The sequence below is a fragment of the Pacificibacter marinus genome, from assembly GCF_018860665.1.
GTDB classification, from domain to species: Bacteria; Pseudomonadota; Alphaproteobacteria; order Rhodobacterales; family Rhodobacteraceae; genus Celeribacter; species Celeribacter marinus_A.
Genome location: NZ_JAHKPK010000065.1, coordinates 1 through 57,671 on the forward strand (window position 1 = coordinate 1; position 57,671 = coordinate 57,671).

Genomic DNA, 57,671 nt, shown 5'->3' on the forward strand with positions numbered 1-57,671 from the left:
CAGTCTGAGCGGACTGCCCCTCGCCGGCCATGCGCTTGCCACCACCGCTTGAATTTGCGTGCCTCTGCGCCACCGACATCAACCACGTTCAGGTCCTCGCCAAGAGCCGCAATCAAATTGTTGACAGCCCGCAGGCGAGGCGAGCGCCACAAGCGCATTTGTTCGCTATTTTGAAGCGATTGTCATGGGCCGCAAGCGTTTCGACATGGCCGACAAGGTCTGACAGCCGCAATTGCGGTGCCTCAACCACCCCCAACAGAGCCGATGCGATCACCTCGTCGGGCACTCCATCGGCAGTCTGCGTCGCTTCAACGCGCCGCAAAACTTCATCCAACGGTGCCTGTGTAACGCTATCGATTGATAAAAATTGAAATCCACGTAGAGCTGCCAACTGTTGCGCTGCGCGAAACTTTTCTGCCGCATCGCCATCCCGCCCAGCGAGACACGCTTCCCAGCCTTCGATATACGACAGCCAGACCCCAGCCATTTTTTGCAACGCAACACCATAGGAATCGGTTTTGAGGCTATGCCAAACAACAGGCCGCGGCTCGACTGACGCATACCGTTTTGGGACACGTCGCTTTAAATACCAAGTCGTTCCACGCAAGACAGGTTTTGACATACTGGCGCCCCCAACATTCGCTTTGTGTAGCAAAATGGGGTGCAAAATGGGTAGCAAATCAAGGGAGGTAAGATGAAGGCGTTGGGAATTATATGCTTAAGTATTTGATTTCATGTAAAAATTAAAATTATTACATGAGTTAAAATGGCGGACAGACAGGGATTCGAACCCTGGAGACGGTCTCCCGCCTACACACTTTCCAGGCGTGCGCCTTCGACCACTCGGCCACCTGTCCGTTGGCGCGATTTCTAACCGACCACGCAGGGGGGGGCAAGCCCCTTTCCCTATAAAATAGTGCTTTTCGCAAAAATGACGTAACACACTGTGAATGCATAGATTTTCACGGATCAATCGAGGTGAATGGCGACCCGTCGGTTCATACGACCTTTTTTCTCGATCTTGCCAATGCGAATGCGTCCGATTTCAGAGGTGCGCGCCACGTGGGTGCCACCACAGGGTTGCAAATCAACCTCTGTGTCTCCATCCCCAATACGCACCAAGCGCACATGCCCCTGCCCCGTTGGCGGCATCACGGACATGGTTTTCACGATAGAGGGATCCGCCAAAAGCTCGTCATCAGTGATCCACGTATCCGTCACTTTCAGGTCTTGCTCGATGAGCGCGTTAAGGGCTTCCTCAAGTGCTGCTTTGTCTTCAGGTGGCGCGTCCATCGCAAAATCAAGCCGACCTTTTTCTGCACTGATCGACCCGCCCGTGACAGGCAGAGGGATCACAACAGACAACAGATGCAAGGCCGTGTGCACCCGCATGTGCCGATGGCGTCGCACCCAATCAAGACGCTGGGTGACCAGCATGCCCACAGGGGGCAAGGGTGCAGGCTCTGCTGGGACCAAAATAATGTCTTCGCCATCGCCTTTGATGGATGTCGCGATGTTCAGCGCGCCGCCAGACCATTCAAGTCGCCCACTGTCCCCCGGCTGTCCACCGCCCGTGGGATAAAACACTGTGGCGTCTAGAATAATGCCGCCCTCGGGCGTATGCGCGCGGACAGTGCTTTGCGCATCTTGCAGATAGGCATCGTCGCGAAATAGGGCTGTGGTCACGTCGCATCGTCCTTTAGCTGTGAGCCATTGGTGTCAGCGTCCTGATCCTGTGTTGCGGGCTCGATCTTGGTTTCAGTGTGAAGTGTTGCTGCGCTGTTTGGGCTATTGCCATGCAAGACTTCTGGATTGCGCAGCCAAATGTCACGCTGCGCGAAGGGGATTTCGATATTCTCTTCTACGAAGCGACTGGCGATCTGGTGATTGACGTCGCTGGTGACTTTCATGATCGTAGTCACGTCCGCCAAAATCGCGCGCACTTCGAAATCAAGTGAATCGGCGCCAAAACCGATGAAAAGGACCTGCGGCGACAGGCCTGAAACGATGCCTGGTTGTGCCTCAATAATCTCGTACAAAATGGTTTCAACGCGGCGGGTGTCAGTGCCGTAGGCGACGCCAATTTTGAGTGTCACACGCCCCAAAGAATTGCCGCGCGTGTAGTTCGTGACCGAATTGGAAATCAGATCAGCATTGGGCACGATCACGTCAGTACGGTCAAAGGTCTCGATACGGGTCGAGCGCACAGAGATATCGCGCACAAAGCCCATTTGGCCGCCCACCTCGATCCAATCGCCCTTGGACACGGGGCGTTCGATCAGTAAAATGATGCCAGAAACAAAGTTTTGCACGATGTTTTGCAGACCAAAACCGATACCCACCGACAAGGCCCCAGCCACGAGCGCCAAGGCCGACAGATCGATGCCAGCCGCCATAATCGCCACAACGGCAGACAGGAACACCCCGACATAACCCGTGCCAGAAACAACTGCCTGTTGCCCGCCGCGATCCAATCTGGTCTTGGGCAGGATCGTCGAGGCCAAGGCCGCTTTGAGCAACCTTGTGAACCCGAACCCGATGGCAAAAACAATCAAAACAGTTAGCACATCAGGAATAGACAATTGCGCATCGCCCAAGGGGATGCCCTGCTGCATCAAGGTCCAAATTTCCCAAAGCTGATCGGGTCGCATGCCCCAAATCAAAGCAAACAAGGGCACAGCGCCGGCAAACAATGCAATCGAGATCAGCACAGGCACCAAGCCATCCGCCTGATCGGTGTCGCGCCGCACGATGGTGCAATAGAGGTCAGACACAAACCGCGAGGCGACCAACAATCCGCTCAGCAGCGCCAAGGATAAAACCGCAGGATAGACGATGCCGATGGCCGCGGGCATATAGCCAACGGCCCCCAATAGAACGGCAATCATCGCCGCTGGGCGCAAAATCTTTGCGACTGATCGCGTCATGAGCGCCACGAAACCACCAGAGGGGCTGCCCGCCTCCACCGGGCCCATCATCGCCTCTTGCACGCGATCCACCGAGATCAATATCTGCGCCAAGCGCAACAGCGAGAACGCCGTCAACACCACCAAAGGAAAGCGCAAAACATTCAAGCTGCCCGCGCTATACCCATCGATTTGAGCCAAATCGGCCAGCAAGGCATTGAGCGCCAGCATCAAGGCCATGAGTGTGAAATGGCCCGAGGCTTCACGCTGCTGCGTGGCGCTTAGGTCAAAGTTATCTTGGGTGGTTTCAGTCGCGTAAAGCACGCGCGTCGCCAGCCATCTTGCGGCGAAAAAGGCAAAGCCAATCTCGGGCAGTGCTTCAGAAATCGCCTGACCGCGTTCGCCCAAAACCCCAGTGATTTTAGCCGCCTGCGCCAAGGCAAGCAGTCCCAGCACAGGCACGATCACCTGTCCCAAGGACCCAACAAAATCGGACACGCCGCGGCCCGCTTGGCCGCTGACAATGCTTTGAACTTTTTGAGAGGCCAAATCCGTATATTTACGGCCGCGCAGCAATAAAAACACTGACAAAATCGTCAAGAACACAATGCTCGCGCCATTGGCTTTCAACGTGGCTTGCACGGCTGGTTTCAGCAGATTTGCAAACCCGACACGCCATGCTGTGAGCGCCGTGTCAGAAATGTCCTTGATCGCTTGCGGCCAAATGACAGGATTGAGCGGCGTTGGGCCTAGCTCCATCAACGCTTCGGTTTGGCGCGAAATCATGATGCTATCGATTTCACCGATCAACCCATCCGCACGGGTAAAGGACTCTTCGGCTTGGCGCACGGGCGCTGTCGCAGCCTCAAGCTGTTTGGCCAATTCCGTGCGCCGCACAGCGACATCATTGGGTTCAGAACCGCCCTCTTCGGGTGCAGCGCCTAATGATTTGATCTGCGCTTGCAGGGTTTGAATACGAGCAGAATTGGCGCTTTCTGCCTCAAGAAATGCGCCGCGCCATGTCACCAATGTGGCGCGTGTGTCCTCAAGAGTTGCGTTATCAGGCGCCCCCTCGCGCAACACCGTTTCGACGCCGCTGGCAAAACTGTCCCAATCGGTGTAATTTGGCGTGCTTGCGTCTTGTGCCCACAGCGAAAGCGGCAGGCACAGCGTTAAAACGATGAGGAACCGGCAAAGCAGAGTGCGCATCAGCCCTCGTAAACGTCAGGCAAAGCGCGTGGACCATGATCAAGCCATTTGGGCACAGGTAGGCCTTTTTCTTTTAAGAACTCAGGGTTGAACAGTTTCGACTGATAGCGCGTGCCGTAATCGCACAAGACAGTTACGATTGTATGACCAGGCCCCATTTCACGGGCCATTTTCATCGCTCCAGCCACGTTCACGCCAGACGACCCACCAAGGCACAGGCCCTCATGTTCGAGCAAATCAAACACAACAGGTAAGGCTTCGTCATCAGGCACTTGGTAGGAAAAATCAGGTGTGAAGCCCTCTAAGTTGGCGGTGATACGCCCCTGCCCGATGCCTTCTGTGATCGAGCCACCTTCCGACTTCAATTCGCCAGTCGTGTAATAGCTGTGCAAGGCTGCACCCATAGGGTCAGCCAAACCGATTTTCACGCCCTTAGGCTGCAACGCCATGCCAACACCCGCAAGGGTGCCGCCTGATCCAACAGCACAGATAAAGCCGTCGACCTTACCGTCTGTTTGCGCCCAAATCTCAGGGCCTGTTGTTTCAATATGCGCTTGGCGGTTGGCGGTATTGTCGAACTGGTTGGCCCAGATCACGCCTTCATTGGTTTCCCGTGCAAGTTGTTCAGCCAGACGACCAGAATAGCGCACATAGTTGTTCGGGTTCTTGTAAGGCGCGGCCGCGACCTGCACCAATTCAGCACCCGCCAAACGCAGCATGTCTTTTTTCTCTTGGCTTTGCGTTTCAGGAATCACGATCACCGTGCGAAAGCCCAAAGCAGAGCCGACCAACGCCAAACCGATGCCTGTGTTGCCGGCTGTGCCCTCAACAATGGTGCCGCCCGGTTTCAACAGGCCCTTGGCCACCGCGTCTTTGATGATATAGAGCGCCGCGCGATCTTTCACGGATTGACCGGGGTTCATGAACTCGGCCTTGCCCAAAATCTCACATCCCGTGGCCTCAGAGGGGCCTTTGAGACGGATCAATGGCGTGTTGCCGATTGTGTCGATGAGATCTTGGTTCACGCGCATATCAGGGCGCTCCTTTATAATAAGTCGTCTTGGAATATGTAGAACGAAGGTTCGCCACACTCAAGCCTCACGGGGAGATTCAAGGAAACTGTTTCGCCAATTCCACGCCAGCCGGAACAGAACCGCCTAGCAGCCCTGTTTACGCTTTGTCGCGTTTCTCAAGTTCCAGCCAAATCCCATCGCCCGAGCGCACCGTCAAATGCGCCACAGGCACCGGCGTTTTCCCTGCGACGGTTTTGATCTTATATGCGCCGACGATCATCGCCAAAAGCAATGGCCCCTCGACCATGGCAAAACCCGCGCCAGTACAAACACGCGGACCAGATGAGAACGGTATAAACGCATCGCGCAGGCACTGCTTGCCGTTGTCGGTTTTAAACCTGTCAGGGTCAAAGGCGTCTGGATCATCCCAAAACCGTTCGTGCCGCTGCACATGCCAAGGCGATAGCACAATTTGACTGCCTACAGGCACATCGCGTTCGCGAAACCGTTCAGGGCAGGTTGTCTCGCGCACCATCATCGGTACAGGCGGATACAATCGCAGGGTCTCGCGAAACACGTCTTTGGTATAGCGCAGCTTGGATAGGTCGGAAAACGCGGGATCGTTGCCAAAGGCCAGCCCTTCTGCGGCGACCTTATCTTGCACCTCGGGGTTTGCCGCGATCAACCACAGCGCCCAAGCCAAGGCGGAGGCGGAGGTTTCATGCCCCGCCAAAAAGAAAATCGCCACCTGATCGACCATTTCATCAGCTGTAAAGGTCTGACCTGTTTCAGGGTCGGCGGTGGTCATGATCTTGGTCGCCAAATCATTGGGCGCCGTGCCCGCTTTGATCTCGGCCATGCGGGTGTCTGTCAGGGTACGGATCAGGGCGCGGATTGTTTTGGCGGTGTCTTTGGTGCGTTTGCGGTGAAAGCGCGGCATCCAGCCCGGCAGCGGGATAAAGGCTGCGATGTTCAAAATCGGCTGTTCGCGTTGGTGATCTTGAAACTGGGCAAAGACATCGCGCGCGATCTCATGTTCAATCGGAATCGAAAACAGCGTGCGAAAAATCACATCCGCTGCGGCATGGGATGTCTGCGGTTCAACATCAATGGGGCCTTGCGGGCCTTCAAGCCGCGCCACGGCAGACTGCGCCGAGGCCACCATGGCCTCGAATGTGTCGCGCAACCGCCCGCCTTCAAATGCCGGATCGATGATGCGCCTTTGCCGCTTCCACGCCTCACCATTGGTTAAAAACACAGACCCCTCACCCAAAAGCGGCTTCAGACCTTCGGCGATGCGCGCAGATTTCGGGAAATCCATTGGCCGCTCGTTGAGAACCCGTTTGATCAAACTGGGCTGATTGACCAAATAGGACCGGAAAAACGGCGTGCGAAACTCGGCCATCCATGCGCGATACAGCTTGGCAGGCTGCGCCGACAAGATGTCTTTGCGAAACAATTTCACATAGTTGCGCAAAGTTGTTTTATCGGGGCGCGCAGTGGGTTTTGGCGGAATCATCGGTGACATTATAGGGCCATCTCGGTGTATGTATTGGCTGGCGTATCGATGCGGCTGGGCGTTGGCGCGTGATTTTGGAACCGCTCAGCCAAGGTTTGCGGCCCTGCGGTGATTTTGAAATAATCATAGCTGAGCGGGCGATCAAAGGCGCACAGATACTGAAAATGCAGTCGGAAGAACCTGCGTTTAAGCGTGGACCACAATTCTGGCGACAGGGCTTGAGTGAAAGCGGCTGAGATCACCAAGGGCCATTTCTGATCATCGGGCGCAACCCCCGTGACTTTGACCGGATCACATAGCGCAAAAGAACAGGGGTCGCCGGGGGCTGTGACATCAAGCCAGAACAGCTCATCACGGGTGCATAAATAGGCCAAATCACGGCGCAAAATTTTCGCCTCTGGCAGATAGCTGACCATCGGCACCACCTGCCCCAATGTCAAAAACGACAGCTTGGGCGCGGTGTCCGTGTCGCGTGCTGGCACTTGGCCCCCACGGATCAAATTGGCCAAAACGCTGACGCCCAGATGCGCGCCGGACGAATGCCCAACGATCAGAACCTCGTCCCAATCTTGCGTCATCGCCTCGGCGATATCGTCTTGAAACTCTTTGAGACGCGCGATCAATTCAGGCGGTTCAGCCCCACGCCAGCGCGCGGAATAGCCGTAATCATGCATCAAATAATAGGCGAAAAACTTGCCGTCTTTGCGCTTGAACCACCGCAAAATGCCGTAACCCAGCAAAAGCGCGGCCACGCCTGCCCCCGCTTTGAGCAGAGCAGTTTTTGCCCAAACCCCAAGCAACGCATAAAATCCCCATGACAGACCAACAGCGATGAGCAGTTGCACCAGCAAGATCAAAACAGGGTATAAGGCCGCCAAAACAGGCCCGCGTCGCAGCTTCATCAATGCACCCAAAGCGCCGGTAGAAATGTATATCCAAGCGGTGCGGATCAAAATCCAGTAGGTCTTGAAAATCCCTGCATCCATGCTCGATTGTACAATATCGGACCAAACCAGCACATCGATTTCGCTGCGAGTTTGCCTTTCGTCAATTTGCGCATCCACGGACCAGCCAAAACGTTCGCCGGACTTCGGCGATAGCGTTAAATCATAGCCGGAAATATCGGATTGTTTGGCGCCTTCCTTGCGGTAAAGCTCGCGGTAGCGCCGTGGCGGGATCGGATCATAACCGGGGATGTAAAACACCCGCCGCCGCTTAACCTCGTCATTGCCTGCTATTCCCATCTACGCCATCCGCTGCCTGAAACCACGTTTTGCCAGCATGTTAGCGTAAGTTTTAAGATTGCGTAAGCTGTATCACCCTAAAGCGCTCAACGCAGGGAATGTCTCGAGCAACCAATAGCTGAAGCGTGAAAACGCGCCGGTCAAAAGCATCACGCCCACAAAGACCAGTAACGCGCCCATGAGCTTTTCGATCAGCCCCATATGGCGTTTAAGGCGGTTCATCACCGACATGGCACGGGTGATGAAGATGGCGGACAACAAAAACGGCACCCCAAGCCCGATGGCATAAACACCCAATAAAGCGGTGCCGCGTGTGACAGAGCCTTCGGTGGCGGCAATCGACAGGATCGCGCCCAGTTGCGGACCGATGCAAGGCGTCCAGCCAAAGGCAAACGCCAAGCCAAGCACATAAGCACCAAAGGAAGATCCCCCTTGGTCGCCCGCATCAAGTCGCGCTTCGCGGTCCAAAATAGAAATGCGGAACACAGACAGAAAATGCAGCCCTAGAATGATGATCACACCGCCCGAAATACGACTTAAAAGCACCTGATTTTGCAGGAAAAAACTGCCCAAAAAGGACGCCGTGAACCCCAGAAACAAAAACACTGTCGACAGGCCCAAAACGAACATCAGCGCTGGCACGATGGCTTTGCGCGGTGCATGTTCATCGGTCAACTCGCCCATAGAAATACCCGACATATAGGCCAGATAGGGCGGCACAATTGGCAAGACGCAAGGACTGACAAAAGAGGCAATACCTGCAGCCAAGGCTATGAAAATGGCAGGCAAAAGGCCCGCGTCAAAGAGGTCGATTCCAAACATGTTTCACTCATGCCACGACGGCACGTTGATGAAAAGCGGCGCGTGGTCGCGGCAAGGTCACTTTCATGTGGTCCACCGTAACAATCGCCACCACGGCACATACAAACACGGCACATACAAAAAAGGCGACCAAATCAATTGGCCGCCTTTTCTATAAATATATCAGTATCGTATCAACCGATACTCCACCACCCTTTGCGTTTAGGCTTTGCGGGCTCGGCGGGAGCGGTCTCGACTGCAGCCTCTACCACCTCAGGTGCTGCAACAGGTTCTGGCGCGGGCTGCTTAACAACAGGAACCGCTTCAGCGACAACAGGGTCTGGACTGGTTGCAACCGGAGCAGGTTCCACCTCGACAGGTGCTGGTGCCGCCTCGACAGCCGCCTCAACAGTCGGTGCAGCCGCAGCTTCTGCTTCTGCCGCCGCCGCTTTCGCAGCTTTATCCGCTTCAATCTCAGCCTTGGTGCGACGCTTGCGCTTTGGTTTGGGCTTTGCTGCAGCGTCTTGCGTTGCGACAGCTTCGGCTGCGACCACAGTTTCTGCCGCAGGTTCCGCTTTTTTACGGCGCGTGCGCTTTGGTTTTGCCGCGGGGGCCTCTTCAGATGTCTCGGCAGCTGCCTCAACAGGCTCAGATGGCGTCTCAGCAGATGCTGTCTCAACCTCAGCAACCTCAGCGACAGGATCAGCCTTTTTACGACGGGTCCGTGTGCGTTTGGGCTTTTCTGCTGGGGCCTCATCTACAACCGCAGCATCGGCATTGGCACCAGACGCTTCAGACACCGCAGGTTCGGCCGCTTGGGCCTCGCCTTCTACAGCCTCGGTGACCTCAGAGGTCTCCGCATTGGCAGTGGATCTGTTGCGACCACCGCGTGAACGGCGGGTCCGCGTGCGTTTGGGCTTGTCTTCGCTGGTCTCGTCAGAGGCTGCTTCACCTTCAACTGGCGCGGCATCGGTGGTTGCGACATCCTTGGATTCAGCCTCAGATGAGGTTGCTTCCGCCTCACCGCTCTCTTCACCTTCGGTCTGCCCCTCAACGTGATCACTCGTTTTGCGACGACGGCGACGACGACGACGACGTTTTTTCGGTTGATCTTCTTCGCCCTCAGCAGCCGGCGTTGCAACTGCGGCTTCTTCTTGGGTCTCTTCGATCTCTTCGGCCTCGACAACATCGTCGTCGATTTCATCCATCAAAGCGGCAGAGGCAGAAATCGCCGTATGCGCGACCTCATGCACCACACGTGTGGCAGTTTTGAATTTCTCGATGGTGAAGTCCGGCGAAATCATATGCGGATCAGCCTCAAGACGCACGGCCATGCCGTAACGCGCTTCGATCTGTGCAATGTTTTCACGCTTCATGTTCATCAAATAGTTGATAATCGCAACAGGCGCTTTGAGCAGAACTTCTTTGGACCGACGGCGTGTGCCCTCTTCTTCCAATTGGCGCAAAATGGTCAGCGCCATATTGTCATCAGAACGGATCAGACCCGTGCCGTGACAGATGTGACAGGGCTGCGTTGTCGCCTCAAGCATCCCTGGACGCAGACGCTGACGCGACATTTCCAGCAAACCAAAGCCTGAAATGCGACCCACTTGGATGCGGGCGCGATCGGTTTTAAGTTTGTCTTTCAGTCGCTTTTCAACAGATGCGTTATTGCGGCGCTCTTCCATGTCGATAAAGTCGATGACGATCAGGCCAGCAAGGTCACGCAAGCGCGCTTGACGGGCCAGTTCTTCGGCGGCCTCAAGGTTGGTTTTCAGCGCTGTGTCCTCAATGGAGCCCTCTTTGGTGGAGCGTCCAGAGTTCACATCGACAGAGACCAAAGCCTCGGTCACTTCGATCACGATATAGCCGCCAGATTTCAACTGAACCGTCGGATTAAACATCGATCCGAGGTAGCTTTCCACTTGGTAGCGGGCGAACAACGGCAGATTTTCGCGGTAATTCGTCACGTTTTTCGCGTGGGTCGGCATAATCATACGCATAAAGTCTTTGGCCGTGCGGAAGCCCGCATCGCCTTCGACAATCACTTCGTCAATCTCTTTAGAATACAGATCACGGATCGAACGTTTGATCAGATCGCCTTCTTCATAGATTTGCGCTGGTGCGACTGATTTCAATGTCAGTTCGCGGATCTGTTCCCACATGCGTTTAAGGTAATCGTAATCGCGCTTGATTTCGGTCTTGGTGCGCTGCGCACCCGCCGTGCGCACGATCAGACCTGCGCCCTGTGGCACGTCCATTTCAGTGGCAATTTCTTTGAGTTTCTTGCGGTCTGCTGCGTTGGTGATCTTGCGGGAAATACCGCCACCACGGGCCGTGTTTGGCATCAAGACACAGTAACGTCCCGCCAATGACAGGTATGTGGTCAAGGCCGCGCCTTTGTTGCCGCGTTCCTCTTTGACCACTTGGATCAACAGAATCTGGCGAACTTTGATGACTTCTTGAATTTTGTAACGACGTGCGCGTGCCTTGCGACGCGGGCGGATGTCTTCATGCGTGTCATCGTCGGCGACGTTTTCGATGCTTGAATCTTTTTCAGATGCGGTTTCGGCCTCATCATCATCGTCGTCATCATTGGCGCTGTCGTCATCGGCACTCTCAGCATCGGTGACTGCCACTGTTTCAGTGTCATCCTTAGGTGTCACGTCATCTGATTGCGCCTCATCAGAAGCCGCATCAACGGGTTCCTCAACAGGTGTGTCTTGCACCGTAAAGGCGGGCGATGTGCCCTCTTCAACCGCACCATAGCTGCTGTCTGCACTGCTGTCTGAGCTGGCATCCGCGATCAAAGCATCTTCGGCGCTCAGGTCAGGTTCAACAACATCCATGCCAGAGGCTGTGTTTGTTTCAACCGCAGCTGTCGCATCTGTTTCGCCCTCAGCACTCGCAACCTCAGCCGTCGCGACTGCATCATCTGATACCGTTTCTTCGGCCTTGCTGCGTGACCGTGACCGCGAGCGGCGACGGGTGCGTGTGGGCTTTTCGTCTTCTTCCTCTTGGGCTTTCGCGTGGGCCAGTTCTTCAGCCATAAGCGCTTCGCGGTCGGCCACAGGAATTTGGTAGTAATCTGGGTGAATCTCTGAGAACGCCAAGAACCCGTGGCGATTCCCGCCGTAATCAACGAAAGCCGCCTGAAGCGAGGGTTCGACCCGTGTTACTTTTGCGAGATAAATGTTGCCAGCGATTTGGCGTTTGTTTTCAGATTCAAAGTCGAATTCCTCGACCTTGTTTCCGTCAACCACCACAACGCGGGTTTCTTCCGCGTGGGTGGCATCGATAAGCATCTTTTTAGCCATTTTATTCTTTCGGCACCCGCAATCGGCCCGTCCCTCAAAGAGGTGGGCGAGCGAAATTGGAGGTGATTGTTGGGGGCGTTGGCAATCGCGGGCAAAGGAGCGGGGACGCGAGCGCCCTCATTCAACTCTATATTTGCCTGTGCGCGTTGCATCGCGTTTCTTCTCCGGCGCACATCAAACAAAAGGTTGAGGCGCCCATTCATGAAACCCATGCGCCCTATTATCAGAGGCGTGGGCGTTGCTGTGCCGCGGGGCTTTGTCATGCCTCAGGGCGCTATCGGTCTGCGATGTAAGCGGGTGGCACACTGTCGTTTGGTGCCATGCCCAACGCTTGCTTGCAGCGAATTTGTCAAAGCACTGTGTCTGACGCGAAAGGCGTTTGGCACATGTGCATCCCTAATCAGTAGTGGTCCCTGTGGACAAATACAACATGCAATTTCACAAAGCCTGTCGTTTGCCTCTATGAGTGCCCAACAAGTAGTCTTGAGTGGTTTCAAAAAGTTAAGGCCACTTTGATTTGACGGGCTTGAAAAACAGCTCTCCCTGCAGCGCATCAAAGCGTCACGCAATAGTGTCACCACTGTCATACAACCGTCGCAGCCTCGTCGCGGGATCGTCACGAAAATCAATCAGCTATAGCGCATCCGATCGTGCTTATTGGGCATCCATTTAGCCCCAACAGGCATTGTCTTGCGTTTTTGACTTCAAACAGGACTATCATATGACACGTTTACACCTCGGGATTTCCCTTCTTGCACTGACTTGCGCTGCGCCAGCCCTTGCACAAGACATGGACCAAGCCCGTATCGAACTTGGCCCACGCCCTGCTTACTTGATCTCCACGATGGACGAGAGCCCGCTGAAAGACGCGTTGGAAGCCTGTGCCGCAATGGAACCTGTACGCACAGACTTTTCAATCGCGCACCGCGGCGCGCCGTTGATGTTCCCTGAGCACACAGAACAAGCCAACCGTGCTGGTTTCTTGATGGGCGCTGGCATCATGGAATGTGACGTTGCTTTCACCAAAGACAAAGAACTGGTTTGCCGCCACGCGCAAAACGACCTGCACACAACCACAAACATTCTTGCCACAGATTTGGGCGCGCAATGTACAACGCCTTTCACCCCAGCAAGCGGTGATACATCTGCACAAGTCGAATGCCGCACGTCAGACATCACATTGGCTGAATACAAAACACTGAACGGCAAAATGGACGCAGGCAATTCTTCTGCGACCACAGTTGAGCAGTACATGGATGCCACAGCGTCTTTCCGCACAGATCTTTACGCCACAACCGGCACGTTGTTGTCGCATAAAGACTCCATCGCTTTGTTCAAATCTTTGGGCGCGAAATTCACACCTGAATTGAAATCGCCTTCTGTCGAGATGCCATTCGACGGCTTCACGCAAGAAGACTACGCGCAAAAGCTGATCAACGAATACAAAGACGCAGGTATTCCAGCGTCAGACGTCTTCGCCCAGTCTTTCGATCTGAACGATGTGCTGTACTGGATCAAAGCCGAGCCTGAATTTGGCGCGAACGCTGTGTTCCTTGTGGAAGCCACTGACGGTTTTGACCCACAAGATGCAAACACATGGAAAGAAGACTTCACCGCTTTGAAAGCCGCAGGCGTCAACAACTTGGCCCCCTCTATTAACATGCTTGTTGTAAATGATGGCGATAAAATCGTTGCTTCAAACTATGCAAAAGCGGCGAAAGAAGCAGGTCTTGATCTGATTTCTTGGTCTCTGGAACGCTCTGGTCCCTTGGCCACAGGTGGCGGTTGGTATTTCCAATCCGTGACAGAAGCGATGAACAATGACGGCGACTACTTTGAGGTGCTCGACGCTTTGGCGATGGACGCTGGCGTCAAAGGTGTCTTTTCTGACTGGCCTGCAACAGTCACATACTATGCTTCTTGCATGGGCCTGAAATAAATCAAGCGACAGACGCTTTAAAAAATTAAATACGGGGCCTCCATTTTGGGGCCCCGTTTCGTGTCAGGTGATTAGCCTCAGGCCAAAGCCCCGTTCAGCATCCGCGCTCTAAGCGCTGACAGTTTGAAATATCGGCGAGACCAGCGTCAACGCCGCTTTCAAATCGGATGCAACCCCTTGGCCCAAATCCGGCAAGGGCGTGTTTTCAGGCCGCATATCCGGTATCTGCACCGCACGGCATCCCGCCGCCATAGCCGCGCGAATACCTGTGTCACTGTCTTCAAACGCCGCGCAATCCGATGGTTCAAGCCCCAAAGCCGCCGCCCCTTGTAAATATGGCGCAGGATCGGGTTTGTTGGCCGTAACCTCATCGCCTGCGACCACCGCCACCAGATATTTCAGCAGACCCGCCTGCTCTAGCTCGTGGCGCGCGGCAACGCCGATGGTCGATGTCACCACCGCCATTTTGGCACCCGCCTTTGCCAAGCGTTCGAACACCTCGCCCACGTAAGGGCGCAACGGCACGTTTTCACGCATCAGATCCGTTTTATGTCCATTAAAGGCAGCAACAAATTCCAACACATCCATACGACCTTGCAACCACAGTTTCGTCTTGGCCGTATTGCCCGGCAAGGATCCTCCGATCAAAGACAGGAAAAACCGCCGAGCCTCGCTGTCATCGATGTCCAAATCGGCGCAAGCCATCACAAACGCCTGCTGGCCTACCCGTTCGGTGTCCAGCAGCAGCCCGTCCATATCGAACAGATACCCCTGAGGCGTCCAGCCGTGCGGCATTTGGGGCGCGCCCCATTGGTATGTCATATTATCCAAGGTAATCAGACCTTTGCAGGCTATATTTGGCCATTTTCTCATTCAGGGTACGACGCGGCAAACACAGCTCGTCCATCACAGAGACAATAGACCCTTTGTGGCGACGCATGGTGTTGTCGATCAACATCCGCTCGAAGGCTTCCACATATTCTTTCAGCGGCTTGCCCTCAGTCGTCATAGTTTGCTGCTCGACATCATCGCCCTCGGACAACAACAGCGAGGCGATAGAGCCCGATCCGCGCCGGTTTTGCAGCACGGCGCGTTCAGCCACGTTGATCAACTGACGGATATTGCCCGGCCAAGGGGCTTGCAACAATTGTGCCGCTTCCTGTGCTGCCACTTCGCGGGCCTCGCAACCGTATTCTTCGGAAAATTGCTGCGACAATTGCGTGAACAACAGCAAAATATCTTCGCCGCGCGCACGCAATGGTGGCAGCGTGATTTTCATCGCTGCCAAACGGAAATACAGATCGGCACGCAGCGCAGATTCGCAGGTCTTGCCCTGCTCTTGCAGGTTACAAATTGCGATCACGCGGGTTTCTGGTGGCGTGCCTTGATCATCCATCCAAGACAGCAATCGCGCTTGCAAATCGGCTGGCAGAGCTTCGATATCTTCCAACACGAGCGTGCCGCCGCGTGCCTCTTCGATCAACGGAATGATTTGCCCGTCAGGATCAGGCCCAAACAAGCGCTTGGCCAACTCGTGTTCTTCGCGCCCCGCGCAGGTAAATGTCACGAATTTCTTATTGGCCCGCGCCCCGACAGCGTGCAAAGCATGGGCCACAAGCGTTTTGCCTGTGCCGGTTTCGCCATCGATCAACACATGCCCATCGGCTTGACCGAGGTCTAAAATATCTTCGCGCAGACGTTCCATCACCGGCGAGGCGCCGATCAGCTTTTTCATCAGCCCTGTGCCATCTGACAGTTCACGGCGCAGCGCGCGGTTATCAAGCGTCAAACGCCGCGCATTCGTGGCCTTTTTCGCCAGTTCCGTCATGCGATCAGGGTTGAACGGTTTTTCCAAGAAATCAAACGCCCCGACACGCATGGCCTCGACCGCCATCGGCACATCGCCGTGCCCAGTGATCATGATCACCGGCAGCCCTGAATCCACGGACATCAGCTTTTTCAAAAACTGCATCCCGTCCATGCCCGGCATTTTGATGTCCGAAATGATCGCGCCTGGATAATCAGGCCCGAGCGATTTCAGCGCATCCTCTGCACTGGCAAAGGTTTCCGTGTCAAATCCAGACAAGGCCAACCATTGACTGATCGATTGGCGCATATCTTGCTCGTCATCGACGATCGCGATCTTCATTGCAGTTGCCATGAAACCTATTCTCCTAGTCTTTCCCCTTTGAGAGCCCCCAAAGGTATTCTTGTTCTTATGCCTGTGTATGTGGTCGCTTACTGCGCGGCAGCCAAGCCCTCTTCAGACATAGGAAGGATCATTTCAAATTCAGCCCCCCCATTGCTCCAATTGCGCGCGGTGAGCCGTCCCCCCAACTCGTTGACGATACCAGAGGAAATGGCAAGCCCCAGCCCGACACCATCGCCGGGGGCTTTGGTGGTGTAAAATGGTTCAAACATCGTGTCCAAATCTTGGATTCCTGTCCCGTTGTCACGCACCAAGACCGACGCCTGCGCGCCGCCTGCGACCAAGATACCGATCTGCGGCTCTGCTACGTTTTTTGACGCGTCAAACGCATTGCGCAGCAGGTTCACCAAAACCTGTTCCAACCGCACCCGATCGCCCTGAACGATCACCGGTTCTGGCGGCAAGGTGCGGGTGATTTCCACCGATCTTTGGCGCATCTGCGGTTCCATCATCGACAGGGCTGAGGCCACGCAATCCCTTAAATCTATGGGTTCCAAGTGGTCCGAACCCTTACGCGCATAGGATTTCAACTGGCGCGTGATCGCCCCCATGCGGTCAATCAAATCGTCGATCCGCCCGAAAGAGGCCAGCGCTTCATCGGGCCGCTTTCTTTGTAGCAATAGCTTGGCCCCCGCCAGATAGGTTTTCATCGCCGCCAGTGGCTGGTTCAGCTCATGCGACACCGCCGCCGACATCTCGCCAAGCACCGCCAATTTCGACGATTGCAGCAAGGTCTGTTCGGCCACTTCAAGGCTGCGTTCAGCGCGTTTGCGTTCGGCAATTTCCCGCTGCAGCGCTGCGTTGAGCTGGCGAAGCCCCGCCGATTCTTGTTGAAAAAGCCCCGCCTGCGACATCGCCCGCCGCGAGGTCAGATAGAAAACCCCCGCCAGAAGAATGGCAAATCCCATGATTTCCAGCGCCAAAACCCCGTTCACCTTTTCGCGAACCGAACTGTAGGTGGTGAAAGACGCCATACGCCAGCCCCGAAACGGGATACGATTTTCCAGCCGCATCACCGCCTCACCACCCAAATATACTTCGGCAGGCGTTGAATTCCAATCCGTTGTCAACCGAAACGCGCGCTCGATCGCCGTGGGCGCATCTGTGACAGACAGGGCTTCGGCTTCGGTCTTGGACCGCCAGCGAGGTTCCGTTGAAAGAATGATCTGATTGTCCGAATTGATCACAATCACAGCGTCAGAAATACCCGACCAACTTTTCTCAAACTTGGCCAAATCGACCTGCACAACGATCACGCCCACCAGCGCCCCGCCGACGTCAATCTTACGACTATAAGTGAATTGATACCCGCCGCCTGCGCGCTGGGTGGCGTTGAAAATCGTTTCATTCGAACGCAAAGCATCAATGAAACTCGGCTCTTGGCGTCCATTGGTGCCCAACAACCCTCTGTCGGTGGCGGCCACAACACGTCCGCTTTCATCCAGCAACAAAATCGCCGCCGCGCCGATTTCCTCGATGTAAGAAATCAAATGTTGCGAGGTTTGTGTGTAATCATCAGTGTTCAGCGCGCTCACCAAAACGGGGTCGCGCGACAGCAAAATCGGCACGATGGATGTACGCTGTAACTCGGACAACAGGTTGCCCGAATACAGCGCTTGGCGCACTTCAGCGCGGTTGCGCGTTAAAATCGTGTGGCGTTCGGTCAACAGCAGATTCGTGACCCAAACAACCGAAATTGCTACCACAACAAAAGCCACAAGCGCCAAACGCCCGCCCCACGTCAAGGTACGCGGTCGAGCTGGAGGTTGAGGCATGGTGGGCAGCTTGTGATCATTCATAGGTTGAGTTTACGCGTGACACTGCGCGCGCTCAAGCACAGATGCTGCGCCGCCGCAGGCCTACGCGGAAATAAGCCCATGAGACCAAAACAAAAAACGCCCCCGAAACGAGAGCGCCTTTTGTGTTTATCAATGCCAAGACCCTAACCCGAAAGGGCAGTGCTTAGGCAGGCACCACTGCTGACACCAACGCGTCAAAGAACCCTTTGCCGTCTTCATTGCCGTGGGCCGCTTCAAATGCCCGCTCTGGGTGGGGCATCATGCCAAGCACGCGGCGGTTGGCCGACAAAATACCTGCGATATCATGTGACGACCCGTTTGGATTATCCGCGTAACGAAACGCCACGCGGTCTTCCGCATCCAACATGTCTAGCGTGCTTTGATCGGCGGTAAAGTTGCCGTCATGATGCGCGATTGGCACGCCGATCACTTGACCTTTTGTGTAAGTCGATGTGTAGGCACTGTCTGTTGTCGCCACAGTTAAAGGTGTGGTTTTGCAGATGTATTTCAAACCAGCGTTGCGCAGCAAAGCACCCGGCAAAAGCCCCGCTTCGGTCAAGACCTGAAAGCCGTTACAGATGCCAAAGGCATATCCGCCGCGCTCAACATGTACTTTCAACGCTTGGGTGATCGGCGAATTGGCCGCAATCGCGCCGCAGCGCAGATAATCGCCGTAAGAAAACCCACCGGGCACACCAACGACATCCAAACCCTCAGGCAAGGATGTTTCTTTGTGCCAAACCATGGTGACATCCGCCCCAGATTGACGCAGGGCCACAGCCATATCGCGGTCGCAGTTAGAACCAGGGAAGACAAGAACAGCAGCTTTCATAGCGCTTTCTCCTTAGATCGCGTGGGTTGGGCTTATGCCAGTTCGATCGAGTAGCTTTCAATAACCATATTGGCCAAAAGCTTTTCACACATGGATTTGATGGTCTCCTCAGAGGTGCCATCGGCCAGATCCAATTCGATCACTTTGCCTTGGCGCACATCGTTGACACCGTCGAACCCCATCGCGCCAAGCGCGTGGCGCACGGCGGCGCCTTGGGGGTCCAGAACACCGTTTTTCAGCATGACATTCACGCGGGCTTTCATAGTCAGGGACCCTTTCTTTCGAGGTCTAAGTCTTGCGAGGTCTAAGTCTTTGTCAGTCTAACAAGATGCGGCGGGGCCGCAGCTCAGTTGATCACAGTCGAATTGGCGGCAGGACCGTTCGTTGGCAAAACGCCCAATCGACGCGCCACTTCGGTATAGGCGTCCGTCAAGTTGCCCAAGTCACGGCGGAACACATCTTTATCAAGCTTTTGGCCAGACTCGATGTCCCACAAACGACAGCTATCAGGTGAAATTTCGTCAGCGACGATCAAACGCATGAAGTCGCCTTCCCAAACGCGGCCGATCTCGATTTTGAAATCGATCAACTTGATGCCAACACCGTACATGACGCCGGACATGAAATCGTTGACCCGCAAGGCAAGTGCGACGATGTCATCCATGTCTTGCTGAGAAGCCCAGCCGAAGGCGATGATGTATTCTTCAGGCACCAATGGATCACCCAAATCATCGTCTTTGTATGAAAATTCAATGATCGGACGAGGCAAACGTGTGCCCTCTTCGATGCCAAGACGTTTGGACATGGACCCAGCCGCATAATTGCGCACGATCACTTCCAAAGGCACGATTTCGCATTGGCGGATCAACTGCTCACGCATATTCAGACGTTTGATAAAGTGGTTCGGCACGCCAACGCTGTTGAGACCTTCCATGAAGAACTCGGACAGACGGTTATTCAAAACACCTTTACCATCCACGACAGCCTTTTTCTCGGCGTTGAATGCGGTGGCGTCGTCTTTGAAATACTGAATCAAAGTCCCTGGCTCTGGACCCTCATAGAGTGTCTTTGCTTTGCCTTCGTAGATTTTTTTACCACGCGCCATGGGGTCTCCAATAGATATGGGGGCCGGGAATCATTCATCCAGCCGCTCTAGGTGGCTCTTTAGGGCAAGCGGCGCGGCCAAGCAAGATCACGGCAGGGATTTGAACCCGCAAATCTGTTACCAAAGGGTCATAAAGGGGCAAAGGACTGCGCAAAACCATGTTCGCATCGCCTATGCAGCCCCCAAACATAAGTGCGACTTTCCCACGCGCGCGCCCATTCCCTCTTGAAGCCAAGGCCTAGGGGCGTCATATCTTAATCAAACACCGAACGGAGGACTGACCATGTCAGCATTTGATGAACGCGAATCTGCTTTTGAAAACAAATTCGCCCATGACGAAGAAATGCAATTCAAAGCCGAAGCCCGCGCCAACAAGCTTTTGGGCCTTTGGGCGGCTGAAATTTTGGGCAAAGACGACGCCAACGCCTATGCTTTGGAAGTGATCAAATCCGACTTTGAAGAAGCCGGCCACGACGATGTGATCCGCAAAGTTGTGGCAGACCTTGGGGACAAATCCTCTGAGGCGGCGATCCGCGCAAAACGCGCCGAGTGCTTGATCGAGGCAAAAGGCCAGCTTGCTGCGGGCTAAGCCTTGCGGGCGGGCTAAACGCCGCGCTTGCTGCACACAGCTGCTTTAGATCACGGCAAAACGACAAACGGCTCAGCTCTCTGGGCCGTTTTTTAACATCATGATCTGGCGTTCATTCGACGGTCTGCTACGATGAGACCGGACCGCACACCTTACCCAAAAGCTTCAAACATTTCGCAAATTCTTGCCGTGGGTTAATACTTTATTGTCAGGTCGCAGCGCAAACCTATCACCTCGGCTTTGCCCCACAGGCCCTTTGCGATTGTTGCGAAAATCCCCATCCTAAAAGACAAAACCGCACCGATTCACCACGCCATTTCGCATGACTTTCATAAACGTTATGATTTGAATGAATTTGATTCATCTGCCCAAGTCTGGCAAACAGCCCTCAAAGCCATTGCGGGAGGCTCCCCGAGCCGCACGCATACCCAAACACTGCCCGTCCTATAAAGCGCGGCCCAAACAGACCGGATTTCACAATGACTGACGCCCTCACCCGCCTGCTCAGCGAACGCGATTGGCTTTTGACCGATGGTGCGACTGGCACAGCATTGTTCAACATGGGGCTGCAATCTGGCGATGCGCCTGAGCTTTGGAATGTCGACAAGCCTGAAAACATCACCAAACTCTATCAAGGTGCGGTGGATGCCGGTTCTGACATTTTCCTGACCAACACTTTTGGCGGCAACGCCTCGCGGCTCAAACTGCATGACGCTCAATCGCGCGTGCATGAATTGAACAAAGCCGCCGCAGAAATCGGTCGCGAAGTGGCAGATAAAGCGGGCCGCACCGTGATCGTTGCAGGCTCCGTTGGGCCAACTGGCGACATCATGGAACCCACGGGCACGCTAAGCTTTGCAGACGCGGTGGAAATGTTCCACGAGCAAGCCGAGGGCCTGAAGGCAGGCGGCGTTGATGTCTTGTGGATCGAGACAATTTCTGCCCCCGAAGAATACCGCGCCGCCGCAGAAGGCGCGCGTTTGGCAGGCATGGCTTGGGCGGGCACCATGTCCTTTGATACAGCCGGGCGCACGATGATGGGTGTCACCTCGTCCCAAATGGCGAACTTGGTGGAAAAAATCGACAACCCGCCCGTGGCTTACGGCGCCAACTGTGGTGTGGGATCTTCTGATCTGTTGCGCACGGTTCTTGGGTTTTCCGCCCAAGCCACAGGTCGACCAATTATTGCCAAAGGCAACGCAGGCATCCCCAAATACCACGATGGCCACATCCATTATGACGGCACGCCTGAATTGATGGCCGATTACGCCTGTATGGCGCGCGATGCGGGTGCCACGATCATTGGCGGTTGCTGTGGCACGACGCCTGTACATTTGCGTGCGATGCGCGAAGCACTTGAAACCCGCCCGCGTGGCGAACGCCCAAGCCTTGAACTTATAGCCGAAAAGCTTGGCGGATTTTCGTCGCCATCTGACGGCACAGACGACAAAGGCCCGACACGGGACCGGTCGTCGTCACGTCGTCGTCGCACTTAAACCAAACAGGGTGATCCGCAGATGGCCATTCAACGGTCAAAACAACGACAGCTGATCCCCCATTTTGGGAGGCACGCGAAACATGTCACGCGTCAAGCGTGGCAGTTTCAACCGCAAACCTGTGCGGTTGAGCGCGATGTCGAACCGTTGCGCCATCAAATCCGCCCATTCGCCCTGCCCTTTCATCCGCTTGGTAAAACTGCTGTCGTAGTCTTTGCCCCCGTGCAATTCGCGCACGCGGTTCATCACGCGGGCCGCGCGGTCTGGCACATGTTCACGCAGCCAATCTTCGAACAAAGGGGCGACCTCACGCGGCAAGCGCAGCATGATATAGCTGGCGGCCTGCGCACCGTTTTTGGCGCAGGCACTCATGATCGCCTCAAGCTCGTGATCGGTGAGCGCAGGAATGACAGGTGCCACCATAGCACGCACCGGAATGCCCGCGTCACTGAGCATACGAATGGTTTTCAGACGCCGCGCAGGCGCGGGCGCACGCGGTTCCAATTGGCGCGACAACGTGGACCCCAAGGTGGTGACAGAAATTCCCACGTGCACCAATCCTTTGGCGGCCATGCCACGCAAAATATCGATATCGCGTTCAATCAGCGTGCCTTTGGTGGTGATCATCACCGGATGGTTGTGATCGCTGAGCACCGTCAAGATATCACGCATCACACGATCCCGTGCCTCGATGGGCTGGTACGGGTCGGTGTTGGTGCCGATGCCAATCGGGGCCACGTCATAGGATTTGGCCGTCAATTCGCGCGCCAAAACCTCTGCCGCGTCCTTTTTGCGGGTCAAGCGCGTCTCGAAATCAAGCCCCGCAGACAGGCCCAAATAGGCATGAGAGGGCCGCGCATAGCAGTAACTGCACCCGTGTTCGCAACCTCTGTACGGGTTGATCGAGCGGTCAAAGGGCAAATCGGGGCTCTCGTTGCGCGACATAATTTTGCGCGGGCGCTCGTCGACGGTCGTGGTGCGCAGGGTCGTTTCCTCGAACGGCGCGTCCCATCCGTCAATATAGGTTTCGCGGGCCAGCCGCTCGAACCGGCCAACAGCGTTGGAGGACGCTCCGCGGGCTTTTGCTTTGAGGCCCAGCGGCAGCGCCGGCCCAAGGGGAAGTGTGGAATCATATGCCATACTCAAGATGTAGAACAAAATGAGAACATTTGCCAAGCCCTTCTGTTTAGGGTAGGCCAAAATATAACAGCACAGGCTTTCACCGGTGCCGCCACAAAAGGAACTGCATATGTCTGATCAAGACGGCGATCTCATCCTAGCCGATCTCAACGATTCCGAGCTTGTCGAACAGATGATGGACGATCTTTATGACGGCCTCAAAGACGAAATTGCCGAAGCCGTGACCATTCTGTTGGACCGCGGTTGGGTGCCTTACGACATTTTGACCAAGTCTTTGGTCTTGGGCATGCAGATTGTTGGCGATGACTTCCGTGATGGTATTTTGTTCGTCCCCGAAGTGCTGCGCTCTGCGCAAGCGATGAAAGGTGGCATGGCTATTTTGAAGCCGCTTTTGGTTGAAACCGGTGCGCCGAAAATGGGCAAAATGGTCATCGGCACCGTCAAGGGCGACATCCACGACATCGGTAAAAACCTTGTGGCGATGATGATGGAGGGCGCAGGCTTTGAAATCATCGATCTGGGCATCAACAACCCCGCCGAGGACTACATCAACACCGCCATCAATGAGGGCTGCGATATCATCGGCATGTCCGCCTTGTTGACCACAACCATGCCCTACATGAAGGTGGTCATCGACCAGTTGACCGAGATGGGCAAACGTGGCGATTACATCGTTTTGGTCGGCGGTGCGCCGTTGAACGAAGAGTTCGGCAAGGCCATCGGTGCGGATGCCTATTGTGACGACGCGGCGATTGCGGTTGAGACCGCGAAATCCATGATCGCGCGCCGCCACAACCAAGTTTAATCAGGGCAGATGCCTGATCCTGACACCCAAATAACGGACGAAGCCCTGCGTGATGTGGGGCTTTTGCCATTTGGCGCGGGCAAGACCTTGGTCATTGCCTGCGGCGCCCTAGCGCGTGAGGTTTTGGCCATCATCAACCTCAATGGTTTGGATCATCTGACCCTAACCTGCCTGCCTGCGATTTTACACAACACGCCCAAAGACATCCCACAAGCCGTTGAAAACGCAATCATTGCGCATCAAGATACCTACGATCATTTTCTGATCGCTTACGGCGATTGCGGCACGGGCGGGCTGTTGCAAGCGACCTGTGATCGCTTGGGGGCCGTGATGATCGACGCGCCGCATTGCTATGCGTTTTTCGATGGCACAGATCAATTCATCGCCCGTGGCGAGGTCACCAGCTTTTTCCTGACAGATTTTCTAGCCCGCCAATTCGATGCCTTCGTCTGGACGCCGCTGGGCTTGAACCGTTATCCAGACCTGCGCGATATGTATTTTGGCAATTACGAAAATCTGGTCTATTTGGCCCAAACAGACGATGCGGATCTTTTGGCGAAAGCCAAAGTTTGCGCCGATCGATTGGGGCTAAAATTTGAACACCGCAAAACAGGATACGGCGATCTTACAGAGTTCCTGACTTCAAGATCTTAAGCGGCCAAATGCGCTGCAGCCGTCTCGTGAATACGTGCCACCATCGCGCGCACACCGTTTGAACGCTGCGCAGACAGGTGATCGTTCAGACCCAAACGGCCAAGTTCGGCCACGGCATCGGTTTTCACCACCTCAGCGGCAGTCAAACCAGAATAAAGCGCATGCAACACGGCGATCAGCCCTTGCACGATCATCGCATCTGACCCGCCCAAGAAATCAAACCGTGCCTCCGCGCCCTGCCCGTCAAAACTTGGCACCAGCCAGACCTGCGAGGCGCAGCCCTCGACCTTAGTCGCAGGCACTTGAAACGCGGGATCAAGCACAGGAAAGGCCTTGCCCATATCGATGACATGGCGGTAACGGTCTTCCCAATCGTCGAGAAATTCAAAGGTCTCTGCGAGGTCTTCAAAGGTTTCATTGGCCATGGGGATGCTCCTGTCTGATCTTGTCTTTGACATAGTGCTTTGCGCAGGCAAGGTCCAGCAGATGCCACAGATTTTGCCCGCGGCTCTTGCGCGTGAACCCTTTTCAAACGCCGCGAAGTGCGATAGCCAATGAACAGACTGTTTGAAGGATAAAGACATGCGGCGTCAGGTGATCATTTCGGTTTTGGCTTTGTCCCTTTTGGGTGGCTGTGCGCGTATTGGCGCGTCAAGCTTCAATCCGCTCAATTGGTTTGGCCCATCCGAAGAGGTCGCACTGACCGAGACGGGCCAAAGGATCAGAGTTTTGCCCACACTCGCGCCCAAGAGTGGCTATGCAGAGTTCCAAGACACCCGCACTTTGGTAACAAGCCTGTCCGATGTCTCAATCGTCAAATCCGCCTCTGGTGGCATTGTCACAGCCGTGGGACTTGTCCCCAGCCTTGGCTATTATGATGCCGAATTGGTACGTATCGAGACAGACAACCCGACAGAATTGGTCCTAGATTTCCGCCTGCGCGCCCCCAATACCGCCACCGCTATTGGCACGCCGGCGCAGCGCCGGATCACCGTCGCGCGGTCTATTTCAGCCCCCAATCTGGCAGGCATTCGCACCATAACTGTGCGCAGTGCATCAGGTGCGCGGGTCGTGCGCCGCTAAGGCTTTACATCCCAAAACGGCCGCGCCACTGTGGGCGCTTGACGACGCCATCAAGGATCTAACCCATGACGCACCCCAAGCCCCTGCCACGCAAAATCATCATCGACACAGACCCCGGACAAGACGACGCCGTTGGCATTCTGCTGGCTTTGTCCTCGCCAGAAATCGAGGTCTTAGGCATCACGGCTGTTGCGGGCAACGTGCCGCTGGCTTTGACCGTGAAAAACGCGCGCAAAGTCTGCGAAGTTGCAAAACGCGGTGATGTTTTGGTCTTTGCGGGCTGCGACAAACCGATGGCCCAGCCTTTGGTCACTGCCGAACATGTGCATGGCAAATCCGGTTTAGACGGTATTGAGCTGCCCGACCCCACCATGCCCGTGCAAGACAAACACGGCGTGGATTTCATTATCGAGACCCTGCGATCAGAACCAAGCGGAACTGTCACCCTATGCCCGATGGGACCGCTGACAAACATCGCCACCGCCTTTGATCGCGCCCCTGATATCATCGAACGGGTGCAAGAAATCGTGCTGATGGGCGGCGCTTATTTCGAGGTGGGCAACATCACCCCCGCTGCCGAATTCAACATTTATGTTGACCCCGAAGCCGCTGATATCGTTTTCAAATCTGGTGTAAAACTGACCGTGATGCCGCTGGATGTGACCCATAAAGCCTTGGTGACCCAAGAGCGGTTGATCCCGTTCAAAGACATGGGACATGTGGGCGAGGTTGTGCTTGGCTGGATGGATTTCTTCGAACGCTTTGACATTGAAAAATACGGCTCTGCGGGCGGGCCTTTGCATGATCCCACCGTGATCGCTTATCTGATCTCCCCTGATATGTTCAAAGGGCGGTTTATCAATGTCGAGATCGAAACCATGTCCGAATTGACCCGCGGCATGACCGTGGCCGATTGGTGGGGCGTGACGGATCGTGCGCCAAATGCGATGTTTATGGGCGATCTAGATGCGGATGCGTTTTTCGACCTTTTGACCGACCGCATCGCCACGCTTTAAGCCAGACAGACCCTGCCTGCCCCGACTGTGACAGGTCCAATCTAAGGTGATCCTCATGACCCAATTCGACAACAGCTACGCACGCCTGCCGGAACGGTTTTTCTCATCTGTGACACCAGAACAGGTCCCTGCCCCTGAAATCATCCTGTTTAACAACACACTCGCGGATGATCTTGGGGTTGCCGATTGGGCCACGCGCGCTGACATTCTGGCGGGCAACACTGTGCCTGACGGTGCTGAACCTTTGGCGCAGGTCTATGCGGCGCATCAATTTGGCGGCTGGGTGCCGCGTTTGGGCGATGGGCGGGCGATTTTGCTGGGCGAAGTGGTCACGGGTCAGGGCCGTTTTGACATCCAACTGAAAGGCGCTGGCCGCACCCCCTATTCGCGCAACGGTGACGGGAGCAATTGGGTCGGCCCTGTGCTGCGCGAATATATCGTGTCCGAGTTTATGCATGCCATGAATGTGCCCACGACTCGCGCATTGGCGGCCACAGCCACCGGCGCGAAAGTACAACGCGAACGGGCTTATCCAGGGGCTGTGATCACCCGCGTCGCCTCAAGCCATATTCGTGTCGGCACCTTTCAATATTTCACAGCACAACGCGACACCGAAGCCGTAAAGCTGCTGATCGATCATGTGCGCGCTCGCCATTTCCCGCAGGCCACTGGCACCATTGGCACATATGAAGCCATCATCGCAGCTCAAGCCAAATTGATCGCCAAATGGATGGGGCTTGGCTTTGTGCATGGGGTGATGAACACCGATAATATGGCCGTGTCTGGTGAAACGATTGACTACGGCCCTTGCGCTTTTATCGATGGTTATGCCGCCAATGCCGTCTATTCATCGATTGATCGCAATGGCCGCTATGCCTTTGATCAGCAATCTAATATCGCCGGTTGGAACCTCGCGCAGCTTGGGTCCAGTTTCGTGGCGCTGCTCAGCCAAGAGCTTGGCGGGCAAGAGGCGGCTGTCGAGGTGCTCACCCAAAGCCTGAACGCTTTCCCTGCGCTGTTCCAAGCTGAATGGGGCACGGTTTTTGCGGCCAAACTGGGCATTTCAGACCCTGACGATGCCGATCTGGACCTTGCGCAAGAGCTGCTGGATCTGATGGGCACCACCCGCGCCGATTTCACCAATGTCTTTGCGGGGCTAAGTTCAGGCACCGCCCGCGATGAATTTATCGACCGTGACGCCTTTGACGCATGGCACGCCACATGGCAGGCGCGCATCAAAGATCTGCCAGACGCCCAAGCCGTGATGCAATCCGCAAACCCCCGCGTTATTCCGCGCACACATAGGCTGGAACAAGCAATCCAAGCTGCCGTTGAGGGCGATTTCGCCCCCGCGCAGCGCTTGGCAAAGGTCTTGTCCACGCCGATGGACTTGGCCGAGAACGATATAGATCTCACGCGCCCCCCTGAGCCTCATGAAGTGGTGCCGCACACGTTCTGCGGCACATAAGCCATTGATAACGCTCTTATTTTGATCTGTATTTGGCGAACCACCGTTTGTTATGCGTGATGATATCACGGAAAAATGTTGCGAAAGGCGCATCGCTGTCGCGGATCAAATAGATCACCCCTGCCCCAGAGCCGATCAAGCCGCCAATTGCATCGACGATCAAATCCCACATCGTGTCTTGCAGCCCGTTTTTTTGCATCGACATGCCAAAAGTCTGGTCCATGGCGTATTCAAACACCTCCCACAGCGCGCCGATGCTGAGGGCAAAACAGAATCCAAACAAGCCAATCGCCAAGGGCGGCGCTGCAAATCGGTCGCCTTGGAACATCATAAACACGATCAAAAATCCGATCAGCCCAAAGCCCAAAGCGGACCCGCCATGCAGCACAACATCCCACCACCAATAGCGATTGTAAAAATCCACCACCTCGCCCAAAAACAAGGTGGCGAAAATGAATAGGATGATCGCGGCCATAAACCGGCGCGGCACATAAACATCAAATTTACGCGCCACAACAAATGGCACCAGCGTCAAAACAAAGGTCCCCAAAGCCAAAAACGACGCCGCATAGCGTGCCGTAAACAGCCCCGCCACAAAAGCGACGCCCAGCAACAGCCAGATGGCCTTGGTGGTCACCGTCGCCAAGGCAAAGGACAATTTGGGACGGTTCGAGGGCATATTTTGGCCTTTCACGGACAAGAGAGCATAATAAACGATAGCTGAGACCTGTTGAGGGTGCAAATGCACAGCGCCATCCCCATATTAACCTTATGGATATCAAACACAGCGATACAGCAGCCCGCACAGAAATGCGATTGGCCTCGTATAATCTGCGCAAATGTCGCGGCACCGATGGGCGGCGGGCTCCGGGACGGGTTTTAGACGTGATCAACGGGATCGACGCCGATGTGGTCGCCTTACAAGAGGCTGACATGCGCCTTGGTGCGCGCCCCGCCGCCCTGCCACACCGGATGATCGACACCCATACGGATTTCACGGCTGTGCCAGTTGCGGCCTCGCCAGTGTCGGTTGGCTGGCACGGCAATGCCATTTTGGTGCGCAAATCGGCCATGATCGACGCAGTGCACCGGCTTGATTTGCCAGGGCTAGAGCCGCGCGGCGCGGTGGCTGTCGATTTGGAAACCATGCGGGTTGTGGCGGTGCATTTGGGGCTTTTGCGCAGCTATAGACAAAAGCAATTGCACGCCATTCGCGCGGCGCTGGCCAAGATGCCAGCAAAGCCCACGGTGATTTTGGGTGATTTTAACGAATGGTCGCGCAAGGGTGGTTTGGACCCGCTCAAAGACGCCTTTGATATCATCGCCCCTGGAAAATCATTCCACGCGTCTCGCCCCGTCGCGGCGCTGGACCGGATCGCGTTGGATGCCACGTTAGAGATGCGTGACGCAGGTGTGGTGGAAACGGACCTGTCCCGCCGTGCCTCGGATCATTTGCCGATCTGGGCGGACATTGCCATAAAAGCGCGGTCAAAAACCTTGTAAATCGTGACGTTTTGCCTTTCGCCGTGCTGTACGACACAGAGTGCTACATAGACTTGCAGGTATCGTTTTCTTGACGCTTTACACGTTCACGACGTCTTACATATTGTGTCCCAAAATGAGTACCCGCGCGGGCAGCCCTTGGGACGTCTGCGGGATGCCAAGCTGAGTTGGATATCTGAATATGACACCAAGACACCCCCTAGACTATTGCACCTATGATGTGTTCACAGATCAAGCTTTCGGAGGCAATCCTTTGGCCATTGTGTTTGAGGCCGACAGTCTAAGTACGGCCCAGATGCAAGTGATCGCGCGGGAATTCAATTACTCGGAAACGGTGTTTTTTCAAACGCCAAAAGATGCAGCGCACACGATGCGGCTGCGTATTTTCACACCATCGCGGGAACTGCCTTTTGCCGGTCATCCCACCATTGGGGCCTCCGTAGCGCTTTCCGATTTGGGACATGGGCCTGATTTAATATTGGAGCTTGGCGTTGGTGCATTACCCGCAAAGGCCGAACTGGGTGCAGCCTCATTTCACGCCAGTCAACCGGTCGAAATTTTGGCGCAGCCTGACACCGTATTGGTGGCGAAAACCTTGGGGCTGTTGCAAACAGATATTGCCAAGCCCCCTGTTATGGCCAGCATGGGGGTGCCCTTTACCTTTACCGCGCTGACATCACGTGCAGCGCTGTCAAATATTGAGATTGATTTGACCGAGATGCGAATAGGCAACGCCCGCTACACCTCAGGTCGTGATTTTTCTCAAGCCGCCTATTGGCGCGATGACATCGCAAGTCTTGAGGCGGGCCATGAGGTGATACATTTGCGCATGTTTGCGCCGCTCGACAATATCCCTGAAGACCCCGCCACTGGGTCGGCGGCGGCGACTTTGGCACGAATGTTATCAGCGGACATTGGCGCACCGGTATCTTTGACCCTGTATCAAGGGCAAGACATGGGGCGCCCGTCTGAAATCAAAGCCCATGCAGATGATAACGGCGTCACCATATCTGGGGCGGCCATCAAAATGATGCAAGGCCAGCTTTGGGTATGATCTGTTTAAGACGCGCCGCGCAGGATCATACGTGCCGTACGCGCAAAGGCATCATCGAAATCTGACAGATCATAAAGCGCTTTCACATCCTCAGGCAGGCTGTCGAAGTCATCTGGTTTTTCGGCGGCCAAATGAGACGCCCCTTGCAAGGCCACAAAGAGCGCCTGTGCCAGTTCTATTGCGGCTTGTGTTTGCAGACCACGGGTTTTCACCAAACGCGCCGCGAACCGGTCCATCTGGACAGCCACAGCACGTTTGGTTTCGATCAAACCTTCGCGTGGAAGCTGTGCTTCGATCACAGTGGAAAACCGCGCCAGAAGCTTTAAAAACAAAGGGGTTTCTTCGGCGGCGATCAGCATTTCAGCGGTCAGGGCCGTGTCCATGGCCGCATGAGGCAAGACCATGGAAATGTAGTTTTCCAAGGCCACCAGATAGAGTTCGGCAAAGACTTCTTCCGGGGTTTCCACGAACATATAGACTGTGCCCTTGGCCAAATTGGCTTGTTTAGCCAGGGCTGACATGGAAAAGGCGCTAAAGCCGTCATTCACAACGAGTTCCTGTGCCGCCTGCAAGATCTTTGCGATATGTTCTGCGTTGACGGCTTCGTCATAAGCTCTTTTTGATCGTTCCATCAGTGACATCCTGCGCTCCTTGCCAAGTGAGACGCGCACATCCCTATATTGGACCATTTTTAAATTCATGCATGTCTCACATTCAATAATTCGACCGACTATCGCATGGAGTTCTTAACAAACCCTCATACCGCGACAAAAGACGCGATATTTCCTGCATTTTTTTGCTTTTGGTGAATAAGCTCTAAAACGAGGACTAAATCTGTGCGACGAAAACGCATTTAGATCATCGAAGGTGCTGAGGGGCTGGACCTTGACGTCACAGGTTTCTACAAGCCATATTTCGACAGCGCCCATACACCATCCCTGACACCACCCAAAACACCGTGAGGAGGCCCCATGGCAGACAGCATTATAAAACGCTGCGCAGGAATCGGGCTTCGGATGACCGACCAACGCAAAGTCATCGCCATGGTTCTGGACCAGTCAGACGATCACCCTGACGCCGAAGAATTGTTCGCACGCGCCACCATTCACGATCCGAAAATCTCGCTCGCCACGGTGTATCGCACAGTCAAAACCTTTGAAGAGCGCGGTATTTTGGAAAAGGTGGAGTTTGGCGATGGTCGAGCACGCTATGAGGCCGCGGGGCGCGCGCATCATGACCACCTGATTGACGAGAACAGCGGTGAAGTGATCGAATTCTACGATCCTGATATCGAAGCCTTGCAAGAAAAGATCGCTGCAAAGCTTGGCTATCGGTTGACGGGGCACCGGATGGAATTGATTGGCGTTAAACTGACGTCGGATTGAGAGTGCCGGCACACAGACCCGCGCAGAAAATATACGCAGGTCTGTTGGGTTTCATGAGGTCATTAGACCTTTTCGCGGAATCTCTGAGCTCTTTGGGATCTTATCCTGTCTCACAACACGGGGTCAGAACACAGGGCCAGAACATGGGGGCATTACACAGGCTCAGGCCGCCGCAGGTGAGGTTTTCCAAACAGGAAATGGATCAGGAAAATCTTGCCATTGTTCTGCGATAAAGTCCTCGTCTTCGACCAAGGCCGCGTCCAAAGCTGCAATCAATGCGGTCTTGTCCATATCCGCCCCGATGAACACCAGTTCTTGCCGACGATCCCCGAACGGGTCTTGCCAATGTTGCTCAAAATACTGAACGCCTTGATCATGGGTTGGCCAACGATCTTGCGGCACGGTGGCCCACCATTGCCCCAGTGGTTTCACCGTACACAATGTGCCTGCCAATGAATATTCAAGCAGCCAATCGGGGCGAGTTGCCACCCAAAAATGCCCCTTGGCACGCAACACGCCCGCCAAATCGCTTTGCAGCAAATCATAAATTTTCTGCGGCTGAAACGGACGGCGCGCGCGGTAGACAAAAGACGAGACCCCGTATTCTTCGGTCTCTGGGATGTGATCCTCAAACCCGTAAAGTTCTTTGGCCCAAAGCGGATGATCATAGGCTGTTTCAAAATCAAACAGCCCCGTGTCAAAGATACGCTCGGCCGGCACATCACTGTAATCGGTCTCGATGATCTGCGCATCAGGATTGAGCGCAGTGATAATGGTGCGCGCAACCCTAAGGCGTTCTGGCCCAGCGGCGCTGATTTTGTTCAGCACGACCACGTCGGAGAACTCGATTTGATCCACCAGTAAATCCACCAATGTGCGCTCGTCTTCTTCGCCCAGCGACTCGCCGCGATCACGTAGAAAATCCTGACTGCCGTAGTCTTTGAGAAGGTTCACCGTATCGACCACCGTCACCATAGTGTCCAGCCGGGCCACATCTGCCAAGCTGTTGCCCTCCTCATCGCGAAAATCAAACGTCGCGGCCACGGGCAGCGGCTCTGAAATGCCCGAGGATTCGATCAGCAGGTAGTCAAACCGATCCTCTTTGGCCAAAGCGCGTACCTCCATCAACAGATCGTCGCGCAGAGTGCAACAGATGCAGCCGTTCGACATCTCGACCAGTTTTTCTTCGGTCTGGCTGAGGTTTGCCCCGCCGTCGCGCACCAGATCCGCGTCGATGTTCACCTCTGACATATCGTTGACAATCACCGCCACGCGGCGGCCTTCGCGATTGTTGAGCACCGCATTGAGAAGCGTCGTCTTGCCTGCTCCCAAAAAACCGGACAACACGGTCACTGGCAGGCGCTTATCTTGTACTGACATTTTCGTCCTTTACTCTTGATGATATGTTATAACATATCAAACAGAACCAAAGTAGCAATCCCTATTATGGTTCGAATATCGATCCCAAAACACGAAAACCGTTACCGCTAACACCCAAAGTGACCTTATGTTAGCGCTCAATTGTTGACGCCTCGTTCTGGGGTGGTATCAAGCCTGTGATTGGCCTGTAACCAACCTCTTTCAAAAGGGACGCCCACATGAGCACCATCATTGATATCCTCGGTCGCGAAATTCTTGACAGCCGCGGCAATCCAACTGTCGAAGTCGACGTTATCCTAGAAGACGGCACAATTGGCCGCGCAGCCGTACCCTCTGGTGCCTCAACTGGCGCGCATGAAGCTGTTGAAAAGCGCGATGGCGACAAAGCCCGCTACCTTGGCAAAGGCGTTTTGGAAGCCGTCGCAGCCGTGAACGGCGAAATCGCTGAAGCGCTCGTCGGCATGGACGCCACAGAACAAGAAGCCATCGATGCCGTGATGATCGAACTCGACGGCACGCCAAACAAAGCCCGCTTGGGCGCCAACGCGATCTTGGGCGTGTCCTTGGCCACAGCCAAAGCTGCCGCTGACTACTCCGCTTTGCCGCTCTACCGCTACATCGGTGGGTCCTCTGCGCGCGTTTTGCCTGTGCCTATGATGAACATCATCAACGGTGGCGAACACGCTGACAACCCGATCGACATCCAAGAATTCATGATCATGCCTGTGTCAGCTGCGAACATCCGCGAGGCGATCCGTATGGGCGCTGAAGTGTTCCACACGCTGAAAAAAGAACTGACTGCTGCCGGTTACAACACAGGTATCGGTGACGAAGGCGGCTTTGCCCCTGCGATCAATTCCGCACGCGAAGCCCTTGATTTCATCATGAAATCCATCGAAAAAGCAGGCTATACCCCAGGCAAAGACATCTACCTTGCCCTCGATTGTGCCTCTTCAGAATACTACAAAGACGGCAAATACGAGCTTAAAGGCGAAGGCAAATCTTTGACCTCAGCCGAAAACGCTGACTACTTGGCGGCACTTTGTGACGACTACCCGATCATCTCTATCGAAGACGGTATGGACGAAGACGATTGGGACGGCTGGAAACTTTTGACCGACAAAATCGGTGATAAAGTCCAGCTTGTGGGCGATGATCTTTTCGTGACCAACCCTGTGCGTCTGGCTGATGGTATCAAACAAGGCGTGGCCAACTCGATGCTCGTCAAAGTGAACCAAATCGGCTCCCTTTCCGAGACCCTCAAAGCCGTCGATATGGCCCACCGCGCGCGCTACACCAACGTGATGTCGCACCGCTCAGGCGAAACCGAAGACGCGACTATCGCTGATTTGGCTGTCGCCACCAACTGTGGTCAGATCAAAACAGGCTCCCTGTCGCGTTCAGACCGTATGGCCAAATACAACCAGCTGATCCGCATCGAAGAAGAACTCGGCGCGACAGCAGAATACGCAGGCACATCCATCCTCAAGGCCTGAGGCAGGCCAGCCAGTCGTGACGCCACGACGGGCATTATTGGTGCTTTGCTAAAACGGATTGATTAGATAACAAAAGCCCCACCATTTGGTGGGGCTTTTGCTTGACGTGCTAGGCGTCAGTTTGCGTTACAAAGGCTTAGACACCTTATCCGCCACAAACGACCGGTGCTGCACCGCCAACCACATGATCGCGCAGATGATGCCAACAGCCATCACCAAAAGACCGTAGTTGCGAATAAGATCATGCGCATTGGCCGACACAATCTGCACGCCGATGGCCCCCATCAAAGTGCCTCCGCATTGAATAAGCGCCGCCGCTGAGCCTGTGTCTTTGGTCTGTTGCTCCAAAAGCAAATTCGCCCCAGGAACACGTAGCGCGATGACCGACAGCGTCGCCATGCCGGCACATGCGGCAAATATCCATTGGGATTGAGCTGCAAACACCAAAAGGCACATACCGCTCATGATGATCACGCCAAGGCACCCAAGAACGAAGGTTTGCACCCGAATATGATCCGACAGCCACATGTAAAGCATCGGCCCAAGGCCCGCGCAGGCCCCGTTGAACGCGAAAATATAGCTAAAAGCCTGCTCCGACATGCCAAAATCATCGATATAAACGTAAGCCGCCGTGCCCAAAAACGCCATCAAACACATCGGCACCAGCGAGAACAACACCCACAAATACGCGAACCGTGGGTTTTTCAGAACAAAGATCAAACGACCCCATGATTTCGAAATTGGAGCGGAGGATTTTTCCTCAATTGTTTCGCGGTACAGCGCGACAAGGCCTGCTGCAAGACAGCCAAAAAGCGCCAACACCACAAACATCGCGCGCCACGTGGTCACTTTCAGCAAAAAGGCCCCGAACACAGGCGCAACCATCGGCGCGATAATCACCAAAGACATCACCGTCGCCATAACCTTTTCACGCGCGCGCCCGTCAAACAAATCCTTGACGATGGCCGTCCCAACCACAGTCACCCCGCCCCCTGACAGCCCTTGCATCACACGAAACCCGATCAGGCTTTCGATATTCGGCACTATGGCGCACAGAAGGCTCGCTATGATGTAAATGGCGATGGCTGCAAATAAAATCGGCTTGCGCCCCGTTTTCTCGCTCAACGGCCCCCAAAACAACATCCCAACCGCAAAAGCGGCCATATAAGCGCCGAGGGTCAGGTTTATCATGGCATGGCTGGTCGAAAACCCTTCGGCCATCTGCGGCAATGCAGGCAGATACAGATCCATGGTCAGCGGCGGAAAGGCCCCTAAAATAATCAACAAAAACAGCGTTCCACGCCGCCCTAATTTTGGCTGCTCAACATTCATTCTAAAATATCCTATTTCGTTGATCTTGTTTTTCAGATCAACCTGCGCTGAGTTCTAAGCGACACATGCTGCATCGTCCAGACATCACCCACGCAACAGCAGGCGGGCCGTATGGCAGGGCACTAAGGCGGATTGGCACAATAAATCACAAGCGCGCCGCCAGCTCACAGCCCCTACGGGGAAAAATCTAAACTTTTCCCCCTAACTGCAACCCATTCAATTCCAAAAGGAAAATGACGAGGACGCAATCACGTCGTCTTGAATGGCTTGCGTCATCACGGTCCAGTCGACGGACAGGCTGTCGGAAGCGGGCAAGGTCTTAGGGGATGCGCTGAGGGCATAGAGAATGATCTTATACTCATGGCGTGCGCCTGCCGGTGAACAAGGCGGTGTGTAACCGGTAAAGCGCCCGTCTTTGTCCGACCCTTCATCCCCCACAGACGCAGGATTGCCGCGCGGCAAATCTGTGGTCTCGGGCGGGATATTCCACAGCAACCAATATTGGCTCGGCGCATCGACACCTTCAACCGTCCCCCGTGGATAATGCTGCATGATCACGGCCAAGCTTTCGGTCCCCTCGGGCACGCCAGACCACGCCAACGGCGGTGACAGTCCATCGCCCCCATCGCGCGAACATTTCATATCAGCTGGCAGATCACCACCATCAGTGATCGCAGGGCTTGTCAGTGTAAAAGTGTCTTGGGCCAAAACCGGACCACTGGCAGCAAGGCAAAGCAATATCGCAGCAAGGCTGCGGTCAATTCGGAGCATAGTCATCTGTTGGGTATCCTTTGCAAAACGCAACACTGCAGGAAAGTGGGTATAAAGATGATACGCGCGCATCACGGTTTTCCGTCGCAAATGCCCGCAGCAAGCTCCAAACAGCGATAAGGCCCCTATGCCCATGCGGCCAAAGACCTTTAAAACATGTAAAACCATACCCGCGCCAAGGTTTAAACTGTTTAAACCTCATGCCTTAATGTCGTTAAACCTTCGCCCCGTCTGGCGTGGACACCTGCCCACCGCCCACAGCCGCTGCAACCCCGGTGGTGCTTGGGCAGCTCGTCGGCAAGCCGCGCTTGACCCGCATAGCAAGGTAAGCAAAGGCCTGCGCTTCCAACATGTCGCCGTCCAAATCCACGGCTTCTATCGGCTCGACAGGACAATCAAGAGCAGCGGAAATCATCGCCATCATCACTGCGTTTTTGCGCCCGCCACCAGAGACCAAAATCCGCTTGGGCGGGCTTGGACAATGCTCCATCCCTTGTGCGACAGAGGCTGCGGCCATAGCAGTCAACGTGGCCGCGGCATCGGCGTCATCCAAGGCTTTCACTTGCGACAACACATCATGAAAGTCATTTCTATCCAGAGACTTAGGCGGCATTTTTGCAAAATAAGCATGACGCGAAAACGCGTTCAAAAGGTCTAAATCTACTGTTCCTTGGCCGGCCAAATCACCGTTTTCGTCAAAAGATTTACCTAAGCGCGCCTGCATCAAATCGTTGATCGGCGCATTGGCTGGCCCCGTATCAAAGGCCAAAACCGCGCCAGTTTCAGCCGGATTGGTCATAGCCGGATTGACCCACGTCAGATTGCCCACGCCGCCTAAGTTCAAAAAAACCAGCGGTTCGCGTGCATCAATATAACGCGCGCAGGCATGGTGGAAAAACGGCGCCAGCGGCGCACCTTGCCCCCCCATCGCCACGTCATTCGAGCGAAAGTCCCAAACAACGGGCACATTAAAAATCTGCGCCAAAACGGCGCCATCACCCGCTTGATAGGTGCCTAAGCCTCTTGGATCATGCGCAAAGGTCTGGCCATGAAATCCAATAAAATCAAACCCTTGCAATTCACTCAAGGCCTGAGCATGGGCTATTTCGATCAATTCGACCGCCTCATCAGAGGCTTTCCAAAGACCTAAATTGGCACGCAAGATTTCCTGTTCGGCCTTTGAGTAGGGACGAAAAAAGCTGTCGCCAAATTCGAAAATCGTCTCGCCATCGGTCAAGACAAGCGCCACATCGACCCCGTCAAGCGAGGTGCCTGACATGCAGCCCGCGATCCAAATTGGCTCTGCTTTGTTTTTCACGGCCATGACACTCTTTCCCTTTGGCGTTTGGCCAGATATATCAGGCATTGCTAACCCTTCAAATGGATAAAAATTGCAATGACATACCACCCCAAATCAGACTTTATGGCAGTGATGATCGAGCGCGGCTTTCTCGCCGATTGCACAGACTATCAAGGCCTTGATGAAGCCCTGAGCAAGGGTGTTGTTTCGACCTATATCGGCTATGACGCCACTGCGGCCTCGCTACATGTAGGGCATTTGCTGAACATCATGATGCTGCGCTGGTTGCAAAAAACGGGTCACCAGCCGATCACTTTGATGGGCGGCGGCACCACGAAAGTGGGCGACCCAAGCTTTCGCGCCGATGAACGCCCGCTTTTGACGGACGCAAAGATCAACGAAAACATCAACGGGATGCAAAAAGTCTTTGCGAAATACCTGTCCTATGATGACACGCCCACAGGCGCGAAGATGTTGAACAACGCGGAATGGCTGGATGGGTTGAACTATCTTGAATTTCTGCGCGACATCGGCAAGCATTTTTCGGTCAACCGGATGCTGTCGTTTGAAAGTGTAAAATCACGGCTTGATCGCGAACAATCTTTGTCGTTTCTTGAATTTAACTACATGATTTTGCAGGCTTATGACTTTTTGGAACTCAACCGTCGATACGGTTGTTTGTTGCAAATGGGCGGGTCGGATCAATGGGGCAATATCATCAATGGTATCGACCTGACACGCCGCGTTTTGGACCATGAAATCTATGGGCTGACCTCGCCTTTGTTGACCACATCTGATGGCAAAAAGATGGGCAAATCCCAAGGGGGCGCCATTTGGTTGAATGACGAAATGCTTAGCTCTTATGAGTTCTGGCAGTTCTGGCGCAATACAACGGACGCAGACACAGGACGGTTCTTGAAGCTTTACACAGAAATCCCAGTTGACGAATGCGATCGTTTAGGGGCTTTGCAAGGCTCTGACATCAATGAGGCCAAGATCATTTTGGCCAATGAAGTCACTGCCCTATTGCATGGTCGCGCTGCGGCTGAGGCGGCTGAGGCAACGGCACGCGAAGTCTTTGAAAAGGGCGGCACCGGTGATGATCTGCCAACGCTTGAATTGACCGCCGACGACATTGGTGACGGCATTTCCATCGTGCAATTGTTTGTACGTGCGGGCCTGTCTGCCACGGGTAAAGAAGCCAAACGCCTGTTTGCAGACAACGGTGCGAAAGTGAATGACGCAGACCACAAGGACGCTGGTGTTTTGGTAACAGTTGCGGATTTGGCAAGCCCAATGAAGCTATCTGCCGGTAAAAAACGCCACGCGTTGATCGTTTTAAAATAGAACTTATCGAACATTTAGATTGAATTGGGGCTGCAGTTGCGGCCCCTTTTTGCATTTACTCAACATCAACTTGCATTTACTCAGCATCAACGCAAAAGGCCCCGCAGATGCGAGGCCCTTTACATGTCTTTTCGCAAAATCGTTTAGTCTGTGACAGTCACAGAGACCATTTTGTCAGGATCGCCAATGACAGCGCCGTTTGCGCCACGACCTTTTTTGATCGCATTCACAACATCCATGCCTTCGGTCACGCGACCAACAACGGTGTACTGACCGTTGAGGTGCTGCGCGGGTTCGAACATGATGAAGAACTGCGAATTGGCGGAATCTGGGTTCTGACTGCGTGCCATCCCCACAACGCCTGTGTCGAAGTTTTCGTTTGAAAATTCGGCTTTCAAATCAGGATAGTCCGATCCGCCCATGCCCGCGCGGGACATGTTGAAATCTGCGCCGCCGGTTTTTCCGAATTGCACGTCACCTGTTTGCGCCATGAAACCATCGATCACGCGGTGAAACACCACGCCATCATATGCGCCCTCAGAGGCCAGTTTGGTGATCTGCGCGACATGGCCCGGGGCCACATCTTCGAGCAAATCGATTTTGATCACGCCATTGCTTTCGCCCGCAACAGTGATCTCAAGACCTGTCGCAAAGGCAGGGGCACTTGCGAGCAAAGCCAAAGCTGCAACCGTTGATTTAAACATCAGCAGCCACTTTCACAGAGATCATGCAATCAGGGTATTGAGCAGGCTCGCCGCGGGTGATTTTGTCGACAGCTTCCATACCAGAAATCACACGGCCATAGACAGTGTACTGGTTGTTGAGGAAGTGGTTGTCGGAAAAGTTGATGAAAAACTGCGAGTTCGCAGAATCAGGGTTCTGGCTGCGCGCCGCACCCAACGTACCGCGATCATGTGGCAGGCTGGAAAACTCTGCAGGAACGTCAGGCAAGTCAGAGCTGCCTGTGCCCGCACGGCGGATTTCAAAATTTTTGTTTTGGTTGCCAAACTGAACATCGCCTGTTTGGGCCATAAAGCCGTCAATCACGCGGTGAAAGACAACGCCGTCGTAAGCGCCTGCGCGCGCGAGTTCTTTCATACGCACACAGTGCTGTGGAGCGACGTCAGGCAAAAGTTCGATCACGACTTGGCCGTGCTCAAGCTCAACGAGGATTGTGTTTTCTGGGTCTTTGATATCGGCCATGGTGTGGTTCCTTATCTGAAAAATATATCTGTTTGGCGCGCAACCTAAGGTGCAAAACCGCCAAGGGAAAGGGCAAGTTTGCGTGAACGGCTTTGGCTGGCCTGATATGCACCCATTGACCTTGAACGCGAGGGCGGGCAAACAAGAAGAAATTCATCAAACGCCCCCGCGCAAGGATACCCACATGACTTGGAAAACGCTCGACGACATGGATTTGAACGGCAAGATTGTGCTCACACGAGTGGACATCAATGTGCCCATGAAAGACGGTCGCGTCACCGACGCGTCACGTATTGAGCGCATCAAACCGACGATTGACGAAATCGTTGCAAAAGGCGGCATGCCCGTGATGTTGGCCCATTTTGGTCGCCCGAAAGGCGCATATGTGGCTGAACTGTCTTTGTCGCATGTGTTGCCTGCGGTGAATGAAACGCTGGGCCGCGATGTGACATTTATCGAGAAACCGTCTCGCGAGGCGCTGGAGGCTTTGCCTGCAGGGTCCGTTGTTTTGGTTGAGAACACCCGATTCACCAATATGGAAACAGACAACGACCCGAAAATGGCGCAGTTTCTGGCCTCACTTGGTGACATCTTTTGCAATGATGCGTTTTCTGCGGCCCACCGCGCCCATGCTTCGACCACTGGCGTCGCGCATTTGCTGCCCTCTTGTGCTGGTCGCTTGATGCAGCAAGAACTGTCTGCCTTGGAAGCCGCTTTGTCCAAACCTGAGCGCCCCGTTGTGGCCGTTGTTGGCGGCGCGAAAGTGTCGACCAAGCTGGATCTGCTAAGCAATCTCGTGCGCAAAGTTGATCATTTGGTGATTGGCGGCGGCATGGCCAATACGTTTTTAGCGGCCCAAGGCATCGATGTGGGCAAGTCCTTATGCGAGCACGATTTAGCAGATACCGCACGCGACATTTTGAAAAAAGCTGATGAGGCAGGCTGCGAGATTATCCTGCCTGTGGATGTGACCATCGCTTGGGAATTTGCGGCAAACACCAAACATGAAACGGTGGATGTGGCCGCCTGCCCCGCTGACGCGATGATTTTCGATGCAGGCCCCAAATCTGTTGACCGGATCAATGCGGTGATCGCCGCCTCCAAGACCTTGATCATGAACGGACCTTTGGGCGTATTCGAGCTAGAGCCCTTTGGCACGGGCACCTTTGCGATGCTGGCTGAAATCGCAAAGCAAACCGATGCAGGCGTTTTGATTTCTGTGGCAGGCGGCGGAGACACTGTGGCAGCGGTGAATGCGGCGGGTGTGGCAGATAGCTTTACATATATTTCGACCGCAGGCGGCGCTTTCCTTGAATGGATGGAAGGCAAAGAACTGCCAGGTGTGGCTGCGCTCGGCTAAGCCTTTTTGCACGATCAAGACTTTTAAAGACGTCTGCCTCACATCGAGTGCAGGCGTTTTTTTTGATCTGAGCACAATGATCAAACGCATATCTTTTGTTAAAACGATGAAAGGACCAACCTGTTAGCGCCAACATATGCCCCGTTAGCGCAACCATTCCTCATGTTAGCGCGACCACAATTGCGCGAAAATCAAAGCCACGCTAATCACAGCACAGACCCATGACCAGTCCCGCCGACGGGACTCAGATGAATGAGGAATCTCCATGTCGATCCAAGAAATGACAGCCAAAATCCGCGACGGCCAAGGTTTTATCGCAGCCCTTGATCAATCAGGGGGATCTACTCCAAAAGCACTGGCGCAATACGGGATCGAACCGAACGAATACAACGGCGACGAACAAATGTTTGACATGATCCACGCCATGCGGTCGCGTATCATGCAGTCCCCTGCTTTCACCTCTGACAAAGTCATCGGCGCGATTTTGTTTGAAATGACAATGGATCGCCAAGTGGCTGGCAAACCCACACCGCAATATCTGTTCGAGGAAAAGGGCGTTGTGCCGTTTTTGAAAATCGACAAAGGCTTGGAAGCTGAAGCTGATGGCGTGCAGCTGATGAAGCCAAACCCCGGTCTGGATGAGCTTTTGGCGCGCGCGGCAAGTTTAGGTGTGTTTGGCACCAAAGAACGCTCCGTCGTAAATGCGGCCAATCCAGCGGGCATCAAAGCTGTCGTCAAACAACAGTTCGAGATCGGCGAACAGGTGATCAAAGCGGGCCTGATGCCAATGCTTGAGCCTGAAGTGACCATCACCATCGCAGACAAAGCCGAAGCCGAGGCGATCTTGCGCGCTGAAATTTTGGCAGAACTCGACGCACTTGATGAGAGCAAACAGGTGATGTTGAAGCTGTCATTGCCGACTGAGGCGAATTTCTACAAACCCTTGATCGACCACCCGCGGGTTTTGAAAGTTGTGTCTTTGTCTGGCGGCTATTCACGTGAAGAAGCCAACGCCAAACTGGCGCAAAACACTGGCATGATCGCGTCTTTCTCGCGCGCTTTGATCCAAGGGTTGAACGCCAAACAAGCGGATAGTGATTTTGATGCCATTCTCGGCACAGCAACAACCGAAATCCACGCGGCCTCTGTCGCGGGCTAAACCCACTACATATAGACATCACAAAGGGGTGCAGCGCGATATGCTGCGCCCCTTTTGCGTTTTGCACAACGCACCCCGTAACAGATTGATTCAATGACATGAATCCAATGTCAAAAAAATGAAAAAGTGATTCGAAAAGGGATTCACAAAGCGATTCGCCTATGACATAGTCTCTCTACGGATCACCCATAAGAGGTGGCCGTGGCAGTAACTACAGGTAACACCCCTATCATGGCGTCCATCCGCAAACGTCCTTCTATTGCTGTTCTGATATATACAGCCATAATCGTCACACTTGGCGGTTACTTCACCTTTGCCTCTGTGCAGGGTGAGTACGGGCTGTTCCGCCGCATTCAAATTGAGGCGGAACTTGAAGACCTACAAGCGAAGAGTGCGACACTTGCGGCAAATCTTGAAGTTATGCGCAACAAAACGTTGCGCATGTCTGACGGGTATTTGGACCTGGATCTTCTCGACGAGCAAGCGCGAGATGTTCTGGGTTATGTCCGCGCCGATGAGTTGGTCATTCGCTAAGGGTGCATCTAAAGCGTTGCAAGTTAGACTTGAGTCACAGGTTTAACTTGAAGCGCAAGCAACCAAATGATGTTGCGCACGCTTCGAAACCAAGCCGTGACTCGGCTTCGTTTTGAAACACTTTAGAGCACTCTTAGCGAACCCAATCCTCCACTGCACCCCTGTCTCAATCAACCCCACATCAATACGAATACGCATGAACCGCTTGCTATCGCTCAGGCCAGACCATAGCCTTGCATGAAATGCATAGCAGCTGCACGCAGCGCATAGTAAATTCTTGGTGCAATTGCAGGCAGAACTCTATATAATATAGTTTAACACTAAACTATATCTGCGACTTTGGAGGAGGAAGCCGTATGGCGCCCAAAAAGACCACCGCAAATACCGCGAGCAAAGCGAATGTTTCAAAAGACGAATTGCTCACGTATTACAAGGACATGCTCCTTATCCGCCGCTTTGAAGAAAAGGCGGGCCAGTTGTATGGCATGGGCCTGATCGGCGGCTTTTGTCACCTCTACATCGGCCAAGAAGCCGTTGTTGTCGGGCTTGAGGCCGCGACCAAAGAAGGCGACAAACGCATCACATCTTACCGTGATCACGGGCACATGCTGGCTTGCGGCATGGATCCAAACGGCGTCATGGCCGAATTGACCGGTCGTGAGGGTGGTTACTCCAAAGGCAAAGGCGGCTCCATGCACATGTTCTCGAAAGAGAAACATTTCTATGGTGGCCACGGCATCGTTGGCGCGCAAGTGCCGCTTGGTGCTGGCTTGGCGTTCTCTGATAAATACAAAGGCAATGACAATGTGACCTTCGCCTACTTCGGCGATGGCGCTGCCAACCAAGGTCAGGTTTACGAGACCTACAACATGGCGCAGCTTTGGGACTTGCCGGTGATTTTCGTCATCGAGAACAACCAATACGCTATGGGCACGAGCGTTCAGCGTTCAACCAAATCGCCATCCTTGTGGGAACGTGGCGCGGCTTACGGCATCGCAGGTGAAGAAGTCGACGGCATGGATGTGCTGGCGGTGAAAGAAGCCTCTGAAAAAGCTGTGGCGCATTGCCGTGCGGGCAAAGGTCCGTATATTTTGGAAGTGAAAACATACCGTTACCGTGGTCACTCCATGTCTGATCCGGCCAAATACCGCTCACGCGAAGAAGTGCAAAAGATGCGCGAAGAACGTGATCCAATTGAAGCGATCCGGTCTTTGTTGCTGACAGGCAACCACGCCACTGAGGACGATCTCAAAGCTATCGATAAAGAGATCAAAACCGTGGTCAACGCCTCAGCCGAGTTTGCCAAAGAGAGCCCAGAGCCCGCTTTGGAAGAACTCTGGACAGACATTTACGCCTAATTCGAGGGAGGAATTCACTCATGGCTATTGAACTACTTATGCCCGCCCTCTCTCCGACAATGGAAGAAGGCACACTTGCGAAATGGCTCGTCAAAGAGGGCGACACCATTTCATCCGGCGATATCATCGCTGAGATCGAAACCGACAAGGCGACGATGGAATTCGAAGCTGTGGACGAAGGCATCATGGGGAAAATCCTCGTGGCTGAAGGCACAGAAGGCGTCAAAGTCAACGAGGCCATCGCGATCATGGTCGACGAAGGCGAAGACGCATCGAACCTGAGCGCCTCTGCTCCAGCGGCAGCAGCGCCTGTTGAAGCAGCCCCTGTTGCGACGGCGGCACCTGCTGTTGCAGCGGCTCCTGCTCCTGCCCCTGCACCAACACCCGTTGAGCCTGATTACCCTGAAGGCACAGAGCTGAAATCCACCACAGTACGCGAAGCGCTGCGTGATGCGATGTCCGAAGAAATGCGTCGTGACGAAAACGTCTTCTTAATGGGCGAAGAAGTGGCCGAATACCAAGGCGCTTACAAAATCTCCCAAGGCATGCTGGACGAATTCGGCGCAAAACGTGTCATCGACACGCCAATCACCGAGCACGGCTTTGCCGGCATCGCGACCGGCGCGTCTTTCGGCGGTCTGCGTCCGATCGTTGAATTCATGACCTTCAACTTTGCCATGCAAGCCATCGATCACCTGATCAACTCTGCCGCCAAGACATTGTACATGTCCGGTGGTCAAATGGGTGCGCCTATGGTGTTCCGTGGTGCCAATGGTGCCGCTGCCCGTGTTGGCGCGCAGCACTCACAATGTTACGCCGCTTGGTACATGCAAGTGCCTGGCCTGAAAGTGGTCATGCCCTACTCGGCCGCTGACGCCAAAGGCTTGATGAAAACAGCGATCCGCGACGACAACCCGGTGATCTTCCTCGAAAACGAAATCATGTACGGCAAATCATTCGATGTGCCAGTAATGGACGATTTCACCATTCCATTCGGCAAAGCGAAAATCGAACGCGCAGGCGACGATGTGACCATCGTATCCTTTGGCATCGGTGTCGGCTATGCCTTGGAAGCGGCTGAGAAATTGGCCGAAGAAGGCATCGCGGCTGAGGTGATCAACCTGCGGACCTTGCGCCCTATGGATACCGAAACTGTGCTGGCTTCCGTACGCAAAACCAACCGCTGCGTGACTGTTGAGGAAGGCTGGCCACAAGGATCTGTCGGCGGATATGTCAGCAATGTGATCATGCAAGAAGCGTTTGATTACTTGGACGCGCCAGTGATCAATTGCACAGGTAAAGACGTGCCGATGCCCTATGCTGCGAACCTAGAAAAACACGCTTTGATCACCATCGACGAAATCGTCGATGCGGTTAAATCTGTAACCTACCGTTAAGGAGACTGACACATGGCTATCGAACTTCTCATGCCCGCGCTTTCTCCGACAATGGAAGAAGGTACATTGGCCAAATGGCTGGTGAAAGAGGGTGATACAGTCAATTCCGGTGACGTGATCGCCGAGATTGAAACCGACAAAGCCACGATGGAATTCGAGGCCGTCGACGAAGGTGTGATCGGCAAGATCACCGTCGCAGAAGGCACCGAAGGCGTTAAGGTCAACGCGCAGATCGCAATTTTGCTCGAAGAGGGCGAAGATGCCTCTGCTATGGCAGATGTTGGCGCGGCGGCTCCTGCTCCTGCGCCCGCAACTTCAGCGGCCCCCGCTGAAGCGCCAGCACCAGAAGCGGCTGTTGCAACCCCTGCCCCATCGGCTCCGGTTGCAGCCACAGGTGAGCGCATCTTTGCGTCACCTTTGGCGCGCCGCATTGCTGCGCAAAAGGGCTTGGATCTGACTGGCATTGCGGGCTCTGGTCCCAAAGGTCGCATTGTTAAAGCAGACGTTGAAAACGCAGTTGCGGCACCAAAAGTTGATGCTCCAAAAGCGGCAGCACCCGCTGCGGCCTCTGCACCAGCGGCCCCACAAAGTGCCTCTGCAGAGGTTGTTGCGAAAATGTACGAAGGTCGTGTTTACGAGGAAGTCAAACTCGACGGCATGCGCAAAGTTATTGCTGCACGCCTGTCCGAGGCGAAACAGACCATTCCGCATTTCTATCTGCGCCGCGACATCAAACTCGATGCGCTGCTCAAATTCCGCTCTCAGCTTAACAAACAGTTGGAAGCGCGCGGTGTGAAACTGTCTGTGAATGACTTTATCATCAAAGCCGTTGCCAATGCGTTGCAGCAGGTGCCTGAGGCAAATGCTGTTTGGGCTGGTGACCGTGTCTTGCAGATGAAATCATCTGATGTGGCCGTGGCTGTTGCGATTGAGGGCGGGCTGTTCACGCCTGTTTTGGAAGATGCAGACATGAAATCTTTGTCCGCTTTGTCCACGCAGATGAAAGACATGGCCAAACGCGCACGCGAGCGCAAACTGGCACCACAAGAGTACCAAGGCGGATCGTTCGCGATCTCCAACTTGGGCATGTTCGGCATCGACAATTTCGACGCCATCGTGAACCCGCCACATGCCGGTATCTTGGCGGTTGGGGCAGGCAAAAAACAGCCTGTGGTTGGCGAAGACGGCGAATTGACAGTGGCGACAGTGATGTCCGTCACCATGTCTGTTGATCACCGTGTGATTGATGGTGCTGTGGGTGCAAACCTGCTCAATGCCATCGTCGACAACTTGGAAAACCCAGTGGCGATGCTTGCCTAAGCCTTTTACAAAGGGTTTGTTTTGACCTGAAATATAAGACAGAAAGGCCACTGAAATTAGATTTCGGTGGCCTTTTATATGCAAACAGAAATGAACTGAAGACAACTGGGATTGCGATTGTGAGCTTTTATTTTAACCTGAAAACTGAAATTAGAGTCACAGAGCAAACCGTTCTGGATGCGATTGATGATCAAAACGTTCGCGTCAAAAACAATCCCTACGGCGCGGTCTATTTCATATCGGGTAAATCGCTCAGAGGCGTTATGGTCTATGAAACGAAACGCGGCTATGACATTGGTTTGAATGCTTTTTCAACGCGTGAGGACATCAAGTTGTGTCGTCACATTGTCGCGGTAATTGGGTCTCTCACACAGGCGGAAATCAAGGCCCAAGACGATGATACGCTGTTGTCAGCTAAGAGTGTCGCCAATTACGGTGGCGACGCATGGGTTAAGGCCCGTTGGCATGAGGCAAAGGCCGTGTCTTCAATGCTGAAAAATGACAACAGCACTGCATGCATTGACGGGTATCAGGTAAAATTTGGTATCTCGCGTAAAGACTTCCGAAACGCAAATGAAATTTCAAAGGCCGAGATTACGGCGATTCAAGCGGATGGGGTTGAGCTTCAAATCCTTGCAGAGCAAGACGGTATTCATCATGCTGAGCTGTTCGAAATAAAACTCCACCCATTAAGTGTTTTTAGAAAACTTACGCGATTATTGCGTGCCAAAGGTGCTGGTAAATCAAACAGCCTCGAGCACTTTGGAGTGGTGGAAAATACACGCACCCTGACGCCACTGTTGACCAAGCCGGAGCAAGCCTCACGCGTTTACTTAATATCTGCTGCGGGCGAAAAGAGATGGGTGCCCTTTGATCAGTTCACAGCACATCTGCGTGCCCTGTCACATCGGGAATTTGGTACAGGCGTTTTCGATACAACGCTCAGTGGCACTGATTTTCACAAGCTGTTCCAAAACGGATCAATTGACTAGACTTGTACAAATCGAACAAAAAGCCCCCATCAGTGTGATCTGACAGGGGCTTTTCTATTCCAAATCCAACAATTTGCAGTTTATTTTTCGCGCGCGCCGATCAGCTGGTTCATCGACACGGATGGCTGCGAACACCCAGCCTCGCCTACGATTTTGGCAGGTACACCAGCAACTGTTTTACAGTTCGGCACTTCGCTTAGCACAACAGACCCAGCGGCAATACGAGAGCATGCGCCAATTTTGATATTGCCAAGAACACTCGCGCCAGCACCGATCAAAACGCCATCACCAATTTTCGGGTGACGATCTTCGTCTTCTTTGCCTGTGCCGCCAAGGGTCACGGAATGCAAAATGGAAACGTTGTTGCCAATCACAGCTGTTTCGCCAAAGACAAGTGAATGGGCGTGGTCCAAAAACAAGCCTTGGCCAATTTTACAGGCAGGGTGAATGTCGATCGAGAACTGTTCTGACACACGCATCTGAATAAAATAAGCCAGATCTTTGCGCCCATGCCGCCACAGCCAGTTGGCAACGCGGTAGGCTTGGATGGCTTGGAAGCCTTTAAAAAACAACAAAGGCTGAATGTATCGGTGGCAAGCAGGGTCTCGATCATACACCGCGACGATATCGGCGCGCGCACATTGGCCTAGCGTTGGATCATCGGCATAGGCCTCATCAATCAGCTCACGTAAAAGTTGTTCTGACATATCCGCAGAGGCCAACTTTTGTGCGAGACGATATGCCAATGCGTCTTCCAGCGTGGTGTGATGTAGGATGCAGGCATGGACCAAACCACCCAAAAGCGGTTCAGCATCAACAGCTTGGCGCGCCTCGCTGACGATTTGCGTCCAAACGGGGTCCAGTTCTGAAAGTTTTGTACGGGTATTGGCCATCATGCTGATCCTCTTTTCTTGAGATTACTATAGATAGGCTCGAATTCCAAAACGCAAGTGAACTTGCTGCTGAATAATCGCACAAGGGCGTCAGAAAAACCAAAACCCTCGCGCCAAATGGCACAAGGGTTCTGATTTCATAATATTTTTAGCGCCAAGAGACCCGCGCTAGGCTCTGGGCAAAGAGAATTGTGCATAGTGGATTGCCAAACGGATATCACCAGCAGTGAAATCGCCACCTTCTGCAGTCAAAATCAAATCTTCGTCGCTATAATAGGTCAAAGGCGTGCCGGTGAGGCCGCGCATCCAACTGCCAGACGACAAAGACAGGCCCGCACCATACCGGTTGCTCGACCCTGAAACGCCAACAGAATATCCAGTCAGCGTCCCCGTAATGTCGCTCAAGACACGTCCCGTCACACCGTAAACGACGGCCTGTCCCGGCAGCGCAAGTGTCACAGAAGAGGTGGCACCAGCAGCAACCGTGTGATCAATTTCTTTGACCAAAAACTGCATGCCCGCGCCATTGCCAGACAACGTTTGCAGCCCCATTTGCCAAGCAGTCCCATCGAAACCGGCCCAGCCATTTTGATCCACGATATAGGCGCGCATCCCAAGTGAGACGGGAACAAAGACCCAACCGCCACTGACAAACAATGCAAGATTGCCCTCGAAGCCAGCCCAGTCATTCACCGCAGAGTTGGCAACACCGTAGGCGTCCCCTTCTTGTGGCGTTAAAGGTGGGGTATTCAGTGTGACAGACAGCAAACGCAGCTGCATCAAACCATCAAGACGCGTTAAAGCCTCGTTGACGGTGACATGTTTTTGCGCCTGTGCGGCCTGCAAAAGGGGCAGTGAAAAGCGGGTTGTATCACTCATTGATCTCAATCCTTTTGAAAAGGCCCGCGCCGAAACTGTCGGACATCTGGGCAATTTGAATGGTATAGAGGCCAGACAGGCCATCTGCGGTCTTTTGTGATGCTGCATAGGTCCAAGACGGCGACGTCACATAGTCTTCGCGTAGAACACTGCCCCCTTGCACAACTTGCACGAGGTAGCTTTCCGATGTTTCACCCAAAGGGACTTCGGACGATTGCCAGCTATCGCCATCGATGCGCGTGCGCCGAACCCAAGTGACCGATGTGTCACCCGATGCCAAATGTGAGGCACGCAAATGGGCTGGCGCATAGGGCCTGAGCCCAATGCCATCGAAGGCTTCCACAACGTGGGTGTAGCTTGGATCATCATAGGACCGTTGCGATGGACCAATACGGTAATGACGCGCGAGCCCCCTTGCGGATTGCGCAATGTCGATTTGGCGCAGGGCATCGTTGATCAATACAAAACGCGATCCAATCGGCCATGATGCAGCAAGCCCATCCGTCCCCGCCTGTCCGCGCAAACGCAACGAGATTTCATAAGTGTCAGGTCCAACAAGTGTCGCATTGGCAAACTGGAACACTTCCCAATTAGACGCCGATCCATCACCGATGGCGGCCACATTGGCCCCATTAAGCACATCAATCTCGGGCGCTGAACTCAGTTCTCCGCGCACAAGTTTCACCCGTAGCACTGGCCCACGATCCCAAATGGCAGGATCTGCGGCGCTCAAACTTGTCTGCGTGGTCCCAATTGTGGCCCAAGCCGGCAGCAACGTGTTTAGCCCATATCCACTGTCTGAACTGGACGCATAAACAGCCGCTGATCCGGGCCAAGGGCGCGCTGTTGCTGCAATATATGGTGCATAAGGCGTCTCGTCCCCTGTCAACAGCGGCAAGTCCATGAATTGCGACAGCACAGGCACAGGCGCTGAAAACGGTTGAGCTGTTACAATTTCTTCGACCATGTCAGAGGGTTCGTAGATTTCCTCTTCCACGCGAACCGCTTCGACTTCGCGGGATGTTCCAAGCGTTGCGTGATCAATGCGGTAGCGCGTTTTGCCAGCGTCGCTGTTCAACGCGATCACATCGCCAGCCCCAAGCACAAAATTAGACGGCGGCAAGGCAAACCGCGCCGTGTCCCGCGCAATCCGCGCCTCAGCCAACCAGCGTTCAACGATCTGGCGGCCTTCGGTACGCGTGAGCGCCAAAGGCAACTCAGACTGCGAGACCAAACGGCTTTGCTCGTCAGGGAACAGAGCCTCCTCGGCACGCGCGCCATAGTCGGCATCGGCATCGACAAAGGTCAGGCGGACTTTGCCTGCCACTTCAGCCTCAGGTGCCCGTGTGAGCTCCAGCGCACCATCCCTGTCCGATGACATAGCGAGTGTATCTTGCGTCACATCCTCCTGCGATTTTCCATCGCGCGACCTGAAGGTCAAAAGGCCATCGCGCTCAATCGCTTCAAACCCGAAAGCCAACATCAAGGGTTGCAGCGCGGATCGTGCGCCTGAGATTTCCCCAACTGTGTAGCCGCGCACAATGCCGTATAGCTTGGACACATCCACGCCGGTCACACCAGATCGCGCGCAAATTTCGGTCACAACATCCGACAAAGACCGTGCCGTTGAACGCCCATTGAGCCAATGCCCCTTGGCGTAATTACCACCGTCGCTCCACAGCGACGTAACCGTTGGAAACGCAGGATAGGGACGCCCATCCCAAGCCCAAACATGAGCACGCGACATATCAACCATCTGTGATCCGTAAACCTCGGAGACAGGATTGACCTCGCTTTCGGCCCAATATTCAGTCAGTGCGCGAACATATTGCAATTGAATGTAATCATCCCGTCGCCCGTTTGAATACTTGGGCAAAGAGCTTTCAGATGATTTCGCATCAATAAATTTATTAGGCTGATTGGTGCCTTTGTCTATTGCAGCACAGCCAATTTCGGTAAACCAAATCGGTTTTGATTGAGGCTCCCATAGGGTTGGCGTCTCGACACGTATACCTGAAATGCGCTCATGGTGGTCGTTTTCCCACCAACTGCGAATATCTTTGTAACGCCAAACCCAATCTTCGCCATAAGCGCCATCTTGAATCGGCGTGCGAATTTGGGCGTCGGCGTGCTCGTCATAGGCGTAGTACCAATCATAGCCCTCCCCGCCCTCAACGTTGGCTTTGAGGTATTCAAGATTGTAAATCGATCCATAAGCTTCATCCGCATGACCCTCGTCATCGCGCCAGTCAGATAAAGGCATATAATTGTCGATACCGACAAAATCGATGTTGTCATCGGCCCAGAGCGCATCCAGCGGGTAATACAGATCGCCGTTCAGCGAATAGCCGGAATATTCGGACCAACCGGCAGCATAGCTGATCTTGCAACTCGCCCCCAAAATGCCCCGCACATCGGCAGCCAATTGAATAAGCGCATCAACAGCCGGAAATCCATTCGCGCCCCGAATACGAGTGAGCCCGCGCATTTCAGACCCGATGCAAAACGCATCCACGCCGCCAGCAGCCGCACAGAGATGCGCATAATGCAAAATCATCCGACGGTATGAGGCTTCAGCCGGTCCCGAATATAACACAGCACCGTCCACGATTGAAAAATCGCTAACCTGAGCAGCCCCCATGAAGGCAGCGACCTCCGCGTCTGCGGCGGCTGTGCCATCTGTCGTGCCAGCTTGATCAGGTGCCAGCGACGTCGTGATGCGACCGCGCCATGGCAACGCGGGCTGATCATCAGCGCCACTCCACGGGTCCGTCAAACCATTTCCAGCCAATTGATCCATTAGGATGAAAGGATAGAACATCACCGCTTGCCCAGCATCTTGCAGCGCAATGATGGCTTCCATCACGGACTGATCAGAAGGCGTGCCGCCGTATATCACACGATCATCGATATCAGTGGGCACGAGGGACGCCGTTGCGCGGGAAAACCCGCCGGCCGTCCATGGTATATTGTTACCATCCACATCGGCCTGTTCCACCTTCGGCAAAAGACGACAATTGCCAACACGCAGATCATCCCCGAACCAAGACACAACCAAAGACGTCGATCCGCAATTCGGCAATTCGTCTTTTAAGGCGTCAACAGAGGTTTCAAAATCCGTTTTACTAGACCCAGAATTCAAATTTGCAGCGACCGTCTCTCCAACATCGCCTGTTAGATAAACCGGGGTGGTGGCCAAAGCGTACTCACCAGTTCCAGGGATCATTGCCACGGCATTGACCAAATGGGTCATATCGCTTTTGAACTCTGTCGATTGATCGGGGCGCATCACTTCAAAAGAGAACTGCGGCACACGATTGCCAAAGCTCGACAGATCCAAATCCTCAAACACAACATAAGCGACGCCACGATAAGCTGGCACGAGACCTGAGCCTTCAACCGCTTCCATTTTTGGGTCCGGCATTTGATCATCAGCGCCCGTATAGACCCGCATGGTCACATCTTCTGGTGCGATTTCAATGCCGTCCGCCCAAATACGACCAACGCGTGAAATCTCGCCTTCGCACAGCGCGATCGCCAATGAAATCGAATAGCTGTATTCTGTGACTTTCGGCTGCGACGATGTTCCTTTGCCACCGCCACCTGTGGTGGAAGAATTTTCTTGAAACTGCGTCGCCCAGATAACCTGACCGCCCACACGCATGCGACCATAAACCTGAGCGATTCCAGTGCCCTCAGAGGCACCGGTCAGCCGAAAACGATCAATTTTACCCGTTTCAACAACTTGACTGCCAACGCCCATGACACGTTGATCAATAGCACGCCCGATGGTCGCACCGATAGCACGTCCGATGACCACGGATGACAGCCCCAATATGCCGCCGCCAACAGAGGCCCCAGCCGCTGCCCCTACTGCAGAAAGTACAATCGTCGCCATGACTTAGCCTCCGTAATCCGGAAATGAAAAACAAGCCGCCACGCGGCGGCGCCAAGGCAATGTCAGCGCGTTTTCCACGACGCTGTGCCCGCTATAGGCGTGAATAAAGGTCGGGGCTGCACCCGCCTGCCCGACAACCCCCAGATGTTTGGCCACGCCATTTTTGCGCATCCGAATGAGCAGGACATCACCTTGATCCATCTTGGAAATTGGCTTTTGCAACAGGTGGCGTTTGGCGGCGGTGAACAGCCGTTCTTCGCGCTGCGGCTCTGACCAATCGGGCGTGTAGGCTGGCACCAGTTCTGGCTCAGTGCCGTACATTTCGCGCCAGAGGCCTCGCAGCAAACCAAGGCAATCCGTACCAGCCCCTCTGCACGAAGCTTGATGAACATACGGCGTTCCAATCCAAGCGCGCGCATGTTGCGCTATTTTGGCCCTGCTCATCATACGTTCCCCCCTGCGTTCGCGCTGTTGGCATGCATACTGCCCCCCTCATTGAGATCACTCGACACAGGATATGATGTCAGCCAGTCTTCGCCCGGGATGTGCGGAAAACCTTGAAAATTCAGAAAGTTGTTAAACTTCAAACGGCAGGTCTCGACGCGTCTATCACAGCCAGCCTCAAGGCGAATGTGATCGCCAACGGCAATCTCGGCGCGCAGACTTTCCCAAAGTTCAATCCTGCGACCGCTTAACGAAAGACGGTCATTTTTGACAACGCCAACAAGACCTTGGGCTGCGCCTGAGAGCACAACAACTTTGCCACTCTCGAACCAACGATCATCAAACCCCTCTAAGGCTGAAAACGAAAAGAGTTTTGCGTCTTTAATGGCTTCAACCGTCACTTCTGTGCTATATCCAAGTGAAGTCGTATCAAAACGGCAACCAGCCCCGCCCAAAACAGCCGAACAACTGGATTGATACACACGACCTTGTGGCTGGTTCAGAGCCTCAGTAAGCCCACGCAACTCGGCGCGAAAGCCGCCCGCAGCGCGGGTGATTTCACCAAACGACCCATTGAACTGCAACACACGTTCCGACGTGTTGGCCCAGTTGATCAACCACGCCTTAACAGCTGCACCGTCAAAACGACCCGCTTGGATGTCTGCTTTAGTCACCGCAGCGGACGACAAAGCCCCTAATGCTTCGGTGTTATCGACCGATAAGCCCGTGGATTGCTCAAGCGCGTTTGCGGTCAACCCTGTGCCTGCCGCAAAAACAAGACCATCGAACTCAAAATCTGTATCATGATCGGTGAACCCATAGGTTTTACCATCTTTTCGAATGACCGCCCAACAACGGCAGACAGTCGTCGTTCCACTTGCCAGATGGGTATAAAGCGCATCGCTATCAGACATCACACACGCACCTCCACAACAGGTACGTTTGGCACTTCACCCGCCTGAAAAGACGACACAGACGTCGCTATTCGATCGGTATCAAAGCGCACGGGCACATCAAATTCAAACCCTGCGGTGACCGAAATGCCCTCTTCTGGCGGCGTCTCAAACGTGATGAAACCTGTGGTGACATCCACATCCCAAGCAATTGTTTCTTGTAGTTCAACACCCTGCGTGCCGACCTTAACGGTTCCCAAAACCGGTTTTGTAATGGGGCGAATATAGGTGGCCGCGCCTGAGCTGTAGTTTTTATTCAGCTGAAACACCGCTGTTTCACCGTCACCAGTTCCAATCACTTGGTCCTCAAAGCTCACCTCTTGAGACGCCTTGGATGTCTTAAAATCAGACCAATCTTTCCACCGAAAGCCGTATAACTGGCCTTGGCGCGCTTCAAAAAATGCGATCAAAGCTTCGATGTCATCAAGCGACCGCATGCCCAGGCCAGCATCATAACGACGCCGCGAATGCGCCCAAGGCGTGTTGCGCTCTTCAAACCCGTTGGCCAAGGTGACAACTTCGGTGCGCCGCTCAGGGCCACCTACAGAGCCAAAGCTCAGGTTCGCCGGAAATCTTACGTTATGAAAACCCATTTGGTCCCCCTCCATCGGTGGTTCTGAGGGCGCTTTGGCCCGAAAAGTCGAAATGTCGCGTTATTGGTTGCGAGATCCGCGCCCCAAAGCTCGGCTGAGTTGCGCTGCAAGTTGCGATTGGGATCTGCTGAAACTTTGCACATCTGGTGTGGTAATGTTCATTGTAACATTCACGCTTTTGGCTCCGCCTGATGCTGCCACACCAAGTTTTCCGTCAGCCCCACGAGACAGTGGCATGATGGCCTCTGACCCCGCTTCACCCATCAAACCGGTGCCGCCGCGCATCGGAAAGTAAGTCGGGTTAGACACAACACCGCCCGTTGCAAAAGGCGTCACACGTCCTTGGGAAAAGCTGCCGCCTTTCTCAAACGGCAACAACCCTTGGATGATAGATTCAAGCCCATTGCCCAAGGCTGAGCCGACGTGATTTGTCACAGGCGTCACGGCGGCATTATAGGCCGCGTTCAACATTGACGTTCCGACGCCGCGCATGGCCTCTGCCAATGTATCACCATCGAAAACCAAACCGTCGATGGCGCGTTTTAGGCCTTTGGAAATCCCGCGTTCAAGCGTGCCAACTTCGCGCTGCGTCTCGGCAACAGTCGCTTGAAGGCGCACCATTTCTTGGTTGAACGCAGAGGCCATCGCTTCCGCGCCACCCATAGCGTCTTCCATCTGAGACAGCTGGTCTTCGAATTTGTCTAGACCGTTAATATCAGCCATTGTCTTGCCCTTTCACATCCGCCTTATGTGGCGCATCATCTGGCGCCTTGTCGGGATAGGCCTGAGTCAATTCATCAAGTCGCGCACGGCTTAATGGTGCGGACCCAGACCCCGCGCCCAGCATCAAAAGCAGCTCGGCAGGGGTTAGTGCCCAAAACTCAACAGGCCTCAGGCGCAACCCGTTGATGCCCGCGCGCATCAAAGCTGGCCAATCAAATCCACCGGTTGAAACCAAAGACATATCGCCCCCTAT

53 protein-coding genes and 1 tRNA gene (1 of these 54 running past the window's edge) are annotated in these 57,671 nt (G+C 54.2%); 20 read left to right on the forward strand and 34 right to left on the reverse strand.

The features are described from left to right. Positions 1-112 precede the first annotated feature (112 nt). The 9 genes from KO497_RS18555 to KO497_RS18595 form a co-directional block, all read right to left on the reverse strand. Entirely contained in the window at positions 113-622 is a 510-nt protein-coding gene (locus tag KO497_RS18555) for a DUF6538 domain-containing protein (RefSeq protein ID WP_215945457.1), read from the reverse strand. A 145-nt stretch (positions 623-767) separates the two neighbouring features. Further along, positions 768-857, reverse strand: a tRNA-Ser gene (locus tag KO497_RS18560). Between the two features lie 112 nt (positions 858-969). Then, on the reverse strand, positions 970-1,686 hold the full coding sequence (locus KO497_RS18565; protein ID WP_215945458.1) for an alanyl-tRNA editing protein: 717 nt from the start codon (positions 1,684-1,686) through the stop codon (positions 970-972). After that, positions 1,683-4,115: a DUF3772 domain-containing protein gene (locus KO497_RS18570; RefSeq protein ID WP_215945459.1), complete on the reverse strand. Its 2,433-nt coding sequence runs from the start codon at positions 4,113-4,115 to the stop codon at positions 1,683-1,685. The genes KO497_RS18565 and KO497_RS18570 overlap by 4 nt, the downstream gene beginning before the upstream one ends. Further along, positions 4,115-5,146 (reverse strand): cysteine synthase A, encoded by a 1,032-nt coding sequence (locus tag KO497_RS18575; protein ID WP_215945460.1) that lies wholly within the window; start codon positions 5,144-5,146, stop codon positions 4,115-4,117. The genes KO497_RS18570 and KO497_RS18575 overlap by 1 nt, the downstream gene beginning before the upstream one ends. 139 nt (positions 5,147-5,285) lie before the next feature. Then, positions 5,286-6,647 carry a cytochrome P450 gene (locus tag KO497_RS18580; protein WP_215945543.1) on the reverse strand — a complete coding sequence of 454 codons (1,362 nt, stop codon included), beginning with the start codon at positions 6,645-6,647 and terminating at the stop codon, positions 5,286-5,288. An 8-nt stretch (positions 6,648-6,655) separates the two neighbouring features. Then, a complete protein-coding gene (locus KO497_RS18585; RefSeq protein WP_215945461.1) occupies positions 6,656-7,891 on the reverse strand; it encodes a hypothetical protein in 1,236 nt (411 codons plus the stop codon). Positions 7,892-7,963: 72 nt separating this feature from the next. Then, positions 7,964-8,713, reverse strand: coding sequence for a cytochrome c biogenesis CcdA family protein (locus KO497_RS18590; RefSeq protein WP_215945462.1), 750 nt, complete (start codon positions 8,711-8,713; stop codon positions 7,964-7,966). A gap of 173 nt (positions 8,714-8,886) precedes the next feature. Next, positions 8,887-12,009 carry an Rne/Rng family ribonuclease gene (locus KO497_RS18595; RefSeq protein ID WP_215945463.1) on the reverse strand — a complete coding sequence of 1,041 codons (3,123 nt, stop codon included), beginning with the start codon at positions 12,007-12,009 and terminating at the stop codon, positions 8,887-8,889. Between the two features lie 721 nt (positions 12,010-12,730). On the opposite strand from KO497_RS18595, the gene KO497_RS18600 reads away from it, so the two are divergent. Next, a complete protein-coding gene (locus tag KO497_RS18600) occupies positions 12,731-13,948 on the forward strand; it encodes a glycerophosphodiester phosphodiesterase family protein (RefSeq protein WP_215945464.1) in 1,218 nt (405 codons plus the stop codon). 108 nt (positions 13,949-14,056) lie between these two features. On the opposite strand, the gene KO497_RS18605 is transcribed toward KO497_RS18600, so the two are convergent. The 6 genes from KO497_RS18605 to purC form a co-directional block, all read right to left on the reverse strand. Next, entirely contained in the window at positions 14,057-14,770 is a 714-nt protein-coding gene (locus KO497_RS18605; protein ID WP_252729797.1) for an HAD family hydrolase, read from the reverse strand. 1 nt (position 14,771) lies between these two features. Then, on the reverse strand, positions 14,772-16,109 hold the full coding sequence (locus KO497_RS18610; RefSeq protein ID WP_215945466.1) for a sigma-54-dependent transcriptional regulator: 1,338 nt from the start codon (positions 16,107-16,109) through the stop codon (positions 14,772-14,774). A 77-nt stretch (positions 16,110-16,186) separates the two neighbouring features. Continuing rightward, positions 16,187-17,932: a sensor histidine kinase gene (locus KO497_RS18615; protein WP_252729793.1), complete on the reverse strand. Its 1,746-nt coding sequence runs from the start codon at positions 17,930-17,932 to the stop codon at positions 16,187-16,189. Between the two features lie 187 nt (positions 17,933-18,119). After that, complete coding sequence (gene purQ, locus KO497_RS18620; RefSeq protein WP_215945468.1) at positions 18,120-18,788, reverse strand: phosphoribosylformylglycinamidine synthase subunit PurQ; 669 nt, start codon at positions 18,786-18,788, stop codon at positions 18,120-18,122. A 32-nt stretch (positions 18,789-18,820) separates the two neighbouring features. After that, the gene (gene purS / locus KO497_RS18625) at positions 18,821-19,051 is read right to left on the reverse strand and encodes a phosphoribosylformylglycinamidine synthase subunit PurS (RefSeq protein WP_215945469.1); all 231 of its coding nucleotides are present in this window, start codon (positions 19,049-19,051) and stop codon (positions 18,821-18,823) included. A gap of 83 nt (positions 19,052-19,134) precedes the next feature. After that, a complete protein-coding gene (gene purC / locus KO497_RS18630; RefSeq protein WP_215945470.1) occupies positions 19,135-19,893 on the reverse strand; it encodes a phosphoribosylaminoimidazolesuccinocarboxamide synthase in 759 nt (252 codons plus the stop codon). Between the two features lie 283 nt (positions 19,894-20,176). On the opposite strand from purC, the gene KO497_RS18635 reads away from it, so the two are divergent. Then, positions 20,177-20,482 (forward strand): DUF1476 domain-containing protein, encoded by a 306-nt coding sequence (locus KO497_RS18635; RefSeq protein WP_215945471.1) that lies wholly within the window; start codon positions 20,177-20,179, stop codon positions 20,480-20,482. A gap of 479 nt (positions 20,483-20,961) precedes the next feature. Continuing rightward, positions 20,962-21,978: a betaine--homocysteine S-methyltransferase gene (gene bmt, locus KO497_RS18640; RefSeq protein WP_215945472.1), complete on the forward strand. Its 1,017-nt coding sequence runs from the start codon at positions 20,962-20,964 to the stop codon at positions 21,976-21,978. 36 nt (positions 21,979-22,014) lie between these two features. Here the strand turns inward: bmt and KO497_RS18645 are convergent, their stop codons facing one another. After that, positions 22,015-23,118 (reverse strand): PA0069 family radical SAM protein, encoded by a 1,104-nt coding sequence (locus tag KO497_RS18645; protein WP_215945544.1) that lies wholly within the window; start codon positions 23,116-23,118, stop codon positions 22,015-22,017. 109 nt (positions 23,119-23,227) lie between these two features. Between KO497_RS18645 and KO497_RS18650 the strand changes: the two genes are divergently transcribed. Together KO497_RS18650 and KO497_RS18655 are read left to right on the forward strand one after the other, a co-directional pair. Beyond that, positions 23,228-23,923 (forward strand): corrinoid protein, encoded by a 696-nt coding sequence (locus KO497_RS18650; protein ID WP_215945473.1) that lies wholly within the window; start codon positions 23,228-23,230, stop codon positions 23,921-23,923. A gap of 9 nt (positions 23,924-23,932) precedes the next feature. Next, positions 23,933-24,577: a DUF1638 domain-containing protein gene (locus KO497_RS18655; RefSeq protein WP_215945474.1), complete on the forward strand. Its 645-nt coding sequence runs from the start codon at positions 23,933-23,935 to the stop codon at positions 24,575-24,577. On the opposite strand, the gene KO497_RS18660 is transcribed toward KO497_RS18655, so the two are convergent. After that, the gene (locus KO497_RS18660; RefSeq protein ID WP_215945475.1) at positions 24,574-25,002 is read right to left on the reverse strand and encodes a SufE family protein; all 429 of its coding nucleotides are present in this window, start codon (positions 25,000-25,002) and stop codon (positions 24,574-24,576) included. The genes KO497_RS18655 and KO497_RS18660 overlap by 4 nt on opposite strands. Before the next feature lie 157 nt (positions 25,003-25,159). Between KO497_RS18660 and KO497_RS18665 the strand changes: the two genes are divergently transcribed. The 3 genes from KO497_RS18665 (at position 25,160) to KO497_RS18675 (ending at position 28,144) form a co-directional block, all read left to right on the forward strand. Further along, positions 25,160-25,660 carry a hypothetical protein gene (locus tag KO497_RS18665; RefSeq protein WP_215945476.1) on the forward strand — a complete coding sequence of 167 codons (501 nt, stop codon included), beginning with the start codon at positions 25,160-25,162 and terminating at the stop codon, positions 25,658-25,660. Positions 25,661-25,725: 65 nt separating this feature from the next. After that, a complete protein-coding gene (locus KO497_RS18670; protein WP_215945477.1) occupies positions 25,726-26,676 on the forward strand; it encodes a nucleoside hydrolase in 951 nt (316 codons plus the stop codon). 55 nt (positions 26,677-26,731) lie between these two features. Continuing rightward, positions 26,732-28,144 (forward strand): protein adenylyltransferase SelO, encoded by a 1,413-nt coding sequence (locus KO497_RS18675; protein ID WP_215945478.1) that lies wholly within the window; start codon positions 26,732-26,734, stop codon positions 28,142-28,144. A gap of 16 nt (positions 28,145-28,160) precedes the next feature. Here the strand turns inward: KO497_RS18675 and KO497_RS18680 are convergent, their stop codons facing one another. Further along, entirely contained in the window at positions 28,161-28,823 is a 663-nt protein-coding gene (locus KO497_RS18680) for a hypothetical protein (RefSeq protein ID WP_215945479.1), read from the reverse strand. Between the two features lie 92 nt (positions 28,824-28,915). On the opposite strand from KO497_RS18680, the gene KO497_RS18685 reads away from it, so the two are divergent. Then, a complete protein-coding gene (locus KO497_RS18685; protein ID WP_252729794.1) occupies positions 28,916-29,647 on the forward strand; it encodes an endonuclease/exonuclease/phosphatase family protein in 732 nt (243 codons plus the stop codon). Between the two features lie 181 nt (positions 29,648-29,828). Then, positions 29,829-30,701 carry a PhzF family phenazine biosynthesis protein gene (locus tag KO497_RS18690; RefSeq protein ID WP_215945480.1) on the forward strand — a complete coding sequence of 291 codons (873 nt, stop codon included), beginning with the start codon at positions 29,829-29,831 and terminating at the stop codon, positions 30,699-30,701. 5 nt (positions 30,702-30,706) lie between these two features. On the opposite strand, the gene KO497_RS18695 is transcribed toward KO497_RS18690, so the two are convergent. Then, a complete protein-coding gene (locus KO497_RS18695; protein WP_215945481.1) occupies positions 30,707-31,333 on the reverse strand; it encodes a TetR/AcrR family transcriptional regulator in 627 nt (208 codons plus the stop codon). A 339-nt stretch (positions 31,334-31,672) separates the two neighbouring features. Here KO497_RS18695 and KO497_RS18700 point away from each other — a divergent pair, with 339 nt between their 5' ends. Beyond that, positions 31,673-32,086, forward strand: a complete 414-nt coding sequence (locus KO497_RS18700; RefSeq protein ID WP_215945482.1) for a Fur family transcriptional regulator — start codon at positions 31,673-31,675, stop codon at positions 32,084-32,086. A 162-nt stretch (positions 32,087-32,248) separates the two neighbouring features. Here KO497_RS18700 and zigA read toward each other — a convergent pair whose 3' ends face one another. Next, positions 32,249-33,466, reverse strand: coding sequence for a zinc metallochaperone GTPase ZigA (zigA, locus tag KO497_RS18705; protein WP_215945483.1), 1,218 nt, complete (start codon positions 33,464-33,466; stop codon positions 32,249-32,251). A 218-nt stretch (positions 33,467-33,684) separates the two neighbouring features. Here zigA and eno point away from each other — a divergent pair, with 218 nt between their 5' ends. Next, a complete protein-coding gene (gene eno, locus KO497_RS18710) occupies positions 33,685-34,962 on the forward strand; it encodes a phosphopyruvate hydratase (protein ID WP_215945484.1) in 1,278 nt (425 codons plus the stop codon). A 126-nt stretch (positions 34,963-35,088) separates the two neighbouring features. On the opposite strand, the gene KO497_RS18715 is transcribed toward eno, so the two are convergent. The 3 genes from KO497_RS18715 to KO497_RS18725 all read right to left on the reverse strand — a co-directional run bounded on the left by KO497_RS18715 (position 35,089) and on the right by KO497_RS18725 (position 38,389). After that, on the reverse strand, positions 35,089-36,294 hold the full coding sequence (locus KO497_RS18715; protein ID WP_215945485.1) for a Bcr/CflA family efflux MFS transporter: 1,206 nt from the start codon (positions 36,292-36,294) through the stop codon (positions 35,089-35,091). Between the two features lie 216 nt (positions 36,295-36,510). Next, the gene (locus KO497_RS18720) at positions 36,511-37,071 is read right to left on the reverse strand and encodes a YbhB/YbcL family Raf kinase inhibitor-like protein (RefSeq protein WP_215945486.1); all 561 of its coding nucleotides are present in this window, start codon (positions 37,069-37,071) and stop codon (positions 36,511-36,513) included. A gap of 208 nt (positions 37,072-37,279) precedes the next feature. Further along, positions 37,280-38,389, reverse strand: coding sequence for an anhydro-N-acetylmuramic acid kinase (locus tag KO497_RS18725; RefSeq protein WP_215945546.1), 1,110 nt, complete (start codon positions 38,387-38,389; stop codon positions 37,280-37,282). Positions 38,390-38,461: 72 nt separating this feature from the next. Here KO497_RS18725 and tyrS point away from each other — a divergent pair, with 72 nt between their 5' ends. Next, positions 38,462-39,712: a tyrosine--tRNA ligase gene (gene tyrS, locus KO497_RS18730; protein ID WP_215945487.1), complete on the forward strand. Its 1,251-nt coding sequence runs from the start codon at positions 38,462-38,464 to the stop codon at positions 39,710-39,712. A gap of 143 nt (positions 39,713-39,855) precedes the next feature. Here the strand turns inward: tyrS and KO497_RS18735 are convergent, their stop codons facing one another. Both KO497_RS18735 and KO497_RS18740 read right to left on the reverse strand, forming a co-directional pair. Next, the gene (locus KO497_RS18735) at positions 39,856-40,416 is read right to left on the reverse strand and encodes a peptidylprolyl isomerase (RefSeq protein WP_215945488.1); all 561 of its coding nucleotides are present in this window, start codon (positions 40,414-40,416) and stop codon (positions 39,856-39,858) included. Continuing rightward, positions 40,409-40,915 carry a peptidylprolyl isomerase gene (locus KO497_RS18740; protein ID WP_215945489.1) on the reverse strand — a complete coding sequence of 169 codons (507 nt, stop codon included), beginning with the start codon at positions 40,913-40,915 and terminating at the stop codon, positions 40,409-40,411. The genes KO497_RS18735 and KO497_RS18740 overlap by 8 nt, the downstream gene beginning before the upstream one ends. A 184-nt stretch (positions 40,916-41,099) precedes the next feature. On the opposite strand from KO497_RS18740, the gene KO497_RS18745 reads away from it, so the two are divergent. The 7 genes from KO497_RS18745 to KO497_RS18775 all read left to right on the forward strand — a co-directional run bounded on the left by KO497_RS18745 (position 41,100) and on the right by KO497_RS18775 (position 49,035). Then, entirely contained in the window at positions 41,100-42,275 is a 1,176-nt protein-coding gene (locus tag KO497_RS18745) for a phosphoglycerate kinase (protein ID WP_215945490.1), read from the forward strand. 265 nt (positions 42,276-42,540) lie between these two features. Further along, a complete protein-coding gene (locus KO497_RS18750) occupies positions 42,541-43,434 on the forward strand; it encodes a fructose bisphosphate aldolase (RefSeq protein ID WP_215945491.1) in 894 nt (297 codons plus the stop codon). A gap of 231 nt (positions 43,435-43,665) precedes the next feature. Beyond that, entirely contained in the window at positions 43,666-43,968 is a 303-nt protein-coding gene (locus tag KO497_RS18755; RefSeq protein WP_215945547.1) for an FtsB family cell division protein, read from the forward strand. A gap of 356 nt (positions 43,969-44,324) precedes the next feature. Continuing rightward, positions 44,325-45,326, forward strand: a complete 1,002-nt coding sequence (gene pdhA / locus KO497_RS18760) for a pyruvate dehydrogenase (acetyl-transferring) E1 component subunit alpha (protein ID WP_215945492.1) — start codon at positions 44,325-44,327, stop codon at positions 45,324-45,326. Between the two features lie 20 nt (positions 45,327-45,346). Continuing rightward, positions 45,347-46,723 carry a pyruvate dehydrogenase complex E1 component subunit beta gene (locus KO497_RS18765; protein WP_215945493.1) on the forward strand — a complete coding sequence of 459 codons (1,377 nt, stop codon included), beginning with the start codon at positions 45,347-45,349 and terminating at the stop codon, positions 46,721-46,723. 12 nt (positions 46,724-46,735) lie between these two features. Continuing rightward, entirely contained in the window at positions 46,736-48,043 is a 1,308-nt protein-coding gene (locus KO497_RS18770; protein WP_215945494.1) for a pyruvate dehydrogenase complex dihydrolipoamide acetyltransferase, read from the forward strand. 119 nt (positions 48,044-48,162) lie between these two features. Further along, positions 48,163-49,035, forward strand: a complete 873-nt coding sequence (locus KO497_RS18775) for a hypothetical protein (RefSeq protein ID WP_215945495.1) — start codon at positions 48,163-48,165, stop codon at positions 49,033-49,035. Between the two features lie 80 nt (positions 49,036-49,115). Here the strand turns inward: KO497_RS18775 and cysE are convergent, their stop codons facing one another. From cysE to KO497_RS18820, 9 genes are all read right to left on the reverse strand, one after another. After that, positions 49,116-49,928 (reverse strand): serine O-acetyltransferase, encoded by an 813-nt coding sequence (gene cysE, locus KO497_RS18780; RefSeq protein ID WP_215945548.1) that lies wholly within the window; start codon positions 49,926-49,928, stop codon positions 49,116-49,118. A gap of 168 nt (positions 49,929-50,096) precedes the next feature. Then, on the reverse strand, positions 50,097-50,807 hold the full coding sequence (locus KO497_RS18785; RefSeq protein WP_215945496.1) for a DUF2793 domain-containing protein: 711 nt from the start codon (positions 50,805-50,807) through the stop codon (positions 50,097-50,099). Then, positions 50,800-54,705 (reverse strand): baseplate multidomain protein megatron, encoded by a 3,906-nt coding sequence (locus tag KO497_RS18790; RefSeq protein WP_215945497.1) that lies wholly within the window; start codon positions 54,703-54,705, stop codon positions 50,800-50,802. Before KO497_RS18790 ends, KO497_RS18785 begins: the two co-directional genes overlap by 8 nt. Before the next feature lie 3 nt (positions 54,706-54,708). Further along, a complete protein-coding gene (locus KO497_RS18795; RefSeq protein WP_354668137.1) occupies positions 54,709-55,152 on the reverse strand; it encodes a peptidase in 444 nt (147 codons plus the stop codon). Continuing rightward, positions 55,149-56,063: a DUF2163 domain-containing protein gene (locus KO497_RS18800; RefSeq protein ID WP_215945498.1), complete on the reverse strand. Its 915-nt coding sequence runs from the start codon at positions 56,061-56,063 to the stop codon at positions 55,149-55,151. The genes KO497_RS18795 and KO497_RS18800 overlap by 4 nt, the downstream gene beginning before the upstream one ends. Beyond that, positions 56,063-56,695: a DUF2460 domain-containing protein gene (locus KO497_RS18805; protein WP_215945499.1), complete on the reverse strand. Its 633-nt coding sequence runs from the start codon at positions 56,693-56,695 to the stop codon at positions 56,063-56,065. The genes KO497_RS18800 and KO497_RS18805 overlap by 1 nt, the downstream gene beginning before the upstream one ends. A 60-nt stretch (positions 56,696-56,755) precedes the next feature. Beyond that, complete coding sequence (locus tag KO497_RS18810) at positions 56,756-57,418, reverse strand: phage tail tape measure protein (RefSeq protein WP_215945500.1); 663 nt, start codon at positions 57,416-57,418, stop codon at positions 56,756-56,758. Next, positions 57,411-57,659, reverse strand: a complete 249-nt coding sequence (locus tag KO497_RS18815) for a rcc01693 family protein (protein WP_215945501.1) — start codon at positions 57,657-57,659, stop codon at positions 57,411-57,413. The genes KO497_RS18810 and KO497_RS18815 overlap by 8 nt, the downstream gene beginning before the upstream one ends. 8 nt (positions 57,660-57,667) lie before the next feature. Beyond that, a protein-coding gene (locus tag KO497_RS18820) for a gene transfer agent family protein (protein ID WP_215945502.1) crosses the window boundary here: on the reverse strand, positions 57,668-57,671 show its 3' end. It continues 311 nt past the right edge of the window; 4 of the gene's 315 nt are visible here — the last part of the coding sequence; the start codon falls outside the window, past its right edge; its stop codon occupies positions 57,668-57,670.

Bases quoted from the DNA above. Each gene is read 5' to 3' on its own strand.
- KO497_RS18555 (WP_215945457.1), bottom strand. From the start codon at position 622: ATGTCAAAACCTGTCTTGCGTGGAACGACTTGGTATTTAAAGCGACGT.
- KO497_RS18570 (WP_215945459.1), bottom strand. From the start codon at position 4,115: ATGCGCACTCTGCTTTGCCGGTTCCTCATCGTTTTAACGCTGTGCCTG.
- KO497_RS18575 (WP_215945460.1), bottom strand. From the start codon at position 5,146: ATGCGCGTGAACCAAGATCTCATCGACACAATCGGCAACACGCCATTG.
- KO497_RS18580 (WP_215945543.1), bottom strand. From the start codon at position 6,647: ATGATTCCGCCAAAACCCACTGCGCGCCCCGATAAAACAACTTTGCGC.
- KO497_RS18585 (WP_215945461.1), bottom strand. From the start codon at position 7,891: ATGGGAATAGCAGGCAATGACGAGGTTAAGCGGCGGCGGGTGTTTTAC.
- KO497_RS18590 (WP_215945462.1), bottom strand. From the start codon at position 8,713: ATGTTTGGAATCGACCTCTTTGACGCGGGCCTTTTGCCTGCCATTTTC.
- KO497_RS18595 (WP_215945463.1), bottom strand. From the start codon at position 12,009: ATGGCTAAAAAGATGCTTATCGATGCCACCCACGCGGAAGAAACCCGC.
- KO497_RS18600 (WP_215945464.1), top strand. From the start codon at position 12,731: ATGACACGTTTACACCTCGGGATTTCCCTTCTTGCACTGACTTGCGCT.
- KO497_RS18605 (WP_252729797.1), bottom strand. From the start codon at position 14,770: ATGACATACCAATGGGGCGCGCCCCAAATGCCGCACGGCTGGACGCCT.
- KO497_RS18610 (WP_215945466.1), bottom strand. From the start codon at position 16,109: ATGGCAACTGCAATGAAGATCGCGATCGTCGATGACGAGCAAGATATG.
- KO497_RS18615 (WP_252729793.1), bottom strand. From the start codon at position 17,932: ATGCCTCAACCTCCAGCTCGACCGCGTACCTTGACGTGGGGCGGGCGT.
- purQ (WP_215945468.1), bottom strand. From the start codon at position 18,788: ATGAAAGCTGCTGTTCTTGTCTTCCCTGGTTCTAACTGCGACCGCGAT.
- purS (WP_215945469.1), bottom strand. From the start codon at position 19,051: ATGAAAGCCCGCGTGAATGTCATGCTGAAAAACGGTGTTCTGGACCCC.
- purC (WP_215945470.1), bottom strand. From the start codon at position 19,893: ATGGCGCGTGGTAAAAAAATCTACGAAGGCAAAGCAAAGACACTCTAT.
- KO497_RS18635 (WP_215945471.1), top strand. From the start codon at position 20,177: ATGTCAGCATTTGATGAACGCGAATCTGCTTTTGAAAACAAATTCGCC.
- bmt (WP_215945472.1), top strand. From the start codon at position 20,962: ATGACTGACGCCCTCACCCGCCTGCTCAGCGAACGCGATTGGCTTTTG.
- KO497_RS18645 (WP_215945544.1), bottom strand. From the start codon at position 23,118: ATGGCATATGATTCCACACTTCCCCTTGGGCCGGCGCTGCCGCTGGGC.
- KO497_RS18650 (WP_215945473.1), top strand. From the start codon at position 23,228: ATGTCTGATCAAGACGGCGATCTCATCCTAGCCGATCTCAACGATTCC.
- KO497_RS18655 (WP_215945474.1), top strand. From the start codon at position 23,933: ATGCCTGATCCTGACACCCAAATAACGGACGAAGCCCTGCGTGATGTG.
- KO497_RS18660 (WP_215945475.1), bottom strand. From the start codon at position 25,002: ATGGCCAATGAAACCTTTGAAGACCTCGCAGAGACCTTTGAATTTCTC.
- KO497_RS18665 (WP_215945476.1), top strand. From the start codon at position 25,160: ATGCGGCGTCAGGTGATCATTTCGGTTTTGGCTTTGTCCCTTTTGGGT.
- KO497_RS18670 (WP_215945477.1), top strand. From the start codon at position 25,726: ATGACGCACCCCAAGCCCCTGCCACGCAAAATCATCATCGACACAGAC.
- KO497_RS18675 (WP_215945478.1), top strand. From the start codon at position 26,732: ATGACCCAATTCGACAACAGCTACGCACGCCTGCCGGAACGGTTTTTC.
- KO497_RS18680 (WP_215945479.1), bottom strand. From the start codon at position 28,823: ATGCCCTCGAACCGTCCCAAATTGTCCTTTGCCTTGGCGACGGTGACC.
- KO497_RS18685 (WP_252729794.1), top strand. From the start codon at position 28,916: ATGGATATCAAACACAGCGATACAGCAGCCCGCACAGAAATGCGATTG.
- KO497_RS18690 (WP_215945480.1), top strand. From the start codon at position 29,829: ATGACACCAAGACACCCCCTAGACTATTGCACCTATGATGTGTTCACA.
- KO497_RS18695 (WP_215945481.1), bottom strand. From the start codon at position 31,333: ATGGAACGATCAAAAAGAGCTTATGACGAAGCCGTCAACGCAGAACAT.
- KO497_RS18700 (WP_215945482.1), top strand. From the start codon at position 31,673: ATGGCAGACAGCATTATAAAACGCTGCGCAGGAATCGGGCTTCGGATG.
- zigA (WP_215945483.1), bottom strand. From the start codon at position 33,466: ATGTCAGTACAAGATAAGCGCCTGCCAGTGACCGTGTTGTCCGGTTTT.
- eno (WP_215945484.1), top strand. From the start codon at position 33,685: ATGAGCACCATCATTGATATCCTCGGTCGCGAAATTCTTGACAGCCGC.
- KO497_RS18715 (WP_215945485.1), bottom strand. From the start codon at position 36,294: ATGAATGTTGAGCAGCCAAAATTAGGGCGGCGTGGAACGCTGTTTTTG.
- KO497_RS18720 (WP_215945486.1), bottom strand. From the start codon at position 37,071: ATGACTATGCTCCGAATTGACCGCAGCCTTGCTGCGATATTGCTTTGC.
- KO497_RS18725 (WP_215945546.1), bottom strand. From the start codon at position 38,389: ATGGCCGTGAAAAACAAAGCAGAGCCAATTTGGATCGCGGGCTGCATG.
- tyrS (WP_215945487.1), top strand. From the start codon at position 38,462: ATGACATACCACCCCAAATCAGACTTTATGGCAGTGATGATCGAGCGC.
- KO497_RS18735 (WP_215945488.1), bottom strand. From the start codon at position 40,416: ATGTTTAAATCAACGGTTGCAGCTTTGGCTTTGCTCGCAAGTGCCCCT.
- KO497_RS18740 (WP_215945489.1), bottom strand. From the start codon at position 40,915: ATGGCCGATATCAAAGACCCAGAAAACACAATCCTCGTTGAGCTTGAG.
- KO497_RS18745 (WP_215945490.1), top strand. From the start codon at position 41,100: ATGACTTGGAAAACGCTCGACGACATGGATTTGAACGGCAAGATTGTG.
- KO497_RS18750 (WP_215945491.1), top strand. From the start codon at position 42,541: ATGTCGATCCAAGAAATGACAGCCAAAATCCGCGACGGCCAAGGTTTT.
- KO497_RS18755 (WP_215945547.1), top strand. From the start codon at position 43,666: ATGGCGTCCATCCGCAAACGTCCTTCTATTGCTGTTCTGATATATACA.
- pdhA (WP_215945492.1), top strand. From the start codon at position 44,325: ATGGCGCCCAAAAAGACCACCGCAAATACCGCGAGCAAAGCGAATGTT.
- KO497_RS18765 (WP_215945493.1), top strand. From the start codon at position 45,347: ATGGCTATTGAACTACTTATGCCCGCCCTCTCTCCGACAATGGAAGAA.
- KO497_RS18770 (WP_215945494.1), top strand. From the start codon at position 46,736: ATGGCTATCGAACTTCTCATGCCCGCGCTTTCTCCGACAATGGAAGAA.
- cysE (WP_215945548.1), bottom strand. From the start codon at position 49,928: ATGGCCAATACCCGTACAAAACTTTCAGAACTGGACCCCGTTTGGACG.
- KO497_RS18785 (WP_215945496.1), bottom strand. From the start codon at position 50,807: ATGAGTGATACAACCCGCTTTTCACTGCCCCTTTTGCAGGCCGCACAG.
- KO497_RS18790 (WP_215945497.1), bottom strand. From the start codon at position 54,705: ATGGCGACGATTGTACTTTCTGCAGTAGGGGCAGCGGCTGGGGCCTCT.
- KO497_RS18795 (WP_354668137.1), bottom strand. From the start codon at position 55,152: ATGATGAGCAGGGCCAAAATAGCGCAACATGCGCGCGCTTGGATTGGA.
- KO497_RS18800 (WP_215945498.1), bottom strand. From the start codon at position 56,063: ATGTCTGATAGCGATGCGCTTTATACCCATCTGGCAAGTGGAACGACG.
- KO497_RS18805 (WP_215945499.1), bottom strand. From the start codon at position 56,695: ATGGGTTTTCATAACGTAAGATTTCCGGCGAACCTGAGCTTTGGCTCT.
- KO497_RS18810 (WP_215945500.1), bottom strand. From the start codon at position 57,418: ATGGCTGATATTAACGGTCTAGACAAATTCGAAGACCAGCTGTCTCAG.
- KO497_RS18815 (WP_215945501.1), bottom strand. From the start codon at position 57,659: ATGTCTTTGGTTTCAACCGGTGGATTTGATTGGCCAGCTTTGATGCGC.